This window comes from Bacillota bacterium, from assembly GCA_040754315.1.
In the GTDB taxonomy this organism is placed as follows: domain Bacteria; phylum Bacillota; class Sulfobacillia; order DUSP01; family JBFMCS01; genus JBFMCS01.
Genome location: JBFMCS010000003.1, coordinates 1 through 47,594 on the forward strand (window position 1 = coordinate 1; position 47,594 = coordinate 47,594).

The window sequence follows — 47,594 nt, forward strand, 5'->3', positions numbered from 1 at the left end:
TGCCTCTACTACCTGTCCATGTGTGAGATCCCCTCTCTTCATCGGCACCACTCGGTCAACGATATCCCTCAACCCAATGGCATCCAGCACAGGTTTCACAACATAGACAGCATCAAGTCGCTTCAAAACCCCAGCCATGGTGCCGCCAAATGCCGCCACCGGGTGCCTTTCTCGACCATCCCGAAGCCTTCTTATGCCTTCACCCCCCCAAGAAACACTCTATTGGAGGATTTGACATCGATCCTTTATAATCCTGGTTCCGAAGATTCCGACCATGTCCCTGGATACCCCTCTTCTCATGTGCGGAAAATGGGATTTCACGATGTTTGCCATGCTAGTTGCCTCCTTTTTCATTGAATCTGTGCTCAATCATTATCGCCAAGAGCCTCCCTCACGCTAGCAAGGTTCACCTCCAACGACATGACTTTGCCAGCTGAGCTCCAGACCTATTGCTTGGTAGAGACGGGTGCTGGGTTTCACCTGTGCCTTTCACCTTGACCCCTCTCTGTTTGGATCAACCCTACGTGGCAAAGGCTTGCTGCAAATCCTAGTAATCACCCGGCTTCTCCTTTCGTTGCCAATTATAATATGTTCCTCATAGCTTGTAAATAACCTAACGCAATCATATTAGCTTTAGTGACATGGCGAGCCCATAGCCCCTGCTCTCGTTGTAAAGCCACCAACCATTTGGAATGTCAACCAAGGCCAATACATGCTTTAGATTTGCCCAGTTCTCTCTCATCTTAGTGTTGACCAAGGAGCGGCGATCCCCATCCTCCCTCCATATCCCAGAAACCTCCCGGTGGCAAAGCACCATGGCAGGGTGGTATAATATCATTCGGGACATGCCTGACCCTCTCTCGCGCCCCAGTGAGGGGCGACACTCTTGCAGGTGGTGCTAATTGTGGCGTCTTCCAAGACAGGATTAGGCGGCATGGTCGCCAAGGGGAATCCCTTCTTTTACGTAACCATTGGCCTTCTCGTCGTATGTCTAGTCTTGGGTGTTCTGGCCTTCAATTCTCCCACGGCCGATCCTGCCGCGGGAAACAACATCATAGCCATGGTCAACGACGAGCCCATCACCAAGGATGAGCTCCTGGCTGAACTGAAAAACGCCGGAGCTCAGGCGGAACTGGACAGGATGATTTCGGAACGCCTCATCATGCAGGAGGCGGCCAAGATGGGGGTAACGGTTACCGAGGACCGACTCCAGGAGGAGATCGACAAGATCAAAGAGCAGTTCTCCAGCGAGTGGGAGTATACCACGACCCTTTCCTACAGCAACATGACGGAGGATATTCTCAAAGAGAGGCTTGTCCTTAATCTCATGGTTGAGGAGATCTTGAAGGAAAGGGTAGAGGTAACCGAGGAACAGGTGAGGCAGTACTTCGAGGACAACAAGGATGACTTCGCCCAGCAAGAAGAGGTCCATGCCAGGCACATACTCCTCTCCACCGAAGAGGAGGCAATAGAGGTCAAAAGACTCCTAGACCAAGGCGAGGACTTCGCCACCATGGCCAAGGAGAGATCCACCGACACCTCCAACAGTGAGCAAGGGGGAGACCTAGGCTTCTTCGGGCGGGGGCGGATGGCCCAGGAGTTCGAGGATGCGGCATTCAAGCTGCAAATAGGGGAGACATCAAATCCTGTTAGCACGGCCTTCGGCTATCACATAATCAAGGTGGAGGGTAAGAAGGAATACGCCGAGGCCAGATTCGATGATGCCAGGGATGACGTCCACGAGATCCTGTTCCAGGAAGCCCTTAACAGCCTGGCTATGGAATGGCTCTCCGAGATCAGGGGCAAGGCCAACATACGGAACTACCTATCGTCCAACTAGTCCGGAATACCCCCCACAAGTGACCACCGGTGCCGGTGGTCACTCTCTCATATGCGCCAGTGCTCTAGGGGCAATGAGGCCCCGCCTGTTAACCGTGCCTGGGGAGGATGGCGGCATTCGCGCAAGAACCTAAGAGCTTGAGGATTAGAGGTTTACTTGCGCCACTACCACGGTGAACACCGTATTGCCTGTGAAGAAGCCCCAGAAAGCTGGCCTCTCACTTTGAGGCGAAGGCACGCTGCCACATCTCCGCACCCACCATGATAAAAAAGGAGTTGGTGACCATGTAACCTATTATGGTAGGACTGGGCTTAAGCGACCACATCTCAGGGGGTGTCAAAGCCACGAGCCCCGAGTAGCCGCCAGCGCGGGCCAGCACCATGATGGGTATGATCACGTACAGGTTGGGACGAACACGAAGAACTGCATAAGATCGGTGTAGTGGACTCCGAAGAGACCAGACGCCACGGTATAAGATGCGAAGAAGAGCGTGGCCACCCAAGCGCATGTCTCATATGAGATGCCCCAGGGAGATCCAACCGTACGGAATACCGTAGCCGTGGCTGTGATCTGAGTACCTGCCGTAGCCACCAGGTGAACACCACCAGGGCAGGTGTAACGATGGCCACCATCTTGCTGAACCTGAGGTTCATTAACTCAAGGGGAGAGACACGTTGTTCCTGATGCCGATTCGCGTATCCTCGGGGCAAAGGCTGAGAACACGTACATCCCCACTATATAGGGGACGACAACCAGGATGGCCGGCACCCCAGAGGTATAGGTGAGAAGGCCATATCCGCCGCAACGGCGTGCCCGCCGTTGCCCGCTCCCAGAACCGCGATGGAGATTGGCTCCATTTCCTCACCCCCTTCACGAATGGCCAAGGCTGGCGAAGCGGCGAGACAGCTCCTCGGCTCTGTCCATAGCCTCTTCTATACGCATCTCGGCGCAGTCATACCCCAGCACCTCTCTCATGACCGCCTGGTGCGCTTCGCCGAAGCGCACTGAACCGTCCTCCCGGATTTCCTCGATGCCGTCGAAGCGCTGAGCCTCCTCGTTCAGGCGGATAGCCTCCTGCCTGGTAATCCCTGGCGGCATCACAGCTTCCACCCCTTCTCGAGTCATCCTGACAGGGTAACCCCCCGGCAGCCCCTCTGGCCCCGGCGCGTGACCCATGTCACCTGCGTCCCGGAGGATACCCATGATGATCCTGAGCACCGAGGACGCCACCAGCGGGTGCGCTTCCTTCCCGCCAGGCCTCTTCATCTCCCCGGGCAAACGGCGGAACAGGTCATCCCTGTCAAACTCCCCGGTGACGTCCGACCCGTGCACCAGTATCCTCAAGTAGCACGGGGCGCCCCCAGTGGAACCGAAGCGGGAAAGATGATAGCTGACGTAGTGGGGAGCCAGCAGGTACACGTCCACCTCTTGAGGCCGGAGGCCAAGCCGCTGGGCCACCAGCTCCTTCAGGGCGGGAACCACGTTATCCACGTTGCCGATGCCAACCTCCGGCGCAAGACCCACCTTAGCAAGGATGGGGTTGACCGCGTCGGGGAAGGCCGCGTTCACCACCTTGGCCTGGGGACTGGACACCTGGATCGCCCTCATCAGGCGCTCCGTCAGGGCAAGGTGCATGGGCAGCCAGGGACCATAGCGCGCCTGGTCAATCCGGTCATAGAGGTCCTCCGGCAACTGGGTGAGAACCCACCATGACTGAAGGCTCAGGGAATTGTAGACGATGTCAGGCTTCACCTGCTCCAGCACCTCGGCAGTAGCATCCACGTCCTGGAAGTCCACGGGAATGAACCTCGCCCTGGGGTTAAACCCCATCTGGAGCGCCCCCTGTATGGCGCCGTTGGTCTTCCTCACACCCCACTCCTCGTTCTTGTCCGCCGTCACGACCTCCATGGGAAACCCGGTCCTCACCAGGAATTCCAGAACCCAGCCTCCCAGATCCCCAAGGCCGGCAATGAAGACCTTCTCCATCAGCAAACCACCCCCTGATTGTGGGCATACCGGGTCAATCTCTTCCCGGCACAGATCCTCCTAGGATAACCCAAGCAACCTTCATGCCACAAGAGCCACAAACCCATTGCCAGGATCCCTGCACAACGCAGGGCAAAGAAAAAGAGGATGGGGCTTTTGTCCGCACCCCCTGATCGCCGGTTACCGGCATTTCATCTACATCCCGCCAACATCTCCGCATCCATACCGGGCTTTTCCCGGCCACGCTGTGATGACGCTCGTCATCACCCCTGATGCCCCTGGTCTCTCCAGGCCTTTCGCTTCTTCACTATGGTTGACTGGGAAATACCCAGGACACTGGCGGCCCTCCGCGTTGAACCATACCGCCTCAGGGCTAGCCTTATCAACTGTTCCTCCGCCTGGCGCACCATCTCTCTCAGGGGCACCATCTCATGCACTGACACCGCCTCTCCCTGCGGCCGGGCTGGCCGCCGTTTATTGTCCAGGGGCAACTCATCAACGGTGATCTCCGGCACATCTCCCATGATCACCAGGCGCTCAATGATGTTGCGAAGCTCCCGTACATTGCCGGGCCAGTCGTAGCTGGCCATGGCGTGCAGGGAAGCGGAGGAAAAGGTCCTGGCTGCACCGTACTGGCGGTTGAACATCTCCAGGTAGTACAGGCACAAGGGCATGAGGTCCTCCCGCCTGTCTCGAAGGGGCGGGATGGTGATGGGTACCACATTGAGCCGGTAGTAGAGGTCCTCCCTGAACCTGCCCTGGGCCACCAGGAGGTCCAGGTCCCGGTTGGTGGCGGCGATGATCCTCGCATTCACGGACATCGGCCTGATTCCTCCCACCCTGAGGATCTGCTTCTCGTGAAGAAGCCTGAGGAGCTTCCCTTGCATTTCCAGGGGCAGCTCGGCCACTTCATCCAGGAACAGCGTGCCTCCTTGGGCAAGCTCGACAAGACCCGCCTTCCCCCGCCGGTCCGCCCCGGTGAACGCCCCGGGCTCATAGCCGAAGAGTTCCGATTCCAGGAGTTCCCGGGGTATGGCGGCACAGTTGATCTCCACGAAGGGCTCGTTCCTGCGGGTACTCAGCTCGTGGATCATCCTGGCCAGGAGGCCCTTTCCCACGCCCGCCCCCCCCAGGAGGAGCACTGTGGTGTCCACCGCCGCTACCTTCTTGGCGATCCGGAGAACCCTCTGCATCTCCTCACTGTGGAAGACGAGACCCTGCTGGCCCTGGGCGACCTTGGCCAGGTAGAAGGCCTCCCGGGAGTCCGAGAAGAGCCCAACCCTGCTGGCCCTGGCCCGCATGCCCTCGAACTCACCGTCCTGCTCAGTTGGGTAGATGGTACGGATCTCCTCGAGGATCCCCTTGAGATCCCTGGTTACCGCCAGGACGTACCTCGTCGCACCGTCCTCCTGGGTAACCGGTGTGGCTGTCACCGCCACCCTCCGGCCGCTCGCAGTATCTTGCAGGATCGTAGCTGGCTTCCCGGCGAGGATAGCCCTGAGAGCGGCGGAGGGATAAAGCACGCCTGACCTGGTCATTTCCTCCACGTTCCGGCCCACAAGCTGGTAAGGCTTCATCCTGGTCATGTTCTCCGTGGCTCTCCCGGCCACAAGAACCGTGCCTAGGCCATCCATGATCCAGATGGAGTCCTCATTGTGCTCCAAGATGATGTCCAGGTACTCCAGGGCGCGGCTCGTGTGGGACAGGAGTCGCTCCATGGAGAGCACGCCGGCGAGAGCCCCTGCGGACGTCAAGGGGACCACCCCCTGCCGCCCCGAAATGCGGACCGCCTCCGCCAAGCTATCCCAGAGGGGCCTATCCGCGTCCAGCGACTCCACAGGCGCCCTCATTACTTCACCGGCCTGGGCACCAAGGCCCCCCTCGGTACCAGGGGGGATGTAGCCCAGCAAAGAGCCGTCCCTGGTCACCAGCAGGGGCCTGGAGGCGCCCGGAAAAGCGGCTCTTGACAGGAGGTCCTCAGGGGTTAACGTGACTGCGGGCTCCATGAACTCACTGATGGAGTGCATGCACCAGTTCTCCTCTAACCTAAAGACGTCTGGACCGGGACAGGGTGCGTTGCCTCGGCGAAGCACCTCTGCTCCTTGTCTACTTCCATTCCTGGGTCAACTCTCCTGCATAGAAGGCCCAAATGCCATGAACGGGAGTGCTGTGGCTCATGCCCTCCGGAACCATGTCACCCATTGGCCCGCTCCGCCACGGGCCTTCTGAACCTGGCTTCAGATGCCACTGAAACCGGGAAGGAAAAACGCTTCTCCTATAAGAATTGAAGTCAATATCATGGACCCGCTTCCATAACGATACGGGGGCCGGACCAGTGACACAAGACTACAGTTTCTAAGGTGGGGGCTGAAGCAGGCCAACCTCGTGGCCCAGGGTCACTCGGGCAACAAGCCACAGCTGCTCTCCATACGGAGGAGGCTATAAGGCATCCAGTCTTCTCCTTTGTGAACATCCTCCAGCCCTGCGCCACCTCGAACAAGGCTAACACCTGCCAGCGGGTGTATGATCTCAACGCCCAGGGTCACGACCCAACCGGCCTCGTCCCGGCTTTTGAGGGGGCCAAGGGGTGGGAAAGCCGGTCCTCACGGGGTGTTATACAAGGAAAGCGCCCTGCATTCACGAGGTGCTGGTGGGGGCGGGTGCCCAGGTGATGGTGAACCAGATCCGTAGACCCCGTCAAGGGTCAAACCCAATTGGGAGGCGTATTTCTAATGGAAAACGTGAGCATCCTCGGACTCATGGGGAGTCCCCGGCGGAAGGGCAACTCCAGGATCCTCTTGGACAGGTTCCTGGAGGGCGCGGGCGAGGAGGGAGCCGTTACCAGAACACTCATCCTGGAGGACCTCTCATACTCCCCCTGCCGGGCCTGCGGGGGCTGCGACAAGACCGGCATATGCGTCGTGAAGGACGACATGCAACTGGTCTACGAAGAGGTCAAGAAGGCTGGCGGGCTTGTTGTGGCATCCCCCGTACACTTCGGGAGCATGAGCGGCAGGACCAAGATGGCCATAGACCGCTTCCAGTGCTTCTGGGCTGCCAAGTACCTCCTGGGCAAGGCCAGGATAAGGCTGGAAGAAGGCAGGCTTGGCTTCTTCATCTGCACCGGAGGCATGAAGCCCCCTCGCTTCTGCCAGAATGCCCTGGAGATCGTGAAACTGTTCTTCACAATCACCAACATAAGGCTTGCGGGGGAGCTGTGCTTCCGAGAGGTGGATGCCGCCGGCGCCATCCTCGACCACCCCACAGCCATGGAGGAGGCCTTCCAGGCGGGGAGGACCTTCGCCCGGAAGGTGCGGGAATCCCTCCAGGAACCTAAGGGGAGCGAGGCCTGAGGCATGAGCGAGGGGGGCCCGCAGGCCCCCCCACCTTCTTCCATTGCCAGATCTTAGCTGCCCTCTCACAGGGTGCGGGAGACGTCTTCGAAGGTCTGTGAAAGCACCTCGAGCACCCTGTCCACCTGCTCCTCACTGATGATCGCTGGTGGCTCTATCCTGAGAACCCGGGCGTTGTTCAGGGTCCCTCCCACCAGGATCCCCCTGGAGAAAACCCCCTTTGCCACTTGATAGCCCACCTTGTGGTCAGGGAACTCCATGCCGATGAGCAGGCCCTTGCCCCTCACGTCCCTCAGTACACCGGGATAGGTGCCCTGGAGTACCCTGAGCCCCTCCATAATGCGCTGGCCCTTCCTGGCGCACATGCCGGGGATGTCCAGCTCCAGGGTGATCTTGATGGCAGTGATGGCCGCCGCGCAGCACAGTGGGTTCCCGCCGAAGGTGGGCGACCCCAGTATCCAGGGGTTCTCCGTCATCCTCTCCCACAGGTGCGGCCGGGCCACGATCCCTGTTATGGGGGCCACGCCACCCCCGAAGGCCTTCCCCACCACCAGGATATCCGGGACAACCCCCGACTGGTCCACGCACCACATGGTGCCTGTGCGGCCCATGCCTGTCTGTATCTCGTCGGCTATGAGAAAGACCCCGTAACGATCACAGGTATCCCTGAGCCGGGGCATGTAGTCAGGGGGTGGCACGTTTACCCCACCCTCACCCTGTATGGGCTCTACGATGACCGCGGCCACCGTCTCCCCCACCGCCTGGAGGTTCTTTATTGCGGTCTCCACAGCCGCTGCGTCCCCATACTCAACGTGTTGCACACCCTGGATCAGCGGTATGTAGGGCTCCCGGTAGAGCCCCTTCCCGGCACAGGACACGGCACCCATGGACTTGCCGTGGAACGCGCCCACCGTAGAGATGAAGTAGGTCCTGCCTGAGGCAAGCCTGGCAAGTTTCAGGGCCATTTCCACGGCCTCGGCGCCGCCATTACAGAAGAAGGAGTACTGCAGGTCCCCGGGGGTCACCATGGACACGAGCCTGGCGAGGTAGCCTCGGAGTGGGTCCACCAGCTCCTGGCTGTGCAGCGCGTAGCGGCCCAGCTGCGCCCTAACGGACTCCACGACCTCAGGGTTCCGGTGACCCAGGGTATAGATGCCGAATCCCCCGAGGCAGTCAATGAACTCAACCCCGTGGGTGTCCCGGAACACCGCGCCATGGTCCTCCCATTCAACGAAGGAGTAGTCGGTGGACACCGACTTGCGGTATTCAAGTATTCCTGGGTTAACGTAGCTGGTGAAATTGGCGATGGAATCCTTCACTATCCGTTCCCTGGCCTCTTCTGTGAGATCGGACCCCCTGATGTAGGAGAGTACCCTGGATGCCTCCTGCAGGATCTCATCCTTGGGGTATGTGGTCATCGTACCGCCTCCTTGGTCTTGTCTCTTGCTCCTGGCCTCACACTCATGCAATACCCGTGCCGGAAGGGAAACCCAGGCCTGGCGCTGCCGGGGACTCCTCTTTTCTCACCCCCCTTATCAATTTCGATAAGGCAGGCGCCCTGAGGGGAGCCGCCTGCGCGGGCAGGCGTTATCCCCAGTGATAACTCGTTACCGCAAGTGAGAATGGCCTGAGAGGAAACGGGCTTTCCTGAAAGAAGATCCTTAGCCAGATCCTGAGAAAGGAGGCATGGGATTTGAGCCGCCTCGGGCGTATCTGCCACACGGTCCAGGCTGTCGCTGACGCCATCTCAGCAGCCCTGGGCATAGAAACGGAGGTAGTAGATGACGAGCTCACCATCGTGGCTGCCACGGGAAGGTACAGGGACAAGGTGGGCCAAAAAGAGGAGGAAGGACGGGTAGATGCAGGCTACCTCTATGGAAGGGTGCTCACCACGGGCAGCGAGTACATAGTGGAGGATGCGGCCCAGGACCCTACCTATGACCCCTCGGTGGCCCGGGGTGAGACAGAGGAACTGGCAGAGGTGTGCGCCCCCATCACCGTCGAGGGTGACGTGGTAGGGGTGATAGGCCTGGTGGCCTTCGACAAGACCCAGAGGGAGACCCTCCTTGGCAACAAGGAGCAGTTCCTGCTGTTCGTGAGGCACATGGGTACACTGGTGGCATCCAAGGTGTCGGAGACGGAGAACTCTGACCGCCTGGGCGCCATCATCGAGTCCATCCACGAGGGGGTGATCGCCGTGAACAACGCAGGGCAGGTCACCCACTGTAACCGGAAGGGTGAGGAGCTCATCAGGCTCGGGCGACCAGAAATCCTGGGCCAAAACCTCCTAGCCATACTCCCCAGATCCTCCATCACGGAGGTGGTGGCAACAGGTAAGGGCTACGTAGACCGGGAGGAAACCTGCGACCGGGGCGGCGAGCGCCTGCGGTTCATGGTCACAGCCAAGCCCCTTTTCTCTGGGGATCGCACAATCGGCGCGGTGGCATCCCTCAGGGACTGCAGGGACGTGTACAGGATGGTCACGGACATGACCGGGGGTGGCGGGGGCTGCTCCTTCGAGGACATCAAGGGCACCAGCGAGGCCCTCACAGAGGTGAAGGAGAGGGCCCTGAAGATCGCCGCTTCGAATTCCACCGTTCTCATCATGGGGGAGAGCGGCACAGGCAAGGACCTCTTTGCCAGGGCCGTCCATGCCGCAAGCCCCAGGGCATCGGGACCGTTCGTGACTGTGAACTGCGGCGCGATACCTGAGACACTCCTGGAGTCGGAACTCTTCGGCTACGAGGGGGGAGCCTTCACGGGGGCCCGCCGGGAGGGAAAGGCGGGGAAGTTCGAACTGGCCAGCGGGGGCACCATCTTCCTGGACGAGATTGGCGACCTGCCCCTTCACCTCCAGGTCAAGCTCCTCCACGTGCTCCAGCGGAGGGAGGTCGAACGCATCGGGAGCCAGAAGGTGACCCCCGTGGATGTGCGGGTCATAGCCGCCACCAACCACGACCTCGAGGAAATGCTGGGGGAGGGGGAATTCCGGATCGACCTCTTCTACCGCCTCAGCGTGATACCCCTCAGGGTGCCTCCCCTAAGGGAGCGCAGGGGCGACATCGCGGTACTCGTGGACCACTTCCTCAGCAAGCACTCAAGCCTGGCCAGGAAGTTCGTAGGGGGGGCTGGCAAGGAGGTGCTCGACCTGTTTTACAGGTACGACTGGCCGGGGAATGTCAGGGAGCTGGAGAACGTGGTGGAATACGCGGTGAACATGGAGTCAGGCTCAGTGATTACCCTGGCCAGCGTGCCGTCGCGGGTTAGGACCTCCCCTCCTGAGCAGGGACCCGAGATCCCTCTCAGGGAGAGGGTGGCGCTCTTCGAGCGCTCCTTGATCGGGCAGTACCTGCAGCGCTTCGGCAATACCTTAGAGGGAAAGAGAAGGGCCGCCCAGGCCCTGGGGATAGGGCAGGCGACCCTCTATCGCAAGATCAAGGAGTAGACCCTAGGTACCCAGGAGGTCCTTGAGGAAGGGCGGCAACACGAAGGATGCAGCGTGCATCTCGGGGCTCCAGTAACGGGTGTTCCAGGGAGCGGGGCTCCTGACCTGGGATGGGTCAAGCCCCTTGGAGCCTGCCGTGAAACTCCAGTCCCAGCACGAATAAACAGGTACCGTGGCCCTGAACAGACGGGTCACCGGGAAAACGCTGGACACCGTGTTGAAGATCTCCCTCACCAGGCCGGGCTGGAAGAAGGGGGGTTCTGACTGGGCCACTATCATACCCTGGTCCTTCAGGGCTCTCTCGCAGGAGGAGTAGAAGGGAAGGCTGAAGAGACCTATGGACGGCCCTATGGGGTCTGTGGAGTCGATGATGATCACGTCGTACTCGCCCTCGTGCTCCTTCACGTAGCGGACCCCGTCATCGATGTTCACCCGCACCCTGCTGTCCTGGAGCGAGTGGCTCAGGGAGGGGAGGAACTCGCGGCAAACCGCGATGACCCTCTCGTCCAGCTCCACGAGGTCCACGGACTCGACAGTGGGGTGCTTTAGAACCTCCCGGACACTGCCGCCATCACCCCCACCCACCACCAGCACCCTCCTGGGGTCCGGGTGGGCCGAGAGGGGCACGTGTGCCATCATCTCGTGGTAGATGAACTCGTCCTTCTCCGTGGTCTGGATGATGCCATCCAGTACCAGGGTGCGGCCGAATTCGTCGGTGTCAAGGACAGCGATATCCTGGTACCTGGATTTCTCCCGGTGCAGCGTCCTCCTAACCTTGACCTGGGCCGCAAGGTAATCAGTATGCTTTTCCGTGAACCACATCTCCATGGGATCCTCACCCCTTCCCGGTCCTATCCCCCCGAAAAGGGGGAGAAGAAAGCCACCTTGTCACCGTCACACGGCACCCGGTCAAAGGCCGCCTTGCGGCCATTGACGGCTCCGAAAGACACAGAATGCCTGGCTATGCCTAAAAGTTCCAGGATGCCCCCCAGGGTCATGCCCTCATCCACCCTAACCTCTGTGAGAGCACTTCCTCCCGGAGCGTAACGCCTGAGCGACCCGTGGAGCGTCACCTCTATACGGGGCAAAGTGACTCCCTCCCTTTCGCCCGGGCAGGCGGTTTCTCCTCCTTCGAATCCCGGTCTTACGCCAAGGGGCAATGGGGCCCTACAGGGAGCTCCCCCTATTTCGCCACGTCCTTGTCGATCCCCAGTCCCTCCAGCTTCGAGGCCGTGGGCACGCCCTGGTGGTCCCATCCCCTCAGGGAGTAGTACTCCGAAAGCATCCTCTCGAATTCATCCCTGGGGATCACCTGCCCCTGGGCACTGCCTGAGGGCATCGGGTCATCATGGACCCTTGCGGGCAGCACGTCATGCTCCCGGCGAAAGCCAGCCTTGACGTTGAGGAGCCTGCCCAGGTTCCATATCCTCTCTCCCGCCTTCTCCATCTCCTGAGCTGTGATGGCCCGGCCCAGGCACCCTGAGGCCACAGCAGCCATGGTCTCGAAGTTGGAGCTCCCCCAGAAGTCGCAGAGGACCAGCGAGAACTTGATAGAGTTCTTGTGCTGGCCATCGATGACCAGCTGTGCCTTGCCCTCGATGGTGAAGGGGTTCACGTTGCCCAGGGCCTCGTCCCCTACCGGCCATGCCCTCATATGGCAGGCACCCCGGTCAGAGGTGGCGTAGGCCAGCCCCATGCCCCAGGATCCCCTGGGCTCATACGCTGGGAACTCCAGGCCCTTCACGTGCATGGCATACTCTGCCCCTCCATACTTCTCTGCCAGGTGCTTGACGCCCTTGCCCAGTTCAGCTCCGATCCCTTCCCCGCGGGCGATGAGCCCTGGGGCTTCCAGGTACTTCGTGGTGTCTCCGAACCGGAAGCCTAGGTCGTGGACACCCCTCTCGGCCAGCTCCATGGCGAAGGCCATGGCCCCGCCAGCCGATATGGTGTCAAGGCCAAGGTCATCGCAGGCGGCGTTGAAAGCGACTACGGCCTCCAGGTCGGAGATCCCGCAATTGGATCCCACCAGGGCAAGGGTCTCGTACTCAGGCCCTTCCACTCGAGCCTGGTTCACCTCGACATAGTTGCCGCATGCCAGGGGACAGCTGTGGCAGGCCTTCTTGCCCACGCGGTGGCCCTTGAGGGTGCTAGAGGTGAGGTTCTCGAAGGCCTCGAAGGTTCCCTCCTGGAAGTTGCGTGTGGGGAGTATGCCAGCGCTGTTTGTGGCCTCCACCAGCGCAGGGGTGCCATCGGTCTGTGCCCAGAGGTTCGAGTCCGTGAGGACGTCCTCCTTGACCAGCCTCTTGAGGTCTGCCATGAAGGCGCTGATGCCAGGCACATTCACCTTGCCTGTCCCGTTGACCGCCACGGCCTTCAGGTTCTTGGACCCCATGACGGCCCCCACGCCGCCCCGGCCGGCCTGGCGGTAGAACTCGCTGGTGATGCAGGCCATGGGAACCAGGTTCTCCCCGGCGGGTCCGATGGCCAGCACAGGGGGCCTGGCACCCAGCTCCTCCCGGATGGCCATCTCGGTGTCGCTGGCGCCCTTGCCCCAGAGGCCCTCAGCATCCCGGAACTCTACCTTGCCGTCATTAATGTAGACATACACGGGTTTCTGTGCCCTCCCTGTGAATATCACGCCATCGTAACCCGCGTACTTGAGTATTGACCCGAAGCTGCCCCCTATGGAGCAGTCCAGCACCGTCCCAGTGGCCGGGGACTTGGTTATCACTGCCAGCTTCCCTGAGCAGGGCACAACCGTGCCTGCGGAAACACCAGTCATCAGGACTAGCGGGCACTGGGGCGACAGGGGATCGGTGTCACCGTCGATGAGGGACGCCAGGTAGCGATAACCCAGTCCCTTGCCACCGTAGTAGTCCCGAGCCCACTCCAGGTTCAGGGGTTCTAATCTGTAGGTCTTGGACCCTAGGTCCACCCTGAGTATCTTGCCAGCGTAGCTAGTCACACTGCCCCACCTCCAGGACAACGGCTCCCACGGGGCACCAGTCGACGCACTGGGGGTCTCCCCCGCATAGGTCGCAGATGCCTACCGCCTCGTCCCCGCGATCCACTATCACGCCGTGGGGACACTCCTCAATGCACGCGCCACACTGGGTGCACATGTCCGGGTCAACGTGAAGGCGGCCGTCCAGCCGGGAGATGGCCTCCACGGGGCATACCTCGATGCAGGCGCCGCAGTTATCACAGACCCTTCCCTCTACCCTGAGCCCACTGGTGTCATAGTAGGACTCCACCTTGAGCCTGGCCCTGGCGGGATAGAAGGCGTTCTCTTTCTGGGCTGAGCAAGCCAGCCGGCACAGCTGGCATCCGGTGCACTTATCTGCCAGGAACTTGAGATTCATTGTATCCCCTCCCTCCCTTGCCACATACAGAGCCCATTCCTACCTGCTTGCCTTCTCCAGTACTTCTCCCATAACTCCAATGACCCTGTCTACCTGTTCAGTGGATATGGTCAGTGGCGGCTCAAACCTGAGGGTCTTGGCGTTCACCAGGGTACCCGCAACGAGGACCCCGTTGTCGAACAGGCCCTTGGCAACCTCGTAGCCCTTTTCGTCGCTGGTGAACTCCACACCGATGATGAGGCCCTTACCCCGGACCTCCAGCGCCACACTAGGATACTTCGCCGTGACTTCCTCCAGCCCCTTCAACAGGCGGTCGCCCATCTTGGCGGCGCGTTCACAGAGGTTCTCCTCCAAGAGCACGTTTATGGTGGCGATGGCGGCGGCGCACGCTAGGGGGTTCCCCCCGAAGGTGGTGGTGTGGAGGAAGGGGTTGGGGGTCATCTTCTCCCACACCCTGGCGCTGGCCACGAAGGCCCCGGCGGGCATCACCCCACCCCCGAAGGCCTTGCCCAGCGCGAGGATGTCTGGCTCTACATCCCAGTGCTCGCAGCAGAACATCTTGCCGGTCCTCCCCATGCCCGTCTGGACCTCATCCAGGATGAGGAGGGCACCATACCTCTCGCAGGCGGACTTTACCTTGGGCAAGTAGCCGGCGGGGGGGACTATGACCCCGCCCTCACCCTGGATGGGCTCCAGGAGGACAGCGGCGACGTCCTCGCCGATGAACTGGCAGCTCTCCAGCATCTTCTCGATGATGCCCGCGTCCCCGAAGGGCACGTGGTGGAAACCGGGCACCAGGGGCAGGTAGGGCTTGCGGAAAACCGCCTTGGAGGTGGCCGTGAGCGAGCCCATGCTCTTGCCGTGGAACGCCCTGGTCGCAGCGATGAAACTGGTGCGCCCTGTGGCCAGCCGGGCGAGCTTCAGTGCGCCCTCGACGCTCTCCGTGCCGCTATTGGTGAAGAAGGAGTACTGCAGGTTGCCAGGGGTCAGGTCCGACACCAGGGTCGCCAGGATTGCCCTGAGCGGGTCCAAGAGTTCCTGGCTGCACAAGGCCTGCCGGTCCAGCTGGTCCCTGACTGCCTTGAGGATCTTGGGATGACGGTGACCACAGTTGTAGATCCCGTATCCTCCCAGGCAGTCGATGTATTCCTTGCCGTGTATGTCCTGGAAGGTACAGCCGAAGTCCTTCCACTCCACGGCTGTGTAGTCGTTGGAGACTGACTTCCTGTACTCCAGGAAGCCTGGATTGACGTGATCCTTGAACCCATCCACGGCCTTCTGGACCATCCAGGCCTTCTCTTCCTCGGTTAAGGTCGCCTTGGCGACCATGTCGAGGGCCTTCTGGCTGTCCCGGACTATTTCCGCCTTGCTCTTCTGGCTCATGGTCTATCCCTCCCAGGTTCATTTGTTCCAAACCGCTGGCGGCACCAGAGGCCAGAGGCCGCCAGCACTCTCCCTGGACTTCTCCTCTAGGACGATTTCCCCAAAACCCCAGCCTACCCAGTTGAAGAACTTCATGGGCCCCATCCATGCCCGCCAGGGGCCTGGGCCAGCAGGACTTCTGGCTGAGTGACACGACGATCATGAGGAATATGGAGACGAGGAAGCCCGGCACGGTACCTATGTAGACGGCTTCCCATGTGGCCCACTCCGGCCTTACCCTGCTTTTTATGTGAGGTCATCTCGTCTCCCGGGCCCGTCCTGGGCTGAAGTCCTTGACAAAGCCCAAGGCCCCCGGAAACCCGCTGTGTCACGCATAGACCACCCCCTGAGTCTGGAAACCCTTGTTCATATACACGCAATAGTCATGCCAGGCGCATGCCCCCCCTGTAACTGGGCAAAACCTTCAGTATGGGCCCGCCATGGTCCCAGAAATGGTAAAGGCGAGCCGCCCTAGGGGCGTCGCCACGGCACTATCCCTCTCAGCCAGTGCTCCAGGTCCAACAGTGAACCCATTCTCACAAGTGGGACAACGTCTTACAATGGAGAAGAGATGCCTAGTTCCACCATTTTCCTGTAGAGGGTGGCCCTGCTGATGCCCAGGGTCCTGGCCACCTTCTCCTTCCCCTCCCGGCCCTGGCCGAACCTGGCCAGGAGTTCCTCCAGGATCTCTCTCTCGTGCCTTTGCAGCCTGCTCTTGAGGGAGCCCGAGTCCTCTTTCCCCCGGAGCGTGGCCTTGCGTATCCGCTGGGGCACCCTCTCCAGGGTCACCACGGAGCCCGTCTCCATGTTGACAGCGTACTCCACCGCATTCTCCAGCTCCCGGACGTTGCCCGGCCAGTCATACGCGGTGAAGGCAGCCATGACCTGTGGGTGAAACCCGGTGATCCGCTTTCCCAGGAGCGTGGTGTGCCGGGAAAGGCAGTGGTTCAGGAGAACCGGTATGTCCTCGGGGCGCTCCCTGAGAGGCGGCACTGCCAGGGGTATCACGTTGAGGCGGAAGTAGAGGTCCGAGCGGAACTCCCCCTCCCCTATCATGGCGTCCAGGTCCCGGTTGGTGGCGGCTATCACCCGCACATCCACGGGGATGGCCCGGGTGCCGCCCACCCTGTCAACGGTCCTCAGATGGAGGACGTGAAGGAGCTTGGCCTGGAGGTGCAAGGGGAGGTCACCAATCTCATCAAGGAAGATAGTGCCGCCGTCCGCCAGCTCGAACTTGCCGGGCTTCCCCTCCTTCCTGGCCCCGGTGAAGGCCCCTCCCTCGTAGCCGAAGAGCTCGGATTCCAGGAGGGATTCGGGTATCGCCCCGCAGTTCACGGTTATAAAGGGGCCCGCCGCCCTGGGGCTGGAGCAATGAATGGCCCTGGCTAAGAGCTCCTTGCCCGTGCCGCTCTCCCCGGTTACCAGGACAGTGGAGTTGCCCCGGCTGATCTGCCTTGCCTGGGCCTTCAGGCTCCTAATTGCCTCGCTCTCCCCCTGGATGTCATCGAAGGAGGATGTCTCAGACCGGGAGGATATGTTGTACACAAGTTTCCTGACCTCGGCGATGCCCCTGAATGACGCCACTGCCCCCACTACCCGGCCACCCACCACGATGGGGTTTGAGGTGACCACCAGGTGCCGCCGGTTGGCCCCGGAATGGTGGATCTCCTCCCGCTCGGTGTAGCCCTGGCCGGTCCGGAGCACATCCAGGATTGGCGAGGCCGGCCAGAGATGGGCAATGTGCGTCCCTACCAGGTCCTTCCGGGGTCTCTCCACCAAAACCTCAGCCTTAGGATTGCAGTGGGTTATGATGCCCTCATGGTCGATGGCGATGACGCCCTCGTGGATGGTCTCGATGATGGTCCTGAGACGGTTGGAGAATATGGTGAGTTCCTCCATGACCATTGTCTCCCGGGCCTTGCTCGCCAGGAGGAAAGCCATCTTCTCCAGGAAGTCCAGGAGCCGCTGCTTCCTGCCCAGGAGGGCCCCCCGTTGCTCTGGGTCAAAGGCCACCAGGCCCACCACGCCAATCACACGCTCCCCCATCTTGATGGGACAGCAGATCTCCCCCACCTCATCGGTCTCCCCAACCAGTGAGGTGGGGTCATAGGTTGGGTCTGAGGCGGGATCCTCAACAACGCAGGGCTCACCGGTGCGGAGTACCCTAGCGTACATGAAGTCCGCTTCCCGCCGGCCCCCCTCTTCCTTGGTGCCGATCTCCCTCTGGTATTTCCCGGTCCCCGCCACTATCGTGAGCTCGTCATCAACTATCTCCGTCTCCACGCCCAGCGCGGCGGAGATGGCCTCGGCGACCTGCTGGACGCTGGGACCGATGGATTCGAGAATCCCCACAGCTCGCCCCCCTGGCCCCTCTGGGGGCCCCATCTCACTCTCTCTTCCTCGGCCTTACTATCCACACTGTGGGACCTGTGACCCGGGAGAGCAGCCACCGCCCGGCATAACCCCTTATCCATGCGCGAGTGGGCTGAAGGAGCAGGAGGAGCCCCATGGTATCCGTGATGAAGCCAGGGGTCAAGAGCAAGAGACCGCCCACCAGCACGAGTGCGCCGTCCATTAGCCCCCGGGCAGGCACACGGTGGTTCTCCAGGTCCTCGGAAATGCGGCGGAGCACCCCGAAACCCTCCGACCGGGCAAGGTAGGCACCCAGGACTGCAGTGAGGAGGATCAGGGCCACTGTGGAACTCGTACCGATGCGCCGGCCCACCTCTATCATGACGGCGACCTCCGCCAGCGGCACCAGGGTGAAAAGAAGCAGGATTCTCCAGAACAAGGCAGGGCCTCCCTCTCAGAGTACGGTGGCCTTCCCCCGGTAGACTAGTCCCGCCGAGGCATCCACCGTCACCTCCATCCCGTCATGGAGGAGGCTCATGGCCCCCCTGGCCCCCACCACTACGGGGATGCCCAGGCTGAGGCCTACTATGGCGGCATGGGAGGTAAGCCCGGCTTCCTCCGTGATGATGGCTGAGGCCTTCTCCATGTAGGGGGTGTACTCCCGGTCAGTGCCAGTGGCCACCAGCACCTCCCCCGGCACCAGGGCGCAGGCATCCTCAACCCGCTTCGCCAGGCGGGCCATGCCCGAGGCTGAGGACAACCCTATCCCTGTGCCCCTTAGAAGCACATCCCCGACGGTGTGAACCTTTATCATATTCGTGGTCCCCGGCACCCCCACGGGGATACCCGCGCTCAAGACCACAAGGTCTCCCTGGTTTATGGTTTTCGCCTTGAGGGCGGCCCCTATTGCGTCTTGTATCATCTGGTCCGTGCCCGCCACCCGGCCTACCTGGAGGGGCTTGACACCCCAGACCAGCAGGAGTTTCCTCAGTACTGTCTCGTCAGGGGTGGCTCCCACCACCGGGGCGACGGGACGGTACTTCGCAACCATGCGGGCAGTATGCCCTGAGGTCGTGGCAGTTATGATGGCCTTGGCCCCCAGGTCCGCCGCCATGGCACAGGTGGCGTAGCTGATGGCCTCGGTGACCGAGGCGAGCCTCGTCTCCCGCCTTAGGTAGTGAAGGATGTCCTCGTGCCTCAAGGCAGACTCGGCCCTGGCAGCAATGCGGGCCATCATGGCGCAGGCCTCCACAGGGTGCTCCCCTACGGCGGTCTCCGCGGAGAGCATCACCGCGTCGGTTCCATCCAGGATGGCGTTGGCCACATCGCTGGCCTCCGCCCGGGTGGGGCGGGTCTTGGCCACCATGGACTCCAGCATCTGGGTGGCTGTTATGACTGGCTTTCCCCTGGCATTACACCGGGCGATGATCTCCTTCTGTGCCAGGGGCACCTCTTCAGGCTCTAGCTCCACCCCCAGGTCGCCCCGGGCCACCATCAGGCCGTCAGCCACCTTCAGGATGTTGTCCAGGTCCTCCAGGGCCTGGCGGGTCTCGATCTTGGCTATGACATCGGCGGTGCCCCCGGACTGCTCCAGGACACGCTTGACCGAGATCACGTCGCCCGAATTCCTGACGAAGGAGGCCGCAAAGAAGTCCGCGCCCTCCTGGGCCGCGAACTGGATGTCACTGGCATCTTGGCTTGATATGTAGGGTACCGGCAGGGACACCCCTGGCATGCTGACCTTCTTACCAGCGGAAACCCAGCCTCCCCCTATGACACGGCAATGCACCTCATCCCCCTGGATCCCCTCGGCCAGGAGCACGACATTGCCGTCATCCACAAGGATCCGCTGGCCCGGACCTATCTCCCGGGCGAGTCCCGGGGAGTTCACGTAGGCTATGCCGCTGTCCCCCAAACCCTCCCTGAAGGCCAGCACGAAGAGGGCGCCCTCCTCCAGGCACACAGGGCCACTGGCGAACCGGCCAAGGCGAACCTCTGGGCCTTGACCGTCCAGGAGAACTGCAACCTGGCCACCGGAAGTCCTGGCTGCCTCCCTGAGGCCGTCCAAGAGTGACCGGTGCTCAGGGCGGGACCCGTGGGAGAGATTGATCCTGGCCACGTCCATACCGGATTCTATGAGCCTGAGAATCGTGTCCCTGTCCCGGGTGGACGGGCCCAGGGTGCAGACGATCTTTGTGCGACGCATATAGAAGTCTCCTTGTGCCTTCCCTGCGAGGCCCCTATACCTCCCTCAGGATGCCCAGCACGAGTTCGTGTGCTTCCTCAGCCTCACCCTTCGGTACCAGTATCTCCACATTACAGGAGACACCGAAATGGGGGATGCCGGCAGGCCTCAGCATCACCAGGAGTCCTTCCCTCGCCAGCACATCCCTGAGCATTTCGGCGATGGAGTTGTTCGGCGCTATGTAAACCACAGTCCACATGCGCTTCCCTCCCTAGTCTCGCTCGGGAGTACTCTTTCGCCCCTTCGCCGCCATACTCCTCTTCAGGCCCGGGGGCGGTGATCCTGAGAGCGCTATGGAACCCCGCCCCAAGAGCGACTCGACATCGGATACAAGCTGGGCCCCCGGGGCCACCCAGTACTCTTGGGGAACGCGAACCGCTCGCTGGTCTCCCTCCACCCTCATGTACACCGGGCAGGCCCCGGGGTGTGCCGCCAGGACCTCCTTGAGCTGGCCCAGCCGCCTTGCCAGGGACTCCCTGGACCCGCCCTTCAGTTTTATGAAAACATCGCCTATCTCCCCGTTTTCCCCGTTCTCCGGCTCGCCTGCAGGCTCCTCCCCCAGGACCCACACCTCGTCCGCCAGGACCTTCACATCCTCCTCCTGGACATCCAGCCTGCCCTTGACGGCCACCGCCGCCTCGCCCTCCAGGCACTCCCGGCAGCGCGCGTACACCTTGGGGAACACCACAACCTCGATGGAACCCACCAAGTCTTCCAGGCTCACGAAGGCCATGGGTTCCCCGTTCTTGGATGTGATCCTCTTACACTGGGTCACGATGCCCGCTAGGCTGACCTCACTATTGTCGGGTAGGTCCGGGAGCTCCGCCGTTGTCGCGGTGGCGATCCTCTCCACATCCTCCTGGCGGTCCAGGAGGGGGTGGCCGCTGACGTAGAGACCCAGGATCTCCTTCTCCATGCGCAGGAGCTCCGCCCGGGGGAGTTCCTCCAGGTCAGGAAGTTCACCGGCGGGCTTCCCGAAGGACCCGGCATCCAGGTCGAAGAAACTGAGTTGCCCCGAAGAGCGCTGCCTCTGCAGGTCCTGCCCAAGTTCCAGGGCCCTGTCCATGCCAGCCAGGATCTGGGATCGCCTCCCCATGCCACCCAGGGCTCCGGCCCTGGCCAGGCTCTCCAGGACTCTCTTGTTGACAGACCTCAAGTCCACTCGCTCGCACAGGTCTGTGAGGGAGAGGAAGGGGCCATCCTTGCGGGCCTCCAGCACGCACTGGATGGCTCCTTTCCCTACGTTCTTCACCGCGGCCAGCCCGAACCTGATGGCCTTCGTGCCCTGGTGGTTCACAACGGTGAACACCTCGTCGCTCTCATTGATGTCAGGGGGCAGCACCTGGATACCCATGCGGCGGCACTCGGCCACGTAGAGGGCCACCTTGTCGCTGGATCCCCCCACGCTGGTGAGGAGCGCGGCCATGAAGTGGACCGGGTGGTTGGCCTTGAGGTAGGCAGTCCTGTAAGCTACCAGGGCGTAGGCAGCTGCGTGGGAGCGGTTGAAACCGTAATTGGCAAACTTCATGATGAGCTCGTATATCTCGCCCCCGGACTTCTCGTTTACCCCGTTCCGCAGGCAGCCATCCACAAAGGCCTCCTTCTGCTGGTCCAGCATCTCCTTCTTCTTCTTGGACACCGCCCGCCTCAGGAGGTCCGCTTGGCTCAGGGTGAAACCAGCCATGGCGGCAGCCACCTGCATGATCTGCTCCTGGTAGATCATGATGCCATGGGTGTCCCTAAGGATGGGCTCGAGCCTGGGGTGAAGGTAGCTGGGGGTCTTCCGCTTGTTCTCAACGTACTGGGGTATGTGCTCCATGGGACCGGGCCTGCAGAGGGCAACCGCGGCTACCAGGTCCTCGAAACACTCCGGCCTCATTTCCCTGAGAAGGTCCCTGACCCACCGGGACTCCAGCTGGAACACACCCAGGGCCTCTCCCCGCTGGAGCATGGCGTAGGTCTTCTCGTCATCCAGGGGAAGGGAGTCAATATCAAGGACCTGCCTGGTCTCCCCGGACACGCCCCGGGCAGCGCCATCGATGACAGTGAGGGTCCTCAGGCCCAGGAAGTCCATCTTCAGGAGGCCCATGCGTTCCAGGACCTCCATGGGAAACTGGGTGACTATTGCCCCCTCGGGCATCCTCTGCAGGGGAACGTGCTCTGAAAGAGGGTCCGGTGAGATCACGACCCCTGCGGCGTGGACCGATGTGTGCCTGGGAAGGCCCTCCAGGGCCCTGGCGAGGTCCACCAGCTCCCTTACCTTCTCATCTGACAGGTAGAGGGAACGGAGCTCCTGCACCTGGTCCATGGCCTTGTCCAGGGTCATTCCCACCTGGTAGGGTACCATCTTCGCCACCCTGTCCACATCGGCGTAGGTCATGCCCAGTGCCCTGCCCACATCCCTTATGGCGGCCCTGGCCGCCATGGTGCCGAAGGTGATGATCTGCGCCACGCAATCCTCACCGTAGCGCCTGACAACGTAGTCAATGACCTCGCCCCTGCGCTCGAAGCAGAAGTCAATGTCCATGTCAGGCATGGTGATGCGGTCGGGATTCAGGAACCGCTCGAAGAGCAACCCGTAGCGCAGGGGGTCAATGTCCGTGATCCCCAGGAGGTAGGCAACCAGGCTTCCGGCGGCGGATCCCCGTCCCGGCCCAACCGGAATACCCCTCTTCCTGGCGTACTCGATGAAGTCCCACACAATAAGGAAGTAGCCGGCATAGCCCATGCGGTTGATGATGCCCAGCTCGTACTGTAGCCTCTGAGTGACCTCGTCACCCCCTGAGGGGTAGCGCAGGGTAAGTCGCTCCTGGCACAGGTGCCTGAGGTAGGATGCCGCGTCATGGCCCTGGGGTATGTCGTAACGGGGAAGGAGGATCTTGCCGAACTCCATGGCCAGCTGGCAGCGTTCGGCCACGGCCATGGTGTTGGCCAGGGCATGAGGGTAGTCGCCGAAGAGCTCCTCCATCTCCTGGGCGGACTTCATGTAGAACTCGCTTGTGGCAAAGCGCAGCCGTCCAGGGTCAGTGATGGCCTTGTTGGTCTGGATGCAAAGGAGCACATCCTGAGCCTTGGCGTCCTCCCTCCGCACGTAGTGCACGTCGTTGGTGACCACCAGGGGGATCCCCAGGTCCTGGCCCAGGGTGATGAGCCCCTCGTTGACCCTCTTTTGCGCGGCCATGCCGTTGTCCTGGAGTTCCAGGTAGAGGTTGTCCCGCCCGAAGACCTCCCGGAGCTCCTGAGCGGCCCTCTTGGCGGCATCGTACCCGGAGGTGAGCCTGCGGGGCACCTCCCCGGCCAGGCAGGCAGTGAGGGCTATGAGGCCCCTGGAGTGCTTGGCCAGGAGCTCCCGGTCCACCCTTGGCTTGTAGTAGAAGCCCTCCAGGGAGCCCAGGGACACAAGCTTCATGAGGTTAAGGTAGCCCTCCTGGTCACTGGCCAGGAGCACCAAGTGGTAGGGGTCGTCATCAAGCCTGGGCTCCCGGTCCTTCCGGCCCCTTGGGGCAACGTAGACCTCGCAGCCAATAACGGGCTTTATGCCGTGCTGGCGGCAGAGCCTGTAGAAGTCCACGCAGCCGTACATGTTCCCGTGGTCCGTTATGGCCAGGGCGGGCATGTCCAGGTCAACCGCCCGCTTGACCAGGGCCTCCAGGCGCCCTGCCCCGTCAAGAAGGCTGTACTCGGTATGCACGTGCAGGTGCACGAAGGATCCCAACCTGTTTCGCCTCCTGACAAAACCATAGCGTGGATTCCAGAAATATGGTATTATCTAGATTGCCGGGGCACATCCATAAGGAGGTTTAGCGCCATGCCATGGAAGAAGTGCCCTTTTTGCGACGGGCTTTCCTACTCGGCGGCCACCGTCTACCAAACCTGGCTGTGCCCGTATTGTGAAAAGGACATCGCATCGGCCAAAGACTGCCAGCCTGACCGGGAAGAGGTAGAAGCAGCCAAGGCAAACCCCCGCTAGGCCTATCACCAGTGCTAACGCGCGGGCTCCCTCAGGGAGCTTTTTTCTTTCCGTACTCGCAGCGGGGTCTTAGGGCGCAATCCCCGCAGCGAGGGTTCCTGGACCCGCAGGTCCTCCTCCCGTGGCGTATCAGGTTGATATGGAGGTCGTACTCCATGCCCCTGGGTATGATCCCTTCCACCGCCGCCTGTAGCCCGCCCGGGGTCTTAGAGCCCTTGGCCATCCCCAGCCGCCGCATAACCCGGAACACGTGAGTGTCCACTGGGAACGAGGGGCGGCCTAACCCGAACAGGAGAACGCAGGCGGCGGTCTTGGCCCCAACACCCTTGAAGGAGGTCAGGTACCCGAAGACCTCCCGGGTATCCCAGTCCTTTAGGAAGTCCAGGCTCAGCCAGCCCCTGTCCTTGAAGATGGCCTGGAGCATTTCCTTTATGCGCCCGGCCTTCTGCCCGGAAAGCCCCCCTTCTCTAATGGCCTCCTCCACCTGGGACACAGGGGCCTTCATTACCTCCTCCCAGCCGGAAAACCTCTCCTTGAGGGCCCGGTAGGTGCGGGCGCTGTTCCTGTCCGAGGTGGCCTGGGATAGAACGGTGGCCAGGAGGATGTCCAGGGGATCCCCTTCAACCTCGTCCAGGACTGCCCTGTCCTGGTCCAGTGTTCTGCTTTCGGCCTCGGCGCTCCCGTACATGCCCTCGAGGGCGCTGGCGAGAAGGTCCAGGTTTGACTGGTTAAGGCGCAACCTATCACTCCTCTATCTCCATGACCAGGGCCTTGAAGAACCGGCCCCGCTCCTCGAAGTCCCTGAACATGTCGTAGCTGGCGCAGGCCGGGGACAGGATCACGCTCTCGCCCGGCCGAGCCACCCTCCTGGCCACTTCCACCGCGTCGGAGAGGTCCCGGCACCTTATGACCTCGGGACCATCCTCACGGCCCTGGGCGGCCTGGCCCACCGCCTGCTCTATCTTGCAGGCGGCCTTCCCCAGGGTTATAAGCACCCTCACGCGCCCCATCATTGCCAGGGCTAGGTTGTCAAAGGGCATGCCCTTGTCATACCCCCCCGCGATGAGCACCAGGGGCGGCTCCAGGGTGCCCAGGGCGGCAAGACACCGGTCCGGCGCCGTGGCTATGGAGTCATTGTAGTACTTGACACCGCCAGCATCCCTCACCAGCTCGATCCTGTGTTCCACGCCGGGAAACTCGCGGAACACCCCGCCAGCTGCCTCCGGGGGCGCCCCTGCCAGCCCGGATACGGCAAGGGCCGCCAGGGCGTTCTCCAGGTTGTGCCAGCCCTTGATCATCAGTTCCCCAGCCCCGCATACCACCTGGGGCTCCTTGAGATTCAGGTAGATGAGGCCGTCCTGGACGTAGGCCCCCATCTCCACAGGGGAGCGGGCGCTGAACAGCACTGCCTGGCCCGGGGCTTCCCTTGCCATGGACATGGTGATTTCCCGGTCGGCGTTGAACACCGCATGGTCCTGGGGTTTCTGGTAGCGGAAGATGTTGCGCTTGGCGTCGTAGTAGCGCTCCAGGCTGCCATGGATGTTAAGGTGGTCAGGGCTGAGGTTAAGCAACGCGGATACCTGGGGGCTCCTGTCTACCAGCTCCAGCTGGAAACTAGAGAGTTCCATTACAGCAAAGGCCTCAGGGGACAGCGTCTCTGCCTGCTCGATGAGGGGCCTTCCTATGTTCCCTCCCACCAGGACCTCGGCCCCCCAGCGCTTGAGGATCTCGGCAGTCAGGGTGGTGGTGGTAGTCTTGCCGGCGCTTCCCGTGATACCTATGACCGTTGCCCGGCAGAGGCTGAGGAAGAGCTGGGTCTCAGAGGAGATCCATACCCCCCGGCTCCTGGCCTCCTCTATCTCGGGCAGGTCCTTAGGCATCCCAGGGGTCAGGAAGATGGTCTCGTGACCCTCCAGCCCATCCAGGTAGCCAGGGCCAAGGTGGTAGGAGACCCCGGACCCCAGGGCCCGGATGGAACCCTCAAGTTCCGAGGTTTCCTTCTTGTCCAGGACCGTGAGAACGGCCCCTTTCCCTAGGAGGAACCTGGAGAGGGCCATGTTGGAGACCCCCAGTCCCACCACGGCAACGCGGCGTCCCTGCCACTTCATGGCTAATCTTCCTTTCCCAGTGCCTCCTCCACGCGATCGAGGCCCTCTGCTATGGCCTCCATGGACGTGGCGTAGGACAGCCGGACGTTTTCGGCAGAACCGAAGTCCTCTCCAGGCACCACAGCGACCCGGGCGGCCTCCAGGAGGGCCTCTGCCAGGCTGGCGGCATCCTCGACGGTGCGCCCGCCGATGCGCCTGCCGTGAAGTTCAGATATCCTGGGGAACAGGTAGAAGGCGCCGTCAGGGACTTGCCCCAGGTTGAACCCGGGTATGGACTGGAGCCTCTGGGCCATGTAGTCTCTCCGCTTCTCGAACTCGGCCACCATATCCCGCACGGGCTCCGTGGGTCCCTCCAGGGCTGCCAGGGCCGCCCTCTGCGATATAGAGCAGGCGCAGGATGTCGTCTGGCTCTGGATGCTGTCCATTGCCTTGATAATCCCGGGCTCAGCCGTAGTGTACCCAATGCGCCATCCCGTCATGGAGAAGGCCTTGGATACACCGTTCACCGTCACCGTGCGCTTTTTCACCTCGGGGCCCAGGGAGGCAATGCTGACGTGCTCCTTGCCCCCGTATATGAGTTTCTCGTAGACCTCGTCGCTTATGACATAGAGGTCGCGCTCCAGGACGAAAGATGCCAGGTCCTCCAGCTCCTGGCGGGAGTACACGGCGCCCGTGGGGTTCCCGGGGGTGTTAAGGAGAACGGCCTTGGTCCTTGGGGTAGTAAACCCCTCCAGGATCTCGGGGGCCACCTTGAAACCCTGGTCCTCCCCGGCAAGGACCAGTATGGGTATCCCGCCGGCGAGTCTCACCATCTCCTTGTAACTAACCCAGCAGGGCGCGGGGCAAAGTACCTCATCCCCCTCGTCCACCAGCACCTGGACGGCGTTGTAAAGGGAGTGCTTGCACCCTGAGGATACCAGCACCTGTGAAGGCTGGCACGCTATCCCGTTCTCCTCCTGGAACTTCCTGGCTATTGCCTCCCGGAGTTCCGGTATCCCGGCGTTGGGGGTGTACTTGGTGAACCCTCTGGAAATAGCCTCAGCGGCCTTGGCCTTGATGTGCCCCGGCGTGTCGAAGTCAGGCTCCCCCACACCAAAGGTGATGATGTCAGCGCCCTGCCTCTTCAGCTCCTTCACCCTGGCGTCCAGGGCCATGGTCCCGGACGGGCTGACCCCCAGGGCTCGCTTGGACAGTGCTCGCATGGTATCCCCTCCCTGTTGGACTCGGCTTCAATCTCTAGATGGCGTAGGATCTCCCCTCCTGGGCCACCGACGAGGCCTTGTGTATGGCCCGGGCCTCATTCTCCAGGACTGTTGGGTCCACACCGGGGGCCACGTGGGTGAGGAGAAGGTTAGAAGCAGCGGAGTCCCGGGCAGCCCGGGCTGCCTGGCTCGCCTTAAGGTGACCTGGGGCCTCCTGGGTCTCCAGGAGGTTGGACTCGCAAAGAAACAGGTGGCTTCCCCGGGCCAGGGTCTCCAGGGCCGGGGTTGGCCCTGTATCGGACGAGTAGGCGAACACCCTGCCCCCTGAGGTCACCCGGACCCCGAAGGCCGGGACCGAGTGCTGGACCTGGTGGAAGCACACGCTCATGTCACCGATGGTGACCTCCAGGCCGTCCTCGATCACGTGCCTCTGGTAGACGCCCTTGTAGTCCAGGAGACCAGACTCCAGGGACGGTTCAACGGGGGAGTACAGGGGCAGGGTAATCCCGTGGGCGTCCAGGGCGTACCTGAGAACCATGAGGTCGGCCATGTGATCCCAGTGGAGGTGGCTCAGGATGACGGCGTCCACCTCCCAGGGCATCCGGCTCCCGTGGAGCCTCGAAAGGGTGCCAGTACCCAGTTCCAGGAGGACCCGGGCCCCGGGGCTGGTAAGAAGGTAGCCGGAGCATGCCCCCCCGGGCGCCGGGTAGGGACCCCACGCCCCTAGAACAAGAAGATCCATGCTCATCCCACCCCCTCGCGAAGGGCGATCCTTTCGTACCATATAACCTGTTGCATCCTCAGGAAGTCCTTGGACCCAGCGGGGGTGTCTCCGGACACCTCCACATCCATCACGGCAAAGCCTTCCTGGGCCGGAGCGCAGCGCTGGCGGTTCGGGCCCTGGGTCTCCCAGGGGTTACCGTACACGGTGCTCCTGCCACTGAAGGGAGCCCCGCAGCGGTTGGCCACCCCCAGGAAGAGGTCATTGGTGGCCCAGCGGTCATCCCACAGGAAGTCGTGCTCCCTCCGTGTCCAGGCGGCAGGCACCGCCAGGAGGTCCGCGCGGTTCTTCGCGGCGCTTCTTGGGGCCTCCGGAAAGAGGAGGTCCGTCCCCCCTAGCAGCGCCACCCTGCCGTAGGGGGTCTGGTGAGTTCCGGAGAGGGATTCCCCGGGGGATGCCCATGCCCGTTCTTCCCCGGAGAGGTGGACCTTCCGGTAGAAGCCCGCTACGCCTTCAGGGCCCACCAGGACTGTGGTACTGTAGCGCCGGGTGCCATCCCTCTCCAGCAGGCCTGCCACTAGGTAGGAGCCAAGCTCCCTGGCCAGGACCTCCAGGGCGTCCACCTGGGGCCCTGGTACGGGAAGGGCTTGCTCAGGGTCCACCGGCCACTGGGAGAGACAGTATTCGGGGAACACCAGGATCCCTCTATGTCCTTCCAGCGCCTGCCGGGCGAGGCGGGCGAGCCGTTCCAGGTTGGCCCGCCAATCGTGCCCCGGGCATGACTGCACAACCGCAAAGGCGCCCCGCCTTCCCCCGCCCTGAACCCGGTGCCACAGATAGGGGTTTAGGAGGAGACCCTGGTAGACCCCGGGGCGCCTCAGGCGGAGGCGGTCACCCAGCCCCTCCAGGGACTTGTCCCGGGCCCTCTTCAGGTCCACCCGTGCGGTGACCACGCCATCGCCGGTCTCCAGGGAGTCCAGCACCTCCCCTTCAGGCCCCACCAGGCAGGTGTTGCCCCGGAAGGCTATGCCCCCCTCGGTCCCCCAGCGGTCGGCAACCACCAGGTATATACCGTTCTCCAGGGCCCTTGCCCTCCAGCTCTTGGCGGGGGCTGGCCCAACCCAGTTGGCCGGGAGGGCCATGACACCGGCACCCCGGAGTGCCGCAACCCTGGCAACCTCGAAGAACTCGGCATCCATGCAGATCATCATGGAGAGGCTACCGATCTCGGTATCGATGACGGGGACAGGCAGGTTACCCGGGGAGCACCAGTGGGTCTCTGCGTGAAAGAGGTGAGTCTTGCGATACTTGGCCAGCAGATTGCCGGTAGGTCCTAGTAGCGCGCAGGCGTTGTAGAGGGCACCCGTCGAAGGCTCCACCTCGGGCAGGCCCACCACAAGGTAGATGCCCCAGCGCCGCGCAAGTCCCCCCAGGAACTCTGTGGTGGGGCCCGGTATGGTCTCCGCCACAGGACCCAGTTCCCCAGCGTCCCGGAACATGCAGCCCGTGGCTGCCATCTCCGGCAGTACCACCAGGCGCGCACCGGCCCCGGCCGCCTGGCCTGTGAGGGCGGCAAGCGCCCTGAGATTCTCCTTCTTCTGGGAGAAGGCGGGTTCGTACTGGACGGCTGAGGCCAGGTAGGTATCCGTCACAGCCACCTCCTCCACGGGTCACTAAGACTATATTCCCTTCCCCCGGGGATTTCCCTGCCCCGCCCTGCCACGGGAGGAAGGGTCTTCCCTCCCGTGAGGGCCCGCTCTAAGCCTCCTGGTCATGAGGCCTCCAACCTTGCCGCTCTCGGCCGCGGTAAGCCCGGCCCAGCCCTTTTCCCTCACCTTCTCCATGAGGCCGAGATCCTCAGCTATCTCCTCCTTGAGGTCGTCTAGCGGCCCGGGCTTCTTGGGTTTCTTCTGTGGCTTGGCCACGGTTATCAACCCCCTTGGGACCCGGGATAGCTTCCCCGCTTTTCTCGAGGCCTATCCGGGGGCACCCCCTGACAGGGCAGCCCATGCACCGCGGGGCGCTTTTCAGGCAGTGCACCTTGGCCAAGCGCACTAGGAGGGCGTGAAACTCGTTGAACAGGTATGGGTCTGGCGGGAGCAAGCCCTCCACGAGGCGCCGGGCGTCCTCGTAGGAGTCCCCGTGAAGGAGGCCCCACCGCCTGAGGATCCGCCTGGAGTAGGCATCGGCCACGAAGGCCGGGAGATCCCCGGCATAGCACAGGATGGCGTCGGCGGTCTCAAAGCCTATCCCGTGAACCCCCAGGAGGGTGTCGCGGAGGCGGTCCTGGGGCATGGTCCAGAGGGCATCCATCCTGCCTCCGAAGCGTTCCTGGAGGAAGCAGGTGAACGCCCTGAGTTTCCGGGCCTTGGCATTGTAGTAGCCTGTGGGGAAGATCAGCTGCGCCAGCCTCTCCTCTTCGCACCGGCACAGGGAGGCGGCGTCCATGAGTCCCTCCGCCTTCAGGGCGGCCATGGCCTTCTCCACGTTCCTCCAGGAGACGGACTGGGTGAGTATGGCGCCCACCGCCACCTCGAAGGGGGTGTCCGCAGGCCACCAGTGCTGAGGCCCGAAGGCCCTGAGGAGTGCGTAGTAGGCCTCCAGTATGAAGTTGCGGTGCTCAGCCCGCATTGAACTTCTCCCATCCAGCGAGGGCCCGGCCCGCTCCCGAAATCCCGTTTATGAGCCATGGTTACGCAAGGCTCCTTGTACGGGATAGATGGGTGGTGGTCCTCCCAGATTTAAGGCACCCCCATGGTGCCTTCCCTTGCTAACGTGTGTTCTTCTTCCCATCCTTGGCGGATTCCTGTCGGCCAAGGCTCGCCATCTCAAGGGCAGGTGTTCCTTGGGGGCGCAGAGTGAGGGTCAGGTTGCCCTAGGCTCATTTTCTCTGGCTTTGCTGGCACAGGCGGATGTGCGGCCTTCCCATTGACGGTGGCCTGTTGGTTCTATAGGATGATATTGGCTAAGTTTCTTAATTAGCCAAAGGAGGGCCATCCGGTGGAGGTGCCATCCACAGAGGTACAGAACAACTTCGGTCGCTACTTGAGACTGGCGCTCTTCGAGGACATAGTCGTCACGAAGAACGGGAAGAAGAAGGCGGTTATCAAGGCGTTCCGGGAACCGGAAGAAGGCCCCATAACCGTGGCCGAGAAGGCTGAGGCATACGATTGGAGGATATCATATGAGGACTTTCTCAAGCTCTCGGAAGGGAGCGAGAAGCGATATGAGTACATTGATGGGGAGGTCTACCTGCTTACCTCTCCATCCTACGAACACCAGGCGATCGTAATGGAGATATCCAATGTGCTGTACAACTGGTTCAGGGGAAAAGGATGCAGGCCGCTGACGGCACCCTTTGATGTCACCCTGGCCAAGGGCGACGTGAAGAGCGTTGTCCAACCCGATATCGTGGTAATCTGCGACACGGAAAACACTTATGAAGGGAAGTACACTGGGGTTCCAACCATGGTGATCGAGGTTGTCTCCGAGTCGACGCGGCAAAGGGATTTGCTGAGGAAGCTGGATCTCTACTTCCACGGGGCTGTAAGGGAGTACTGGATCGTAAACCCCATGCGTAAAGAGGTGTACGTGTACCGCTTTCAAGAACAAGACATCAAAGAGTTCCATGTATACAGGGGAACTGAAAAGGCCCAGTCCACCATGTTCGAGGGGCTGGAAGTTCCCCTGGGGCAAGTGTTCGCGAGCGTCTTCCCTGACCCCTCGAAGGCCACTTGAGGGTATACCAACACCGGCTTGGAGGTAACGGCAGGACCAGAACCGGCTTGTCCTGGCGGTTGTTGACACAGTCCGGCCATTTCCTCACAGGAACCGCGGACACTGCAATTGGGGCATATCTCATGCTCCCTGGGAATGGGAATGAAAACGGGAACCCTGCGGGAGGCAACAAAAGTGCTGGTGCCACCGGCAGAAAGCCGCTCACCCACCAGCTGGCGGTGCCTCCCGGTGGCTGCCACTATCACCAGGTTGGTGTCAACAAAGGTAAGCTCCAGTTCCAGCACGGCAGCAGTGGTATCAACGACTGTCTGTGTGAAATTGCTGATTTCCCCGATACAGGAACATGCCATGGAACAAAACCTTCCTTCTTGTTACAGACTACAGGAAACCCCAGCTCCTGCCCTCCCGTCTCTCACCCCGGCTGCTTGAGGCCGGGCGAACCGTAAAGGGTAGCCTAGGGTGGGCAAGGCCCAGGCTCGCCTGGGCCTCCGCTGTCTTGAAGGCAGCGCCCGTGGGCTCAGGAACGGTAAGCCTTTCCCTGATCTTCCCTGCTACTACTGCCAGCCCCATGCAACCCAGCACCAGCACCTCGGCACCGACTTCCAGGGCCCTGGCTGCATTCTCCAGAAGGGCATCTGCAGTCTTCTGCAGGTCCCTTGAAAGGTCCAGGGCGGGGATGTGGATGCCCGAGGCAGGCCACCTTCTGCGAGATACCGGCCCTCCTGCACCTTTCCCAAACTAGCGGTACGGTGTTCCGGGACACCGTTACAGTGCCCAGCCTTCCCAGGGTGGAGGCAGCAAGGATGGAGGTTTCGCCGCAGCCTACCAACGGGATTTTCACATTCTTCCTGCACTGGTCGACGCCGGGACCCGCCAAGCAGTATATGAGGCAGGCATCGAATTCCAGGGTTCTGCCTCCTGGGCAAGGGCGAGGACACCTGAAAGGGCTGCCTTCACATCCGACCCGTTTTCCACAGTTCCGCCAGGCGAGCGGCAATTTCTCCCTCCACCACGGGGTGATGGTGTTTAGGGCACCAGCCTATGTTGAATACGCTGTCTCTGTTTCGTCAGATGTCCCCATCGTTGGAGGATGCCGTCCCTCCGGTCTGACCTGATAGATTGATGCCCGGTTCCACAACGCCCTCGCCGCGCTATGCAAATGGAGACCCCTTGATGCGGACAGACTTAATCATGCCCGGGTAGACAACACGTCGTCGACTTGGACCTCGAGTTTAGCGTTGAGACAGCACCCCTGGCAGCCTCTGGAAGAACCCCGAGTTTCCGGGTGGGCCCAGGTGTGCTAGAATAAACACAGGCTGACTGGTTCTGTCCCTTCAGGCTGGAGAGTGATAGAAAGTGTACAGGTTTAGAAGGATCTCTCACGACATCATGAGTCTTGTGCCCGCCCTTGTAGAGGCGATATCCCAGGATGAGCATGTAAGTGCACTGTTTCTCTTCGGTTCGTATGCTGAGGACCGACAGGGAGCTGCCAGCGATGTGGACTTGGCTGTGTTGCTGGATGATGACTTGCCGAGGCATCTGCGATCGGACAAGAGACTTGACCTGCTCGCCTTGGCCACAACAACACTAGCCACCGATGAGGTGGATCTCGTGGTGCTCAACGATGCCCCCGCCTCCCTGGCCTACCGGGTATTCGGCCAGGGTCGTCTGCTCTACGAGCGACCCGGTCTCAGAGAGGTGCGAGTTCGGTTCCAGGCCCGCACATACTCGAATTACCTGGATTTTCTACCGGCGGAGAGCATCGTTCACGAGGGTTTGATGCGCCGCTTTGAGGAGGGAAGATTCGGTGGTTGATCGGGTGATTCTTGAGAAACGACTCCTCAAGCTCGAGCGGACCATTCACAAGCTGAGGGGACTGTCCCAGGTCAGTTGGGAACGCTTCATGGAGGGCGAGGGTATCAGGGACCGGGCAGAAAGGAACCTTCAGACAGCTATCCAGGTGTGTATTGACATGGGAAGCCATATCATTGCAGACTCCGGTCATCGCCCTCCATCCAGTTATGCCGATGTCTTCAACGTCCTCAGGGAGGAAGGCCTCCTGGAGGAATCCCTTGCCTCGAGGCTTGAAACTCCCTCATTCACTCCCGGCTATCAAACCCGCCATTTATTCGTAGACAATCCCCGTCAAACTGTTCCGGCACGAACACGTGGTGCCAAAAGAAATCGCTCTCATCACTAACCATGACAACACCGGCACCCTCCGACCCAACTATGTGAACCTACAATTATTGCCTGCGTGGTATGTTTAAAATAACAAAGGACTTTGCTTAGCCATAAAAGAAGAAGGGCTGTAATAGGCTGCCGGTACTAGATGCGTCGAATGGAAATCTGCACGATTTGCCCTCTTCACTTCGAAAGAATTCCCAATCGTATCTCAGAAGGGGTGAACTGCATAAACAAGTGTAACCTCTCGCTAGTGCAAATGGCCCCAACCCTGGGGGATATGCAACGAAACGCCTCCAGGATATCGGAGAGCATCAACACTATTGTCAGACAGCGTCCTGACACCAATCTGGTCGTCTTCCCGGAGCTGGCCCTGACGGGTTACGAGTGCGCAGACCTCTTCCCCCAGATTGCCCGGAGACCCGAAGCCAGCGGGGAAATAGGGCTCATCAGGGAAACCGCCAGGGAAAAGGGCATCTTCGTATTGCTGGGATACGCCGAGAAAGGAGGGGGCGAGCGGGTCCACAATTCGCTGCTTTTGATAGGAAGTGACGGGAACATAGCAGGGAATCACCGAAAGGTTCATCTCCCCCCGGCGGAAAAGGGCGTGTTCACTCAGGGTGATGACTACTGCCTCTGCGAGACACCCCTTGGACGGGTAGGCCTTCTCAACTGCTGGGACGCAGCCTTCCCCGAGGTCTCCCGCCTCTACGCGCTCTCAGAGGCAGACTTCCTGGTGGTAGCAGCTGCCTGGGAGGAACCCTATGATGAACCCTGGGTCCTGTCGGTAAGAAGCCGTGCCCTGGACAATGGGCTGGCGGTGGCCGCCGTAAACCGCGTGGGCAAGGACAAAACCCTTTCCTTCTTCGGGCGGAGTCTCTTTTCCGATGCCATGGGCAAAGTGCTTCAGGAGGCGCCCGCGGGGAAGGAGTGTGTAATCCACCAGTCTCTGGATTTGGACTCTTACAGGAAACAGCGAGAGACCTTTTCTTCACAGGTTCTCGAGCTCAGAAGCGATACATACAAACTGGAGCGTGTGATCACCAGAAAAGCCTGAAGGGAGGTAACCACATTGGAGAGTCTGGAAGCCAAACTAAAGGGCAAGACCGGCATGGGAGAAAAAGAGGAAAAGGAACTCATAGAACGCATCGGCCTTCTGGAAGAGGAGATGTCCGCCAAGGGCAGGGTCGTTGAGGGCTTAAGCAGCACTGACTGGGTGCTTATGGGTGCCTTTTCCCTCGCTTCGCTAGTGTTGGTCCAAGTACTAAAGTCCGTAATCGTGTAAGTCTGTCGCAAAGGAGGCGTAAACAATGGCAAGCAAAGGAGAATCTACTGTCAATCGCGAGGCAATATTTGGTCTGTTGCCAGTAACACCCAAGGAACGGGAATTCACCTTCTACGACTTCGCCAATGTCAATGTGGGACTGGCCATCGCCACTTGGTGCTTCCTGATCGGCGGCACCATGGCATTCTTCGTGAACCTCACCGATGGTCTCCTGGCCGCACTCTTAGGCAATACCGTAGCGGTTATCATCATGGCTGCCGCAACGACCCTGCCATCGTGCAAGTACGGCCTGGAACAGTACACGGCACTGCGCAGCGTTTTCGGCACGCTGGGAACGAAAGTGGTATTCCTCGTTGTCGTACTTATTGTAGAATTCCTATGGGCAGCCATTCTTGCGGTGATGTTCGGAAAGGCCATGCAGAATGTCTATGTGGGGTTGACTGGATCAACTGAGGCAGGGCAAGTTCTGCTGATAGGGTTTGCGGTGCTAGCCATCTTGGTAAGCTGGTTCGTGGTTTGGAAGGGACCGGCCACAATCAGGTCCTTGAACAAGATAATTGCCCCGGGCCTGGCAATTATGATGGGCATCATGATCTACCTTATGGTAAGGGAATTCGGCGCCGGGGGGCTTTTGGCTGCACCCCCACTGGATCCCCATCCTAACCGCTGGTGGAACTTCATGATCGCCTTTGAGCTGAACCTGGGAGCCGGTTTCTCATGGTGGCCCATAATGGGAGGCCTGGCGCGGCTTACCAAGAACGAACGCGCAGCCTTCTGGCCTAACATGATCGGCATTAACCTGGCCGCCGTGGTCGGCACCATGGTGGGATTGGCCGCCGCCATCACCATTGGAACAAGCGATCCTACGCAGTGGATGATCCCCCTGGGAGGAGCAATCTTCGGCATCCTGGCGCTGGTCTTCGTTGCCTTCGCCAATGTGACATCCATTATGTCGCTGGCCTACGCCACTTGCCTGGCTATGAAGCAGGTCAAGGCCTTCCTGCTGATGGACTGGGGCAAGCTGACAGCGGTGTTCTTCCTCCCGGCAGCGGCCATCGTGTTCTTCCCCAATACGGTGTATGAGGGGTTCGGCAGTTTCCTGGCTGTATGCGCCACTTTCTTCGGCCCTCTCTCCGGCATTTACTTCGTGGACTACTTCCTCTTGAGGAAGCAAAGGCTCAGCCTGCGAAACATATACGACCTGTCCCCCCAGTCGGGCTACTACTTCTGGGGCGGGATTAACTGGGTTGCAGTGGTAGCCTTTGTGACCTCTATATGGGTCTACTACCTGTTCCTTGACCCCATCACCTTCGAGAGCTCCGATATGTTCCTGCATTTCACGGCTTCCCTGCCGTCAACAGCCTACGCCATGCTGGCTTACTACGTAGTCATGAAGGCTGTGGCAGTACCCAAGAATGTGGGCTTCTATCTGACGCAAGGACGCTAAGCCTCCCATAGAAAACAGCCCCGTTGAACGGAGCTGTTTTCTCCTTTTTTATGTGTGGGCGAGGGGTATTCAGGCTCCCTCGTAGGTCTCCTCGATTACATGGATGAAACTCTCTCTCGTCATCTTCCTGGCATTGCCGGGAGTACCCAGGTTCTGCATGGCCACATCGGCTATGGTATCGAAGTCCTCTGGCCGGATACCTGTATCCTTCAGCTTGTGTATGTCCAGGGAGTTTGCCATCTGCTTGACCGCCGTGACAGCGGCCTGGGCCGCCTCGGTAACCCCCATGTCCCCCGTGGCCACTCCCATGGCCTCGGCGATATCCGCGTAGCGGCGCGGGGCTGCAATAAGATTGTACTGCATCACATAGGGAAGGAAAATGGAATTGGCCACCCCGTGGGGAACATCGTGCAGCCCCCCTATGGCCTCAGCAAGGGAGTGCACGGCGGCCACATCGGAATTAGAAAAGGCTATCCCCGCCAGCAGGCTCCCGAGCATCATGTGTTCCCTGGCCTCCTGGTTATCGCCGTTGGCGTAGGCCGGCATTAGGTGTTCGTATATTAGGGCAATGGCCGGGAGCGCCAAAACATCTGACATGGGGTTGGCCAGAAGCGATGTGTAGGCCTCAATGGCATGGGTTAGAGCGTCCATTCCCGTGGAGGCCGTCAGATGGGAAGGCAATGATAGGGTCAGAAGCGGGTCAACTACGGCAACCGAGGGACAGATGAGCGGGCTGCCAATGGCATCCTTGATATTGCGCTCCCCTGTGGTATTGGTAATGACCGCCCACATGGTTGCCTCACTGCCAGTCCCTGCTGTGGTGGGAACGGTAATCAAGGGCAGGCCCGGCTTCTTGACCTTGTAGAAGCCGAAATAGTCATGGACCTTGCCTGGGTTGGTAAAAAGCATTGAGATGGCCTTGGCTGCATCCATGGGGCTGCCTCCGCCGACAGCGATAATGAGGTCGGCCTCGTGTCTCTTGGCGACCTCCGCTCCTTCGTGGCAAGTTGAATCCCGCGGGTTGGGCTCAACCTTCGAAAACACCTCAACCTTCATTCCTGCCTTCCTGAGGTCCTCAACAATGGGCTCAAGTAGGGGGCTTTTCTCGATGCCGCTGTCAGTCACAACCAAGGGCCTCGAGGCCCCCACAGAGCCTGCTTCATCTGCAAGCCTGCCAACTGCACCCTTGCCAAACTCGATGCGGGTGGGAGAGAAGAAAGTAAAGGCCTGGATGTTCTCCATTTAAGTAACCTCCTCGCAGGTTAAAGCAGTAATGAAGGTAACCCTCAGGGAAGAGGGAATACCTGGGTAGGGCTGTGCCTGGGAGAGAGCCACAACCTCCTGGCAGTGCGACTGCCTACCAAAGACTGCTCCCCCAGGGAGATGCCCTGCCGCCAGACGATCGAAAGGGCGTAGTGCACAAAGCACCGATTCCACGAGGCCATCGCGGCGGCTTGGGTTGCCCGAGTTCCCTGAAGGAGTGAGATCGATGCGACCAACACGACATATGTCTTCTAGAGGACGAGTCAAATAACGCCCAGTTTGTAGCCGTGCCAATTCCCCTGAGGGCTTGGATGAACTTGCTAGGCCTCTTGGCCGAAGGCTACGCCGTTTACACTGTCAAACCCAAGATTGTTGACCGCTACAGAGACCCGTTACACGCCTTCTGGCTCCAAGGATGACAGTAAGATCCTTGGTCTTGGCAAGTATCCTCAAGACCGATAGGGCTCGGCATAGGCCTGTGCGGGCCGATAGTGAACATTTACGACAACTACGCTTTCTATGCCAGGACCGCCAAGGTTTGGTGCATAGCAAGACCATGCTGATAAACCAACTCACCGCCTGCCTAAAGGCCTACTACCCCAGAGCTCGAGAACTTGGTAAAATCTCATCCTGACAGTGAGATGTTCCTCACTATCATCGAGCATATCCGTGCTGTTGAGCTGGATCCCTGGAATGTGCTACATCGCCGCGGAAACCTCCCAGAACCTTTTCGTGGCACAACGCATTGGCCAATACCTGGATTAGAATAAGGGCGTCTTGGGTTTTGCTGGTCTTGCCTGTTCCCTTTGCTCGCGCTCCTGCCCTTGTCGGTAAGGACCTCGTTCACAGCAACCGGCCAGCATTTAGATTTAGCTTCACTTTGATACCTGGAGATCCCTTTGTTGATAATTACAAATTGAAGGGTTTGCCCTTCCAGGGGTGGCGCCTTTGGCCTGGCGCCTGCAGCATCTCACCTTGCTAGGTAATTAAGGTGGGGATTTTTCTTGGCCGAAAATAGGGAATTCCTAATGGCCAAGGAAGTCTGCTCGGGTGTACGCCAGATCCCTGTTTGTGAGTGAAACCCAGGCAGCCTGATCGGGACAACATTGCCCAGGTCTCCATGCGTAGGCAGCCTGGACCACGAACACCCCGGACGTGACAGGTTATCCTGAGGGTCCTGTCCAGTCCATGGAAGGCAAGAACGCTATCTTGCTGATGCCTCAAACCAGCCGGCCGCCGGCTGAATACTAACGCGCTTTTCCTTACTCGAACAACTCACCAAGGGTTATGCCCATGAGACCTCCTCATCTACATGTTCGTACTCTTCCACTAGGTCACTCACATTGAGAATGGGATCCTCGTTGTACTGCAGGAGATGATCCAGCCACTGTATACCCGCGCGTATCCGAGTCCTGAGCTTCGTGTCCCGGGCTGGGAAGACCTCAAGGATTCGTTCCAGCAGTTCTCTGCCGTTAAGTGGTGGGGTCCAACCGTAAGCCTTTGAATGGGCGGAGACTATCTGTTCCATGACGCCGGCGAGTTGTTCCTCTGACAGGGGCAACAGCGCCTCAGCCTCAACCATCTTGTCAAGGACCTCATCAGTGTGCTGGGCTTCCTCCACTAATCCCCGGGTTCTCAGCCACTCAGACGCCATCGCGCTATCATTCAGGCGGTCCAGGACATCGGGGAAAAAGCTCGTGGCTACTGTGAAAACGCTCAGGGTACTCGCCAGGCCACCCTTGGGAGAAAGGAACCTATTGATGTTAGCATAGGACCTTGCCCGGGCACCAGCGCCCAGTTTCCCAATTAGTTCCGCTTCGTCTATAAGCAGCACCCACCCCCTGTACCCCCTTAACCGGGCCAGTGCATCCACCATGCGAAAGTAATCCCAGGTATCAGAGGAGGCCGTGAACCTGCTTAGTTTCAGTGTTTCGTGGAAGTTGAGTCTGTGAATTGCCTTGAGATCCTGCGCCCTCATGAATTCCCCAGCCAAGTCTTGATAGAGCCCGTAAGAGGCATCGGTGTATTGACCCTCTATGTAGTTCCGGAGCACCGCGGCTATCTTAGGGTGAAGGTTTGACTCAGCAAAACCTAGGATTTCCCCTGCCTCCTGGCTGCCGCCACGCACATCGGAGATCAGTTGTTCGATGCCGGGCTGGCTCGAACCGGGCAAGTAGGTTCCGGCTATAACCTTGGGATAAACCCTGTAAAACTTGTCAAAGGGTGTCTCCTTACTCAATATGATGAGGCTGACTACACACTCTTCTCTCAGTGCCATATCCCAGATGGCATGCAACAGGTGGGTCTTACCTTCTCCATAATTGGCTTTGACGAAGATGGCTTGGCTGCCACGGGACCTCAGGCTCTGTATCTCATCACGCACCTTTTCCAGGAGCCGCTCCCTACCCATGGGAAAACGACTGGCCACGCGGCGGGAAGGTACTCCCGATCGAAAGCTCTCAATGATGAGCCTCTGCTCTTGCTGGTCCTTCATGGCTGCTGCCTCCTTGTCTTATCCAGCACCATACTCATAGTCATGCGTACGGGGGAAACGCTGCCCGCTGGGTCGATGCCACCCAACTCGTCCAGGATCTCACCTCGCAGGGGTGGGGGCGCCCCGACAAGGTCTAGCACATTGCTGGCGATCTGGGCAAGGCATGCCCGGCCACTTTGTTGCCAGGCGTGGTCGAGGTCTATCAAGTCGGCAAATCTGTTGAACTTCTCGGAACGCACCTCGTTCTGCAGTCGCATCCAAAGGGCCTCATATGAACGGATCCCCCTGGACTGGTCCTCCACAATCTCCCTGCGTCCGGAGAGAATCAGGAAAAAGCCTCTCACGCTGTCCACTTCATCCACTACCTGTCGCAGGCTCTCATAGAACTCATCCCTCTTGGTGCGGGTATACTTTGCGCCGTGTTCAGGGTGCTTTTCCGTGACCTGGTGGACGTCATCAATTGCCAAGAGAACCCCCTTAACGTTCGCCTTCGGCAGGAAGTGAAGCAAGGACCTGAACACCAACCGCGCACTGTAGCGATCGATGGCCTTCCGAATACCAATCGTGTTGCGTTCGCGAGCCGGGACATAATCGCCCTTGAGCCACCTGTCCAAGGTGGAGCGCACCTCGGCGCCAAGGGAATGGACACCTAAATCGTCGCTGGCAAGGAGGAGTATGGCCGTGGCAAGAGACCGGTCCATGTCCAAGTCGCCGAAGAGGTCTTCCGCGAGTCTATCCTTGATCTCCCTGCGAACAACGGAGCCCTCCCTCCCATGAGATACAGCCCATTCCAGAAAGGCCACGTCATGCCTGTCATAGGCATACCCCAGCCTGCTCAGGAGGGCACCCGTATAGTGTCTAATCAGGGTCCCGGTATTGACACCCTTCATGATCTGGCGGTAGATCTGGTCAAAGGAGAACAACGGCATTTCCTGGGCGCTCACTACCTGGGCCATGTACCCCCGGTTTCTGGCCTGGGAGGCGAGGTACCTGATGAAGTGAGACTTCCCACAACCCTTTCGCCCGGTGATGAGCTTGAGCTTGGAGCCTCCCTCAGCCAGGTAGGTATCGAGGTAGCGATCACACAGAAACCTTGCCTGCCCCAGAGGGTCCACGAAGGTTTTGTGGAGCAGATCAGCATCATCCGGGGGTCCGTCTGGAGACAGGGCCAGAAGAAGGGTATTCACTTTTCATCCACCTCTTGTACCTCCAGATAGCCGAGGTATTCGGTGCCGGTATGACTGGGCACCGCCATTGCGTTCGCGGCCGAGCGCACATTGCCAAAGATCAAGCGCCTGTTGTTCCAGACTAGGTTGGAACTGTCTCTTAGGCGATACAGGTCGAAGGCGAAGAGCCGTTCTGAATACCCTGAACGCCCTTTAAGCAGGGTAAGCACTTGGTATATCCTCTTTAGGCGAACCTGCCTCATCGGGCGACCCTTGGTTTGAACGCTCTCAGAGACCAGGAGATCGTAGGCCCTGAGGAGGGCAGACATGAACTGGCCCTCGTTCAACCGGCTCCTCATGAGCCTATCCAGTTCTCTCCGTATAGTGGAAGCCAGTGACACGGGGTCTAGGGCCCGGTTCACCCTGTTGTTCAAGAGGACCTGCTCCTCAGCCAGGGATATGCGGATTTCGAAGGGAAACACTTCGTAGCTGGGGAAGATACCTTCAACACGAAGATCCAGCCTTTCGCAAGCTGCCTCAAAGACCTGTGCGTAGTCATGCTCTGGAATGTCGGTGAGGTTGAACCTAGAAACCGCATCCTCAAGGGCCTTCATGTGCTCCAGATAAGCAGTGACTGGTGCCTTGGAGGCTGCAAGGTGCCGCCTTAAGGCCGGAAGGTCAAGGACCTCTGAGGCTTGGAGGGCGTTCTTGGCGTTCTTCCCGAGGCTTTGTTGTGCCTTGCGAAGGCAATCCGCGACAGCCCTAATGTATTGCACATCACGCAGCCAGCCGGTGTCACCTGTTGATGGAGCCTTGGTCTCAGGGGCTATTTCCATGATATTACCTCCTCGGCAGATTTCTAGGTTCATCCTCCATAATACATCCCGCGCCTCTTCCGGGAAGGAGGAGGTACTCGTCCTCCTTATGCGCTGTCACTCAGTTCTTGGGTAATTAGCCGGAAACCCTCCCCTTCCCTTTAAGAGGTTTCTCTCCACCGGCAATCCGGCCATTCACTGCAAGCCAGGAACGTGCCGTAGCGGGAGGACTTGAGACATACCCTTCCGCCGCAATCCGGACATCTTAGATCCATGTCCTTTAGGAATTTGACCACAACTGACCTTGGAATGCTGACCGTACGGTGCCGTTCACTTGCGTGGGACGGGCAGCCAAAGAAGGGGCCGTACTTGCCCCATATTAACCTCATGGGCCGGCCGCAATCGAGGCATGTGGGTGTGGGGCGGCTTTCAGACAGGTATTGGCAAAGGTAAACCAGGAAGGCGTGCTTGGCCTGACTGTTCAGTTGTTCTCGAAGAAGCGCTGCTCCGGTGAGCTCCACAAGTCTTCGCACGATGGGAGGACTGGAGAGCCGTATCATCTGTTCGGCCGAGTAGCCGTGGGAAAGTGGGCTGAGGTTGCCGAAGTAGGCCACGTCCCTGTCAATGAAAGCCATCCTCTGGTGGAGATTCGAGCGGCACACGATACTCAACCCCTCGATCGATGAGGCCTCCGACAACAATTGGCGAGTCTTCCCATCTGCTGGGGAGGGCTCCCTCGTGACGATCATCACCCTGGCACCCTTCTCACACAGGCATTGAAAGCCCTTGAGCGCTTCACGGAAACGCTTCTCGCGAATATACGGGCTATAGAGGATGACCTGGCTTCTTGCCCGTCGCATGTCCTCCGCCAAGAGGGCATGGAAGGCGTTACTGTCACAGACAAGGATGTCATGAGGTCTCAGGGGATCAGCGCCGGTGGGGCTGCCCGAGTTGGCCTTGATCACCTCCCTGGAATCAAGGAACCTGTATGGGTCAGGGTAGTCCAGCAGGGTTCTAAGACTGTCATCCTTACCAGTCCTTGCCTCCAGATGAGCTCGGTCCCCTACTATCACCAGTTTGCCCTTGGCACGGGTGCAGGCCACGTTCAGCAGGCGCATTGCGTTACTGCCAAAGCCGCCCTTCAGGAGCCTCCCTATCCTATAGGGGAAGTCATCCACTATGTCAAAGATAATGAAGTGTTTCTCGGCCCCCTGGAAACGATGCACCGTCGCAATTTCTACCTGGCTGGAGTCAAGCCCGTACTCCTCCGCCAGTGCATGCAGCAACCGGGCCTGTGCCCTGTAGGGCGTTATGACTCCAACTTCTCCACTTCCGTTCACGGTGATCTCTCTTGCCAGTAGGATGCTGACCAGGGCACTATAGAGATTGTACCGTGAATAGCCGGGCTCTGAACGGGCACACCAGCAGCCAGCCATGGAGGTGTCGCAGAACACCAAGGCGTGGTCAGGCTTTGGGTAACTCCGGGTCGCGGCCATGTATTCGTGTGGTTTGGCCTTGTGCTCCAGGTTATTATCTTTATAGGCCAGCCGGTTGGCCAGGTTGCCTATGGCGGGGTGCATTCTGTGTTGCTCAGTGAGGATGGAAAGACGTGGGTCATGGACAACCTTTCCGCTGGCATCAACCAGACCTGCCTGTTCAAAGATATCCCTGGTCATCCACTTGCTGCCCATGGGGTAGTCTCCGGGGTCACTGGCCGCGGCTATGGGTGGTAGTTGGCGGAAGTCACCAGATACGACCACACGCCGGGCCGAACAGCCTGCGGCGAACCATACGTTGGGCAGTGGTGCCATGCTGGCCTCATCAATAATAATGGTGTCAAAGGGAGTCTCGTGGAGCTCTGGCATGATGGCCAGCCGGTAGAGCGTCGCACCTACAACGCGAGCGCCAGCCAGGATGGTCCGGGGGAGAGCCTCCAGATCTAATTCGATCCTGGTGATTGAGCTGGCCAATTCTTCTAAGCTTGCGCGGAGACGGTTGATCTCCCGGCGCATATTGAGGGGGTCCGTTCCCCCACGGCGTTTTGCCAGTGCCATCTTCAAGCGCTGGATTTCCTCGGCCTGCCTGAGGGTTTCGAGCGTGTCATGAGACTCCATCTCGAGGTTCAAACGCTGCTCTGACAGTTCTCTCACCAATCTGTCGGCACTATCCGTCTGCCGCTCTAACCTTATGGCAGGTGCGAAAAACCCCTTGGGCAACCCGCGTTGGCGCGCTCGTTTCAGCCTCTCACACAACCTGTCCCTCTTGGTGAGAGCCTCGATCTCCGCTTCCTTCAACCTCCTGGCCCTGGCTTCCAACTGCACAAGGGTGGTCCTGAGGCGTTGCACCTCCGGTTCCCGTTTTTGGGCCTCCTCTATGTATCTTGCGCTCGATTCGAGGCGGGCTATTTGTCTTGACACCCGCTTTCGCTCGGCTTCGAAAACCGCCTTCTCCTCGCGCAAGGGCCTGGCCTTGTCCTCAATGACAGCCTCCAGGGTGATGCCTGCCACCGAGGGGTCTGGTCTCTGGGGTTCTCCGACCCTGATGACAGTGCCCGGCTCCCGTTCCGTCTCAGGGAGGTATTGGAGCACAGCGAGCACCGCTGCGTCAACCGCCACGTTGGTGTGGGATGTGACGAGCACGCGTTCCCTTCCCTGGAGCAAAGCAGCGAGTTTGCCGATGGTCCTTGTCTTTCCTGTTCCTGGGGGTCCCCAGATGAAGCAAACTTGGCTCGTCTGGCAATTGAGAATGGCCCGTCGCTGGCCTTCATTGAGTCCGTCAAGATGGTCTATGTGAGCGTGAGGAAGGCCGGCATCACACGAGTCTCCCTCTAGGCGAAAGAGGCGAACCGCAAGGTCCTTGTTGGCATGTAGACTGCCAAAGACCGTATCCGCAAGCCGCGACCTCAAGATCTCCAAGAGATAGTACGGGGAGACCAGCAAGGTGCCGCCAGGCACCAATGGGCCAAGATCCTCCTTCAGGCTCAGAATGATTTCCAAGCCCTGCATACCTACGACTACCGTTTGATACTTGAGATCTCCCAGCCGGAGCTGGCCTGGGGTGTCACAGGGTAGTGCGATCTCGGAATCCACGAGGAAGGCGTAGAGATAAGATGTGCCCAAGCGCCCGTGGCGACGGCCATGGCGAAGCACGAGGGGTTCGGTACCGAACTCCTTCTTGACGGCATCGATCTCGTCTTCCAGGGCGGCCATTAGCTGTTGCGTAATAGCTGTAAAGGTATCAGCCATGTGCTTGCTCCCTTGAATCGAAACCGATTGGGGAAAAGGCAGCGAGAAGGTCGAATTCCGTAGTACTCTTCTCGCATTCTCTTAGGAATTCCTTTCGTGGCAGGAAGAAAATGGAGAGGGTAGTGATGTTTCACCGGTAGCGCATTTGTGGCTAGCGACTAGAGGGGAATCAATATGACCGTTTACACTGGTGCAGTGATTGGGCGGTAAATACGGTTCATCTGTAACAGTGGGCTTACAACCTTGGTGGATCTGGTGGTCAGTCAGTGTTGGACTCTTAGGCCGCTGAGTGTCTGAAGGCGGGGCGGTTAAAGAGAGCCTGGGGGCGTGAGGACGACCGTACCTTGGCTTGAAAATAGAGAGGTTTTGTGTAAATGGCTAGTACTACCAACTAAAAGCGGCACCCGATTTCGTCCGATCCTGGGAGAGTAACTGGGTAAAGCTGACCGCGTGTTTCAACTACCCGTGTGAGATCTGCCGGATCATCTATACCACCAACACCATCGAGGGCTATCACCGGCAGCTGCGGAAGGTGACCAATAAGAAGACCGCGTACCTCCGGCAGAACCCCGCCGGGCGCTCGGGTTGCTTTCCAGTACTGCCCTATCCTCCTGGCGAGTAAAGACCCATTTAACACGAAAATTGGCCTATTCTGGGGCGGCTTGACAAGTAGATATGAGCAAGTCGAAAAAGGGCAAAATAATCCAAGCCGATGCCAGATAATGCATCAGCCAGGCGGCTATTCAGCGACCGAACGCTCATGCGGTCTTAGGGTGCTCTGTCACCACCACCAGGCCTATCTTCCTGGCCTCAGCAATTATCCTCTTGACCCGGAATACGTCTTGCTTCAGCTTTGCGACTTCAAAGTGGGCTTCATCGTAATCTTCGTTGTTCTTCAGTAAGTTGCAGATGCTCACGAGGATCTTTCTCGCTAATCCGACCAGGGCTCTTTTTGCACCACGCCGTTGCTGGACCTTCCAATACCAAGAGGATAAATAGCTGTCACGCACTCGAGTGGTGGACCAGGCGACCTCACATAGGATGCGTTTTAGATAGGTGTTACCCTTGGTGGTGCGAGTGGACTTTTTTCCCCTGCACTTTCGTTATTGCCAGGGCTTAAGCCCGCCCAGGAACAAATGCGTTCGAACAAGGGGCAACAGTTGGTTGTGCTCTAAGGCAATCAGGTTAGGTTACACCTCGAGGTTATACCTTCAAAATGGAATCAACCTTTCGTCCCTGATAACCCTAACATAGCAGAAAAAACGGGCCTTTGTGATCAGCCATTTTCATGCTCGGTTGTGCCTAATAGGCATGTGCGGTTACACAAATGATTTGCACTCCCGTGCCGGATACATATAGATCAACATCTGGAACATAGAACAGTACCGTACCAGAAGCTCAATGGTCCACCGAATGGCGTGCTCGGCGCTGTTTGCCGTCCACTTGATTTGCTTGTTATGCACATCATTGATGTGCGACCGGATGGAGCTCGTAGATTCGCTCGTATTTCGCCGCCGCCCCCAGGTCGCCTTGGCGAAGAGCATCCCTCACGTTGTCCAATTTGTGGGCATCTTCAAGGTTGAGATAAGGCGACCAACCGGTGTCGTCTTCCATTGGTTCAACATCAACCTCGGCTACATATCGGTCTTCATGCACATACTTCGATTTCTTGCGCTGTTTCACCGTTACCGCCTCCGAGTAAACGACTGATCCCATCGGCCCGGATCCGGGCAGTAGGCAGTGATCAGAACCACGGGGCTACCATGACCTCTCGGGATACCCCATACAGCATGAATCGGTGCTCGGTTTCTATCCTTTTGTAAGAACCGATTTTCCGCACATCAGGTATGTTCTTCTAAGCAAGCCGCTACGTGTGGGCATAATTGGTCAGGAGGTATCGTAGGCAGCATAGAACGTGATCGGTTTGAACCCGAAAGCGCTCAAGAGACTG

40 protein-coding genes and 2 pseudogenes are annotated in these 47,594 nt (G+C 59.9%); 12 read left to right on the top strand and 30 right to left on the bottom strand.

Going from position 1 to position 47,594, the window contains the following annotated elements; genetic code table 11:
• Positions 1-622: 622 nt before the first annotated feature.
• Positions 623-847 carry a hypothetical protein gene (locus AB1576_00390; protein ID MEW6080255.1) on the bottom strand — a complete coding sequence of 75 codons (225 nt, stop codon included), beginning with the start codon at positions 845-847 and terminating at the stop codon, positions 623-625.
• A gap of 45 nt (positions 848-892) precedes the next feature.
• Between AB1576_00390 and AB1576_00395 the strand changes: the two genes are divergently transcribed.
• A complete protein-coding gene (locus AB1576_00395) occupies positions 893-1,840 on the top strand; it encodes a peptidylprolyl isomerase (GenBank protein MEW6080256.1) in 948 nt (315 codons plus the stop codon).
• A gap of 870 nt (positions 1,841-2,710) precedes the next feature.
• Here AB1576_00395 and AB1576_00400 read toward each other — a convergent pair.
• Both AB1576_00400 and AB1576_00405 read right to left on the bottom strand, forming a co-directional pair.
• Positions 2,711-3,826, bottom strand: a complete 1,116-nt coding sequence (locus AB1576_00400) for a hypothetical protein (GenBank protein MEW6080257.1) — start codon at positions 3,824-3,826, stop codon at positions 2,711-2,713.
• Positions 3,827-4,089: 263 nt separating this feature from the next.
• Positions 4,090-5,853, bottom strand: a complete 1,764-nt coding sequence (locus AB1576_00405) for a sigma 54-interacting transcriptional regulator (GenBank protein MEW6080258.1) — start codon at positions 5,851-5,853, stop codon at positions 4,090-4,092.
• A 705-nt stretch (positions 5,854-6,558) separates the two neighbouring features.
• On the opposite strand from AB1576_00405, the gene AB1576_00410 reads away from it, so the two are divergent.
• Entirely contained in the window at positions 6,559-7,179 is a 621-nt protein-coding gene (locus tag AB1576_00410) for a flavodoxin family protein (GenBank protein MEW6080259.1), read from the top strand.
• A 65-nt stretch (positions 7,180-7,244) separates the two neighbouring features.
• Here AB1576_00410 and AB1576_00415 read toward each other — a convergent pair whose 3' ends face one another.
• Positions 7,245-8,597, bottom strand: coding sequence for a putrescine aminotransferase (locus tag AB1576_00415; GenBank protein ID MEW6080260.1), 1,353 nt, complete (start codon positions 8,595-8,597; stop codon positions 7,245-7,247).
• Between the two features lie 275 nt (positions 8,598-8,872).
• Here AB1576_00415 and AB1576_00420 point away from each other — a divergent pair, with 275 nt between their 5' ends.
• The gene (locus AB1576_00420) at positions 8,873-10,624 is read left to right on the top strand and encodes a sigma 54-interacting transcriptional regulator (GenBank protein MEW6080261.1); all 1,752 of its coding nucleotides are present in this window, start codon (positions 8,873-8,875) and stop codon (positions 10,622-10,624) included.
• A 3-nt stretch (positions 10,625-10,627) separates the two neighbouring features.
• Here the strand turns inward: AB1576_00420 and speE are convergent, their stop codons facing one another.
• From speE to AB1576_00470, 10 genes are all read right to left on the bottom strand, one after another.
• Positions 10,628-11,452, bottom strand: a complete 825-nt coding sequence (speE, locus tag AB1576_00425) for a polyamine aminopropyltransferase (protein ID MEW6080262.1) — start codon at positions 11,450-11,452, stop codon at positions 10,628-10,630.
• A gap of 23 nt (positions 11,453-11,475) precedes the next feature.
• The gene (locus tag AB1576_00430) at positions 11,476-11,712 is read right to left on the bottom strand and encodes a MoaD/ThiS family protein (protein MEW6080263.1); all 237 of its coding nucleotides are present in this window, start codon (positions 11,710-11,712) and stop codon (positions 11,476-11,478) included.
• 95 nt (positions 11,713-11,807) lie between these two features.
• Positions 11,808-13,589 carry an aldehyde ferredoxin oxidoreductase family protein gene (locus AB1576_00435; GenBank protein MEW6080264.1) on the bottom strand — a complete coding sequence of 594 codons (1,782 nt, stop codon included), beginning with the start codon at positions 13,587-13,589 and terminating at the stop codon, positions 11,808-11,810.
• Positions 13,582-13,986, bottom strand: a complete 405-nt coding sequence (locus tag AB1576_00440) for a 4Fe-4S binding protein (protein MEW6080265.1) — start codon at positions 13,984-13,986, stop codon at positions 13,582-13,584. The genes AB1576_00435 and AB1576_00440 overlap by 8 nt, the downstream gene beginning before the upstream one ends.
• 39 nt (positions 13,987-14,025) lie before the next feature.
• Positions 14,026-15,369, bottom strand: coding sequence for a putrescine aminotransferase (locus AB1576_00445; protein ID MEW6080266.1), 1,344 nt, complete (start codon positions 15,367-15,369; stop codon positions 14,026-14,028).
• Positions 15,370-15,963: 594 nt separating this feature from the next.
• Positions 15,964-17,760, bottom strand: coding sequence for a sigma 54-interacting transcriptional regulator (locus AB1576_00450; GenBank protein ID MEW6080267.1), 1,797 nt, complete (start codon positions 17,758-17,760; stop codon positions 15,964-15,966).
• Between the two features lie 34 nt (positions 17,761-17,794).
• The gene (locus tag AB1576_00455) at positions 17,795-18,199 is read right to left on the bottom strand and encodes an FxsA family protein (protein ID MEW6080268.1); all 405 of its coding nucleotides are present in this window, start codon (positions 18,197-18,199) and stop codon (positions 17,795-17,797) included.
• 15 nt (positions 18,200-18,214) lie between these two features.
• On the bottom strand, positions 18,215-19,966 hold the full coding sequence (pyk, locus tag AB1576_00460; protein MEW6080269.1) for a pyruvate kinase: 1,752 nt from the start codon (positions 19,964-19,966) through the stop codon (positions 18,215-18,217).
• A gap of 34 nt (positions 19,967-20,000) precedes the next feature.
• The gene (locus AB1576_00465) at positions 20,001-20,204 is read right to left on the bottom strand and encodes a glutamate decarboxylase (protein ID MEW6080270.1); all 204 of its coding nucleotides are present in this window, start codon (positions 20,202-20,204) and stop codon (positions 20,001-20,003) included.
• Between the two features lie 12 nt (positions 20,205-20,216).
• On the bottom strand, positions 20,217-23,720 hold the full coding sequence (locus AB1576_00470) for a DNA polymerase III subunit alpha (protein MEW6080271.1): 3,504 nt from the start codon (positions 23,718-23,720) through the stop codon (positions 20,217-20,219).
• A gap of 93 nt (positions 23,721-23,813) precedes the next feature.
• Between AB1576_00470 and AB1576_00475 the strand changes: the two genes are divergently transcribed.
• Positions 23,814-23,975: a hypothetical protein gene (locus AB1576_00475; GenBank protein ID MEW6080272.1), complete on the top strand. Its 162-nt coding sequence runs from the start codon at positions 23,814-23,816 to the stop codon at positions 23,973-23,975.
• A 31-nt stretch (positions 23,976-24,006) separates the two neighbouring features.
• On the opposite strand, the gene nth is transcribed toward AB1576_00475, so the two are convergent.
• From nth to AB1576_00510, 7 genes are read right to left on the bottom strand one after another with little or no spacing between them, the layout of a single operon-like run.
• On the bottom strand, positions 24,007-24,714 hold the full coding sequence (gene nth / locus AB1576_00480) for an endonuclease III (GenBank protein ID MEW6080273.1): 708 nt from the start codon (positions 24,712-24,714) through the stop codon (positions 24,007-24,009).
• Between the two features lie 4 nt (positions 24,715-24,718).
• Positions 24,719-26,083 (bottom strand): UDP-N-acetylmuramoyl-L-alanine--D-glutamate ligase, encoded by a 1,365-nt coding sequence (gene murD / locus AB1576_00485; protein ID MEW6080274.1) that lies wholly within the window; start codon positions 26,081-26,083, stop codon positions 24,719-24,721.
• A gap of 2 nt (positions 26,084-26,085) precedes the next feature.
• Positions 26,086-27,285, bottom strand: coding sequence for a pyridoxal phosphate-dependent aminotransferase (locus AB1576_00490; protein MEW6080275.1), 1,200 nt, complete (start codon positions 27,283-27,285; stop codon positions 26,086-26,088).
• A gap of 34 nt (positions 27,286-27,319) precedes the next feature.
• Positions 27,320-28,027 (bottom strand): MBL fold metallo-hydrolase, encoded by a 708-nt coding sequence (locus tag AB1576_00495; protein MEW6080276.1) that lies wholly within the window; start codon positions 28,025-28,027, stop codon positions 27,320-27,322.
• 2 nt (positions 28,028-28,029) lie between these two features.
• Positions 28,030-29,658 (bottom strand): nitrilase-related carbon-nitrogen hydrolase, encoded by a 1,629-nt coding sequence (locus tag AB1576_00500; protein MEW6080277.1) that lies wholly within the window; start codon positions 29,656-29,658, stop codon positions 28,030-28,032.
• Positions 29,659-29,685: 27 nt separating this feature from the next.
• Entirely contained in the window at positions 29,686-29,931 is a 246-nt protein-coding gene (locus AB1576_00505; GenBank protein MEW6080278.1) for a small, acid-soluble spore protein, alpha/beta type, read from the bottom strand.
• Positions 29,864-30,637 carry an endonuclease III domain-containing protein gene (locus AB1576_00510; protein MEW6080279.1) on the bottom strand — a complete coding sequence of 258 codons (774 nt, stop codon included), beginning with the start codon at positions 30,635-30,637 and terminating at the stop codon, positions 29,864-29,866. The genes AB1576_00505 and AB1576_00510 overlap by 68 nt, the downstream gene beginning before the upstream one ends.
• Positions 30,638-31,006: 369 nt before the next feature.
• On the opposite strand from AB1576_00510, the gene AB1576_00515 reads away from it, so the two are divergent.
• Complete coding sequence (locus tag AB1576_00515) at positions 31,007-31,744, top strand: type II toxin-antitoxin system Phd/YefM family antitoxin (GenBank protein MEW6080280.1); 738 nt, start codon at positions 31,007-31,009, stop codon at positions 31,742-31,744.
• Positions 31,745-32,122: 378 nt separating this feature from the next.
• Here AB1576_00515 and AB1576_00520 read toward each other — a convergent pair whose 3' ends face one another.
• Both AB1576_00520 and AB1576_00525 read right to left on the bottom strand, forming a co-directional pair.
• Positions 32,123-32,332 (bottom strand): hypothetical protein, encoded by a 210-nt coding sequence (locus tag AB1576_00520; protein ID MEW6080281.1) that lies wholly within the window; start codon positions 32,330-32,332, stop codon positions 32,123-32,125.
• Positions 32,262-32,741 (bottom strand): aspartate/glutamate racemase family protein, encoded by a 480-nt coding sequence (locus tag AB1576_00525; protein ID MEW6080282.1) that lies wholly within the window; start codon positions 32,739-32,741, stop codon positions 32,262-32,264. The genes AB1576_00520 and AB1576_00525 overlap by 71 nt, the downstream gene beginning before the upstream one ends.
• A 359-nt stretch (positions 32,742-33,100) precedes the next feature.
• Between AB1576_00525 and AB1576_00530 the strand changes: the two genes are divergently transcribed.
• From AB1576_00530 to AB1576_00550, 5 genes are all read left to right on the top strand, one after another.
• Complete coding sequence (locus AB1576_00530; protein ID MEW6080283.1) at positions 33,101-33,559, top strand: nucleotidyltransferase domain-containing protein; 459 nt, start codon at positions 33,101-33,103, stop codon at positions 33,557-33,559.
• A complete protein-coding gene (locus AB1576_00535) occupies positions 33,552-33,944 on the top strand; it encodes a HepT-like ribonuclease domain-containing protein (protein MEW6080284.1) in 393 nt (130 codons plus the stop codon). Before AB1576_00530 ends, AB1576_00535 begins: the two co-directional genes overlap by 8 nt.
• 204 nt (positions 33,945-34,148) lie before the next feature.
• The gene (locus tag AB1576_00540) at positions 34,149-34,985 is read left to right on the top strand and encodes a carbon-nitrogen hydrolase family protein (protein ID MEW6080285.1); all 837 of its coding nucleotides are present in this window, start codon (positions 34,149-34,151) and stop codon (positions 34,983-34,985) included.
• 15 nt (positions 34,986-35,000) lie between these two features.
• Complete coding sequence (locus tag AB1576_00545) at positions 35,001-35,213, top strand: hypothetical protein (protein ID MEW6080286.1); 213 nt, start codon at positions 35,001-35,003, stop codon at positions 35,211-35,213.
• 25 nt (positions 35,214-35,238) lie between these two features.
• Complete coding sequence (locus AB1576_00550) at positions 35,239-36,660, top strand: cytosine permease (protein ID MEW6080287.1); 1,422 nt, start codon at positions 35,239-35,241, stop codon at positions 36,658-36,660.
• Between the two features lie 69 nt (positions 36,661-36,729).
• On the opposite strand, the gene AB1576_00555 is transcribed toward AB1576_00550, so the two are convergent.
• Positions 36,730-37,902, bottom strand: a complete 1,173-nt coding sequence (locus tag AB1576_00555; protein MEW6080288.1) for an iron-containing alcohol dehydrogenase — start codon at positions 37,900-37,902, stop codon at positions 36,730-36,732.
• A 436-nt stretch (positions 37,903-38,338) separates the two neighbouring features.
• On the opposite strand from AB1576_00555, the gene AB1576_00560 reads away from it, so the two are divergent.
• A complete protein-coding gene (locus AB1576_00560) occupies positions 38,339-38,557 on the top strand; it encodes a transposase (GenBank protein ID MEW6080289.1) in 219 nt (72 codons plus the stop codon).
• A 651-nt stretch (positions 38,558-39,208) separates the two neighbouring features.
• Here the strand turns inward: AB1576_00560 and AB1576_00565 are convergent.
• From AB1576_00565 to AB1576_00580, 4 genes are all read right to left on the bottom strand, one after another.
• On the bottom strand, positions 39,209-40,417 hold the full coding sequence (locus AB1576_00565; GenBank protein MEW6080290.1) for a BREX system ATP-binding domain-containing protein: 1,209 nt from the start codon (positions 40,415-40,417) through the stop codon (positions 39,209-39,211).
• The gene (locus AB1576_00570; protein MEW6080291.1) at positions 40,414-41,604 is read right to left on the bottom strand and encodes a BREX system ATP-binding domain-containing protein; all 1,191 of its coding nucleotides are present in this window, start codon (positions 41,602-41,604) and stop codon (positions 40,414-40,416) included. Before AB1576_00570 ends, AB1576_00565 begins: the two co-directional genes overlap by 4 nt.
• On the bottom strand, positions 41,601-42,419 hold the full coding sequence (locus AB1576_00575; protein ID MEW6080292.1) for a hypothetical protein: 819 nt from the start codon (positions 42,417-42,419) through the stop codon (positions 41,601-41,603). Before AB1576_00575 ends, AB1576_00570 begins: the two co-directional genes overlap by 4 nt.
• Positions 42,420-42,559: 140 nt before the next feature.
• Positions 42,560-45,643: an AAA domain-containing protein gene (locus AB1576_00580; protein ID MEW6080293.1), complete on the bottom strand. Its 3,084-nt coding sequence runs from the start codon at positions 45,641-45,643 to the stop codon at positions 42,560-42,562.
• A 412-nt stretch (positions 45,644-46,055) separates the two neighbouring features.
• On the opposite strand from AB1576_00580, the pseudogene AB1576_00585 reads away from it, so the two are divergent.
• Positions 46,056-46,199, top strand: a pseudogene (locus AB1576_00585) (transposase).
• 202 nt (positions 46,200-46,401) lie between these two features.
• On the opposite strand, the pseudogene AB1576_00590 reads toward AB1576_00585, so the two are convergent.
• Positions 46,402-46,781: pseudogene (locus AB1576_00590) on the bottom strand (transposase).
• 326 nt (positions 46,782-47,107) lie between these two features.
• Positions 47,108-47,326 carry a hypothetical protein gene (locus AB1576_00595; GenBank protein ID MEW6080294.1) on the bottom strand — a complete coding sequence of 73 codons (219 nt, stop codon included), beginning with the start codon at positions 47,324-47,326 and terminating at the stop codon, positions 47,108-47,110.
• Positions 47,327-47,594: the final 268 nt, after the last annotated feature.

What these genes read in the sequence shown, in the direction of transcription:
- AB1576_00390 (MEW6080255.1), bottom strand. Translation starts at nt 847, where the DNA reads ATGTCCCGAATGATATTATACCACCCTGCCATGGTGCTTTGCCACCGG.
- AB1576_00400 (MEW6080257.1), bottom strand. Translation starts at nt 3,826, where the DNA reads ATGGAGAAGGTCTTCATTGCCGGCCTTGGGGATCTGGGAGGCTGGGTT.
- AB1576_00405 (MEW6080258.1), bottom strand. Translation starts at nt 5,853, where the DNA reads ATGCACTCCATCAGTGAGTTCATGGAGCCCGCAGTCACGTTAACCCCT.
- AB1576_00410 (MEW6080259.1), top strand. Translation starts at nt 6,559, where the DNA reads ATGGAAAACGTGAGCATCCTCGGACTCATGGGGAGTCCCCGGCGGAAG.
- AB1576_00415 (MEW6080260.1), bottom strand. Translation starts at nt 8,597, where the DNA reads ATGACCACATACCCCAAGGATGAGATCCTGCAGGAGGCATCCAGGGTA.
- speE (MEW6080262.1), bottom strand. Translation starts at nt 11,452, where the DNA reads ATGGAGATGTGGTTCACGGAAAAGCATACTGATTACCTTGCGGCCCAG.
- AB1576_00440 (MEW6080265.1), bottom strand. Translation starts at nt 13,986, where the DNA reads ATGAATCTCAAGTTCCTGGCAGATAAGTGCACCGGATGCCAGCTGTGC.
- AB1576_00445 (MEW6080266.1), bottom strand. Translation starts at nt 15,369, where the DNA reads ATGAGCCAGAAGAGCAAGGCGGAAATAGTCCGGGACAGCCAGAAGGCC.
- pyk (MEW6080269.1), bottom strand. Translation starts at nt 19,966, where the DNA reads ATGCGTCGCACAAAGATCGTCTGCACCCTGGGCCCGTCCACCCGGGAC.
- AB1576_00465 (MEW6080270.1), bottom strand. Translation starts at nt 20,204, where the DNA reads ATGTGGACTGTGGTTTACATAGCGCCGAACAACTCCATCGCCGAAATG.
- AB1576_00475 (MEW6080272.1), top strand. Translation starts at nt 23,814, where the DNA reads ATGCCATGGAAGAAGTGCCCTTTTTGCGACGGGCTTTCCTACTCGGCG.
- murD (MEW6080274.1), bottom strand. Translation starts at nt 26,083, where the DNA reads ATGAAGTGGCAGGGACGCCGCGTTGCCGTGGTGGGACTGGGGGTCTCC.
- AB1576_00490 (MEW6080275.1), bottom strand. Translation starts at nt 27,285, where the DNA reads ATGCGAGCACTGTCCAAGCGAGCCCTGGGGGTCAGCCCGTCCGGGACC.
- AB1576_00495 (MEW6080276.1), bottom strand. Translation starts at nt 28,027, where the DNA reads ATGGATCTTCTTGTTCTAGGGGCGTGGGGTCCCTACCCGGCGCCCGGG.
- AB1576_00510 (MEW6080279.1), bottom strand. Translation starts at nt 30,637, where the DNA reads ATGCGGGCTGAGCACCGCAACTTCATACTGGAGGCCTACTACGCACTC.
- AB1576_00550 (MEW6080287.1), top strand. Translation starts at nt 35,239, where the DNA reads ATGGCAAGCAAAGGAGAATCTACTGTCAATCGCGAGGCAATATTTGGT.
- AB1576_00555 (MEW6080288.1), bottom strand. Translation starts at nt 37,902, where the DNA reads ATGGAGAACATCCAGGCCTTTACTTTCTTCTCTCCCACCCGCATCGAG.
- AB1576_00560 (MEW6080289.1), top strand. Translation starts at nt 38,339, where the DNA reads ATGACAGTAAGATCCTTGGTCTTGGCAAGTATCCTCAAGACCGATAGG.
- AB1576_00565 (MEW6080290.1), bottom strand. Translation starts at nt 40,417, where the DNA reads ATGAAGGACCAGCAAGAGCAGAGGCTCATCATTGAGAGCTTTCGATCG.
- AB1576_00575 (MEW6080292.1), bottom strand. Translation starts at nt 42,419, where the DNA reads ATGGAAATAGCCCCTGAGACCAAGGCTCCATCAACAGGTGACACCGGC.
- AB1576_00580 (MEW6080293.1), bottom strand. Translation starts at nt 45,643, where the DNA reads ATGGCTGATACCTTTACAGCTATTACGCAACAGCTAATGGCCGCCCTG.